Here is a 57671-nt window from a genome sequence, read left to right as displayed (position 1 = left end):
TCTCAGTGGTGAAGCTCTTAAAAGTTCTTTTCCTTTTTCGCGTGTTCGTTCGGCTATTGTTCATAAGGGGATAGCGCAAGCTTTGGTAACGCGATTGAAATATAGTGATCATATAGAATTAGCATCTTTTATGGCCAATTGGATGATATCTGCTGGGCGCGAGATTATTAATGAGTGTGATGTTATTATCTCCGTTCCCTTGCATTTTCGTCGTTTTTTGAAAAGACGTTACAATCAATCTGCAGAGCTTGCTCGTTATATTGCAGGAGCGCAGAAAAAAAATTTTAAACCGGGTTGGCTTGTGCGGAGTCGACATACCCGTCCGCAGGTGAATTTATCAGCGAGAGAGCGGAAGCTAAATGTATTAAATGCCTTTGAGGTGCCACACAAAGTTAAAAAACATCTAAAGGGACGTTCTATTTTGCTGATTGATGATGTTTTTACAACAGGTGCGACCGTTACAGCAGCAGCTGCAACATTAAAACGTGCAGGTGCACGACAGGTTGATGTGTTAACATTTTCACGTGTCTTAAAAGAGACCTCTCTGGTTCCTAATTCTTGAGAAGATCTTAAAATTGACTTATTAAAAAACATGGGAGAATAATTATGAAACAGATAGTACTTTATACACGCCCTAACTGTCCTTATTGCACGAGGGCACGTGATTTGCTTGATAAAAAAGGAGTGAAATATAAAGATATTGATGCATCAACAACTCTTCGCGAAGAAATGGTGCAGCGAGCAAATGGGCGCAACACATTTCCACAAATCTTTATAGGTGATTATCATGTTGGCGGTTGTGATGATCTTTATGCTCTAGAAGATGAAGGGAAGCTCAATTCTTTGTTGCAAGACATAGAGGACTTGTAGATTATCTTTTCCTAAGGCTTTTTTGCAAGAAGCATATAGTTAACATTCATATCTTTTGAGCGATTCCAGCTGTCATTTAATGGATTGTAAGTAATACCGATCTGATCGATGACAGCTAAAGTGTTTTTTGATAAGAGATTCTTAAGTTCCTGGGGTTTTAGGAACTTTTTATAGTCATGAGTTCCTTTCGGAAGCCAATGTAAAATATATTCAGCACCTATAATAGCTAATCCCCATGCTTTCCACGTACGATTGAGTGTTGAGACAAACATCAACCCTTGTGGTTTAAGCATTTTTGCTGTGGCAGCCATGAAAAGGTTAACATCAGATACATGTTCAACAACCTCCATATTGAGAATGATATCAAAGTGCTCTCCTTCATTGGCTAATGTTTCTGCAGTAGTTGTACGGTAATCAATGGAAAGATCACTTTGGGCTGCGTGGATTTTTGCGACTTCAATATTGGTCTGTGCCGCATCAGCTCCCACAACCGTAGCACCAAGACGTGCCATTGGTTCGCACAACAAACCACCACCACAGCCAATATCAAGAATTCTCAAATTTTTGAAGGGCATGAGTGAAACAGGATCGCGATTAAATTCTAAACAGATTTTTTCTCTGATATAAGCAAGACGAGTGGGATTGAATTGATGAAGTGGACGAAATTTTCCTTGAGGATCCCACCATTCGGCAGAAATACGTGAAAAATGATCAATTTCATTTTGATCGATGGTGGTACGCATTTTATTTATCATGTTGCTCTCCTTTTACTTTTTTATGATCAAGTCAGGTAGATTTTATTATAAAGTCAAGAGAAATTAATATAAACATAACTGAACTTGCACAAATGGTAGATATTCTATATGTGAAAAAGTGATTTGTTGATACGAGAGTGAGTTCTTATTTTTACGGTTGTTTGAGATAAGAAATATAAAGGTAAGAGTGTTATTGATGGCACGGATTGTCATGAAATTTGGTGGAACGTCTGTAGCAGATATTGAACGTATTCATAATGTTGCACGGCATGTTAAAAGAGAGGTAGACGCAGGAAATGAAGTTGCAGTTGTCGTATCCGCGATGGCTGGGAAAACCAATGAGCTTGTTCAGTGGACATGTGATGCTTCGCCAATAAATAAAGATGCTTATGAATATGATGTCGTTGTTGCTTCTGGTGAGCAGGTAACGGCAGGTTTGTTGGCTCTTACACTTCAAGCAATGGGAATAAATGCACGTTCATGGCTTGGTTGGCAAATTCCTATTCATACGGATAGCGCACATAGCAGTGCACGGATTACAGATATTGATGGTTCTTTTTTAATAGAGCGTTTTCAAGAAGGTCAGGTAGCTGTTATTGCTGGTTTTCAGGGATTGGCTCCGGATAATCGGGTTTCTACTTTAGGGCGTGGTGGATCAGATACGAGTGCTGTTGCTATAGCGGCAGCTATACAGGCTGATCGCTGTGATATTTATACAGATGTGGATGGCGTTTATACAACGGATCCGCGTATAGAACCTAAGGCACGTCGTTTACCAAAAGTTGCTTTTGAAGAAATGCTAGAAATGGCTTCTCTTGGAGCAAAAGTTTTACAGGTTCGTTCTGTTGAATTGGCAATGGTTCATAAAGTTCGTACTTTCGTGCGCTCAAGTTTTGAGGATCCCGATGCATTAGGCATGGATGATTCAATGAATTCTTCTGGAACACTTATTTGCGATGAGGAGGAAATTGTGGAACAACAAAATGTTACTGGTATTGCTTTTGCTAAGGATGAGGCACAAATTTCTCTCCGTCGACTAGCAGATCGCCCAGGGATCTCTGCAGCAATTTTTGGACCTTTGTCTGAAGCGCGAATTAATGTTGATATGATTGTACAAAATATTTCTGAAGATGGTTCAAAAACCGATATGACTTTTACTGTACCATCAACGGATGTAGATAAAGCGGTTGCCCTTCTTAAGAAAAATCGTAAAGAAATTGGATTTGATGTTATCCAATTTGAAAGAGATCTTGCCAAGGTATCTGTTATTGGTATTGGAATGCGCAGCCATGCAGGTGTTGCGGCTACAGCATTTCAAGCTTTGGCTGAGAAAGGTATTAATATTCAGGCAATCACAACTTCCGAGATTAAAATTTCTATTTTGATTGACAGCGCTTATACTGAGCTTGCAGTTAGAACATTACATGCTGTTTATGGGCTTGATAAGGGTTAAAAACTTTTTATCTTGAAAAAGATTTCTAGATAATATGAAGCATTCATATCTGTAGGAAACTCCAGACTTTCTACTAAACGTTTAGCAGGAGAGGAAAAGTTTGCGACTTGTTCAAATATGCCTGTTAGGTAGAAAGCTTTATGAATGCTCAGCAAAATTATAGAATTCATCAGGTTTGATTTTAGATTATTTATGAAATTACGCAAAATGGAATTGATGAGATATTTTTCATTAACAGTTTGCTTTTCTTACAGGGGTTTTAAAAATTTTATGTGAATCTCGTGGATTTAGTTTATTCTTCTCCATGAACGTGAATAAAAATCTAAAATAAAGATTTGTGCAATAATGACTCGTAAAGAAATATCTTCAATTTAACAAAGGCACTAAAGCTTTTTTAGCTTTTGTTATGGGTTCATTTACATCAAACATAATAAAATCTTTTTCATAGTTCTCAATACATCAAATGACATGCGCTTTGCTATGAAACCCCAATCTTGCACAATTATAGTAATAATGAGTTGAGATATTCGAAATTGTCATCTATTTTGGTACAAATGCTTGCAATGAACAATTTGTTTTGTATTTCTTGTTTGTTAATTATTTCGAGAGACACTATTTCTTTACTTTAATTAAGCTTTCAATGTTTTAATAAGAGATGCATTATTTTATGCAAATCACGCCTTATTTTTGATTAAATATTTTTGACAGAGTTTATCAGTAAAGTGAAATAATTTTTAAAGAGGATAATCTTTTTCTTTTATTTCATGGTAAAGAAATAAATTAAGGGAGAAATTTCCCTTTCTTCGTTTCTATGATTACTCTAAATTACAGTTCAAAAAATGGACCAAGCCGTTTTTTTAAGAAGTATTATAAAGAGCATTATTCTTTGAACTGCTAAGAATTATGAGAAATTTTTTTATTACGCTTAATGTAAATGAACCCATAACCAAGGCCGACAAGAGCAGATAAACCAGATCCACAAAGGACACCAATTTTTGCAGAATCAAGTAAGATGATATCCTTAAAAGCAAGCATTGAAACAAAGATAGACATTGTAAAGCCAATTCCTGCTAACAATCCAATGAGCAAAACACCTGTCCAAGTCATTTGAGGAGGAAGACGACATAGTCCTGATTTTACTGCTAAATAACTTGCAATAATGATACCCATAGGCTTACCAACAAAGAGACCAATAACAACACCAAGTATAACTAAGAATGATTCATGAGAAGAAAGGTCAAAATTTGCAAAACTAACCCCAGCATTTGCAAAAGCAAAAATCGGCATCACGCCGTATGCGACCCATGGATGCAATGCTTTCTGGACACGTATTACTGGTGCAATCATATCACGTTGTCCTTTGCGCATTTTTTTCAATGCAGTGGAGATATGATGCAGGTCTGTTTTTACATTTTTTTCTTGAAGAATTTGCATTGCATTGCTTAACATGGTGAGCGGCGCAACTAACGTTCGGGTAGGAAAAACAGGGGTCATCATACCTAAAATCACACCAGCAAGTGATGGGTGAACACCTGTTGCCATTAATCCCCACCAAATAATTGCACCAGGTAGAATGTAGAGCCATGCTGAAGCGAGACCAATCCATTGAAAGAATAACACTAAGGCAATACCCGCTGAGGCGATGATTAAACCACTAGGATCAATGTTTGTGGAGTAGAAGAAAGCAATAATAAGAACAGCGATGATATCATCAATAATTGCCAAGGATAAGAGAATGATATGAAGATTAGAAGGAATTTTTTTCCCAAGAAGAGCAAGAATACCTAATGCAAAAGCAATATCTGTTGCCGTTGGCACAGCCCAACCATTTGTATGTCCCCCATTAAAATTGAAGCTGAGATAGATAATTGCAGGGAGGCAAACTCCACCGACTGCTGCAATAATTGGCAAAATTGCTTGTTTAAAATCAGCAAGAGCTCCTTCATGAATCTCACGCCGAATTTCCATTCCCGCGACGAGAAAGAAAATAGTCATGAGAGCATCATTAACCCAGAAATGCAAATCCCATGAGAGGGTGAAATGGCCAAAGTTAAAGCCAAAAGGTGTATGCCAGAAGGATTCATAAAGAGAAGCATAATCAGAATTGGCAAGAATGAGTGCAGCAGCAGCAGCTAATAAGAGAACAATTCCGCTGAGAGCTTCAATATGAAGGAAACGCTCAATAGCAGAAAGTGCTTGATTTGTGACACGAGAAGCACGATTAGGCAAGCGATTTGAAGATAAATCAGACATGAACAACTCCAAGTATCGACAATTTTACCAGTATATATCTTTTTGTGTAAACTACTCTGTACGATACTTTCTTCTATCATAGAAAAGAAAAAAGAGGAATAAAGCTCTTAAACTTATAGACAAGAATATTTATATTCGAAGCGGAACACTCTTTTTTTAAGGTGATGCTTTATTCTTGATAGTGAGATGCACTTTATCCAAAGCTGAGGACAAATCATTTTGTAGTGCATTTTCAAGATCGGTTATTGTGAGAGCTTTGTTGTCTTTTGCTTTTATTTTAATGGTCAATGTTTGAGGATTTTTAGCAAAGTCTCCAAGAGAATTTGAAATATTTTCAGCTTCTTTATGATCTTTGAGCAATATTTTTGGGGTTTGCGTCATCATCAGATAAAAATTGTCATAGAGTTCTTTTTTGAGATCATGTTTTGTATCACCGAGATTTCGTGCAAGATAAGAAAAAAGCTTATCAATGAAACCATCATCTGTATAGCTAATATCAATATCAGTGATGCCAAGGTTTTGAGAAGCAGCAATCATTAAATCTTTTTGAGCAGAAAAAAATTTTTCATCAACATTAACAAGCTTCGCTGATACTTTTCCAGATCCAACATTTTTTATGTTGAAAGACATTGCATTGAGAGAAAGCGTCTGCTTTGTTTCATCATAAGAAATATCAATTTTTTCTGAAAAATCAAAGTGTTCGATACCTATTTTTTTGAAAAGCTCTAAGTTTTCTTCTTTCATTTTTTTAGGTAAAATTGAAAAGTTCTTAAAAGAAATAAAAAGCTTTTTGGGTATAGGCTGCTTCCATAAGCCTTGTGTGAATCGGAGTGACTCGAGTGTTTCTTTAAATTGTGGTGTATCAATTTTGAAGTTATTCACTTCTGCATCAGCTAAGGTAACGGTGAACAAGTTATCTATGAGAAGATCACGCCGTATTCTTTTTTCAGTTTTCTTGTTATTTAATTTTTTTTCGTTTAAGTGATCTTTGATCAATTTTTTAACTGTCTGTTCAAGCGGTTTCATCTTTAGACCAGATGTTTTAAATTGACCAAGAGAGAAAGAGATATTCTCTCCTTCTCCTTCAAAAGTATTAACTATTAGATTTTTTATAGAAAGAGGACCGGTAATGTTTTTGACTTGATTGATAGAATTACTTCTTCCTAAAATAAACAAATCAGCAAAGCTTATATCAATATCGCGTGCTTCTATTGCATCACTTTTGGTGATAATATGCATTTGCTTTTCAGCATTTTTAGCTGTCATATTAAGGTCCATATTTTTGAAGCTGACAGAACCAATATGGCCATTTTTAAAATCAGAAAGCTGAAAATTCTTTACTTCAATTTTTTCGGTTAGTTTGTTCTCATTTTCTATAGAAAGCAGTATGTTCGGTGCAATAATTGAAGAAAGTTCAATACGCATAATTGATTGCAAAAGACGTGATGTAATCGCAGTATCTTTTTCTTTTAATGAGACACTGTTAAGAGAAATCTGGGGAATTTGTATGTGAATATCATGATGCTTTAAATCAACATTGTAAAGTGTGAAAGCCCCAGGAATAAAGGAAATAGGGGGACGAGCAGAAATAGCACCAATTTTAAGTGATGCGCCAGCAGGGAGCGGCAGCGTAACATTTGTCAAATTGATTTTTCCAAGGATGCTGACTTCAGATGTCTCTGCCTTTATAGAACGACGGGCTATTTCTCGTCTTACAAAACTGTCAAGGTAGGGCTTTGCTATATAAAAGCCCCCGACGACTATAATTGCTAAGATAGAAAAAAATCCAATAATACAAGTTAACCAGTATCTTAGATTCCCTTTATACCCGCTATTAAGATTGGTCATCATTTCTTCTTTCGCTTTGTATCACACTCTCATAGTCATAGGAGGGGAGATAGATTTTTTAAGGAATGATAAATGTTAAGATATAGCGTATATCAGTTTCAACAGTTATCTACTTTTACTCACTCTTTGATATAGTGAATCATTTTTATATTTTTTGCAATACGCTTTTATTAACTCTTATCAGTTTTCTTTGTTTGCGTTTGCAGTATTTTATAAGGAAGTACTTATACGATGGGGAGAGGGAATTATATATTAATTATAATTTTTATCGATTTAAACCGCTTTAAAATGTATCCATAGCTGCTTTTATCTTGCTGGTGTTTATAAGAATAGTTAAAACATATCTGTGTTCATTATAATCTGGGGAGAGATGGGTCTCATGACAGAAAATCAAATAATGGCGTTTTCTATCATTGGTTTCATGATGGTTGTTTTTATTTGGGATCGATTTCGTTATGATCTTGTCGCTATTTGTACATTATTGGTTTCTTGCATCGTTGGCCTTGTCAGTCCGAAGGAGGCTTTTAGCGGTTTTAGCAATGATATTGTTATTATTGTAGGGAGTGTGTTTGTTGTTAGTACGGCTGTATCGCGTTCTGGTATAATGGAGTTTATTATCCAACGGATATGGCCAGATGTGAAATCAGTGCGCCTTCAATTAGCTTTTTTGGTTATTTCTGTCGTACTGTTGTCAATGTTTGTGAAAAACATTGGTGCTTTGGCTATCATGCTTCCTATTGCTTTTCAATTTGCTCGTCGTTCTCAGGTTTCGCCTTCTGTCTTTTTAATGCCCATGGCATTTGGTTCTTTGTTGGGTGGTCTTATGACACAGATAGGAACGTCTCCTAACGTTGTTATTTCGGCTATGCAAGAACGGTTAACAGGGGCCCCTTTTACCATGTTTGATTTTACGCCCGTTGGTGCGGCTGTTGCTACTGCTGGTGTATTATATTTGGTCTTTTTCTCTTGGCGCTTACCTGTACGTGTACGTTCAGGTGTATCGTTTGATGATGCTATTGATATTCGGAACTATATTTCAGAAGCATATATTCCAACAAATTCACCGATTGTAGGAAAAACGATTGTTGATCTCGTTAAACCATCAGGTGGTGATGTTATGGTGATTCAAGTCATTAGAAACAAAGTGTCCATTTCACCATTGCCAGATTTTATTTTATCTGAAAATGATATTGTTTTACTGGAAGGTTCACATACAGGGCTAGAGAGTGTGATGAATTCTGCTCGTTTGGAATTTTTTTCTGGCCGGACCCTTCCCACGGGAGATAAGGACAGCGATGTTGACATTATTGAGGCAGTTGTTACACATAATTCACCCCTTATTGGCATTAGTGCAAAAGACTTCGCACTGTTTGATCGCTATGATGTGAATTTACTTGCGTTAAGTCGTCAACATGAAAGGGTGCGGGAGAGGCTTGGTGATATTGCCTTCCATCTTGGAGATGTGATTGTCTTACAGGGACAAGATGCGGTTATTCCAAAATTATTACGAGAATTGAAATGTTTGCCCTTAGCCAAGCGTAATATTGTATTTGGTAATTTACGACATGGTTTCGTCTCTTTAGCTATTCTCTTTATAGCAATCATTTGTACCGCTTTTCATATTATTCCAGTAGCCTTTTCTTTTTTTTCTGCTGCCGCTGCAATGGTTATATTTCGTGTTTTGCCAGCGCGTGATTTGTATCAAGCATTAGATGGACAAATATTAGTCTTACTAGCAGCTCTTATTCCGGTGAGTGAAGCACTAGAGAAGACAGGATGTACGGATCTTATAGGCCAGTGGCTTAGCCAATTAGCGGTATTTTTTCCACCGTCTGGTGCATTAGCACTTATGTTGGTAACAGCCATGTTGGTAACACCATTTTTGAATAATGCCGCGACAGTTATGATGGTAGCACCAATTGCTTCAAGTTTTGCCCATTCCCTCAATTATAAACCGGAGGCTTTTCTGATGGCTGTTGCAATTGGTGCAGGGTGTGAGTTTCTTACTCCTATTGGACATCAAAGTAATATGCTTGTGATGGCTCCGGGGGGATATCGTTTTAGTGATTATCCACGTTTTGGATCTCCATTGGCAGTGTTGATCGTCCTTGTTGCTGTTCCAATGCTCATGTGGATTTGGCCATTACAATAAAGTATTTTAGAAGTTGTTCAGTCTGAATCATGAAAGGTCGCAAATAAGATAAATTTAAAGAGATATATTTTATGCAAAGGGTTTTGCCGAAAGTTTGGATTTTGATCGTATTTTATCATAAAGCGCTGGAATTTCTTTTATCTTCACAATAAAAACTGTTTATTTTGTGATAGATATTTTCAATTATGAAAATTAAACGATATCTCTTTAATAAAGACTTTTTAAATGTGTTGCTTTACCACTGTAATTCTACAGCTGATCTGTAGAAAATACAATACAATCATTGTACATAACGATTTTAAAGGCATTTTCCTATATGTGATGATGAGTAGATTCAAAATAGCTTTCGCGATTATGGGCAAGCATATATGATAGATATGAAGGTAGTGGGAAATTTTTTATAAAAAAAAGATATATAAAAACTATAATATGAACCAAAAGGGAGTTACATCGTTTTTTATTGAAGCGGTTATAAAAGTCCAATCAATTCGGATACACATTGATTTAAGCCCAATAAGTGAGGAATTTTAAGTTTTTTAGTTAATTAGGACTACCATCTTTGTTCATTTATGCTTAAAAGCATAGAAAAGTATTTTTTCAAGGTATGCTCTATGTCGTATGATAGTTTTATTGCTGAAGTTAATGCAGAATTTCGTCAGGAAAAGGCTCTTGCTTTTTGGAGACGTTATGGTTTTTCAATTATTGGGGCAATCATTCTTTTTATACTGATGGTCGTTACCTATCAAATTTATCATCATGAGCAAATAAAAAAAGCCGGTCATATTGGTGATACATTTTTAAAAAGCCTTGAGTTTGCGGATACGCGCCATTTTGATGAGGCGATAAAGCAATTGGAAAATGTTAAAGCCTCTAACTTTGGAGGATATCCTTTTCTTGCTCGTTTACGTGAGGCTTCTCTACTTATGGAACAAGGTAATGCTGTTAAATCGGTGGAGGTCTTTGATTCTGTTGCAGCGGATGAAACCGCGCCACAAATTTTGCGAAAAGTTGCAAAAATTCGAGCAGCTTATATTTTGGTTGATACAGGGACCTTCGATGATGTCAAGAAACGTGTTAAAGATATGGCGAATGATATTGATCCTATGTGTATGTCTGCAAGAGAGGCTTTGGGCTTAGCAGCCTATAAAGCAAATAAAATGGATGAGGCGGTTGCTTATTTTCGAAAAGTTTCTGAAGATGGTGCTCTAGGATTAAAAATAAAAGATCGGGCTCGAATTATGCTTGAGCTTATACAAGCTGAGGGCAAGGCAAATAAGGAATAAATTTATGAGCCTTACCATTGCTATAGTTGGTCGCCCCAATGTTGGGAAGTCAACGCTCTTTAATCGTTTGGTTGGGCAAAAATTGGCTTTGGTTGATGATAAGCCAGGCGTTACACGTGATCGGCGTATTCATGCGGCAAAACTGCAAGATTTACGTTTTGATGTGATTGATACGGCGGGTCTAGAAGAATCAGGTGATCATACACTTGAAGGTCGTATGCGTTCTCATACAAAAGCAGCTATTGATGAAGCAGATCTTATTTTATTTGTGTTTGATGCGAAGAGCGGAATAACACCGAGTGATTTAAATTTTGCTTCACTGGTTCGTAAATCAGGAAAACCAATTGTGCTTGTTGCTAATAAGTCTGAGTCTAAGGCAGCTACGGGGGGAGAATACGAAGCTTGGTCCTTAGGTTTGGGTGAGCCTTGTCCAATATCTGCTGAGCATGGTTTGGGGCTTACGGGTCTTCGTGATGCAATTATAGAAGCTGTTGGGAAAAAGCGTGCTTTTGAAAGCAACAACGAAGAAGCATATGTTGCTGTACAAGCTGTATCTGTTGGCGATGATATAGATGATGATTTAGAGAAGGGTGGATTTGTTTACGATGAAAGTAAATCCATTCGTATCGCAATTGCGGGGCGTCCAAATACAGGAAAATCAACCCTCATCAATAGTATGTTGAAACAAGATCGATTGTTAACAGGTCCTGAAGCAGGGCTTACACGTGATTCCATTTCTGTAGATTGGGAATGGCGTGGTCGTCATATTAAACTTTTTGATACTGCAGGTTTGCGTCGAAAATCAAAAATCCAAGAAAAGTTAGAAAAACTTTCCGTTGCGGATACTTTACGTGCAATTCGTTTTGCAGAGGTGGTAGTAATCGTTTTTGATGCAACTGCACCTTTTGAAAAACAGGATTTGCAAATTGCTGATCTTGTGATTCGAGAAGGACGTGTTCCACTTATTGCTTTTAACAAATGGGATCTTATTGAAAATCGTCAAATAACATTGATTGATTTACATGAGAAATGTAGTCGTCTTCTTCCGCAGGTTCGTGGTTTGAGAGCTGTCCCTTTATCGGGACAATACAGTCAAGGGATTGATAAACTCATGGAAAATATTACGATGATGCATCGTGTGTGGAATCGTCGTATTTCTACGGGAAAATTGAATAGATGGCTTGAAACTGTTGTGGCGCATCATCCACCACCTGCAATTTCGGGGCGCCGTCTTAAGGTTAAATATATCACACAAGTTAAAACACGTCCTCCTGGATTTGTGATTTCTTGTTCACGGCCAAAGGTAATGCCTCAATCATATTTACGTTACCTTTCTAATGGATTGCGAGATACATTTGATATGCCTGGTGTTCCAATTCGCATATCGTTACGGGCATCGGATAATCCTTTTGCATCACGTTCCAAAAAGAAATAATTTCTGCTCTGTTTTTTAAGTGAATGAAATCTGCGTTTAAAAAATTAAGTCTTTTTATAAATAACAATGTTTAACTATCGAAAATAATTTGCTCGTTATCGACAAATAATGCCGTTATCTTTGATAAATAAATTATATTTCTTTGATTAAGGAGTGTATTTATTTATAAAAAGGCAATTTGTTGTTAGAGTCAATAAATAATTATAAGACAGTAACGCTTTTGTATTCTAATTTTCCTTAATCCAAAAAAGAAAACTTTTATTCTTACACGCTGTAAAACGGAGCAGTGGGTAAATCAAAATTATTTGAAAAAAATACACTCTATTTAAGGAAATTATCTTAATACGCAGCCGGTGCAATAACTGAGGTCTAGAAGAAACAATCTAGAAGAAATGATTATGGCACTGGCTTGTGGAAAGGAAGTTTTTAGTCTCTATAATTATTTGGCAGATCTGCTAATTTTACGTTGATCTCTTTCAATAAAAACGAAAAACTTTTCCAAAACGATCAACCTTTAAATGTCGAGAGAAAGACTGAAAAAATTTATTACAGTTTTACGAAATGTTGTAGTACGCATCTTAAAATTGTGTTTATGTAAATCTATTACATAACGTATCTTACATTCCAAACTCTCTTATGTATTAAAAGATACAGAAGTCTTAATTGATGCCATTTTTTATTTATTAATGATGAAAAAATGTGCGATATTTAAATTCTTTTAAAGAGCATATTTCCCAATATACTTCTAATAGTTATGTCATAAAGAGCAATAGTATTTACTAAAGATGATATAGCAATGCAGTGTCTGTAGGTTATGGTTACTACTGTTTAGAGGTGCGTGAATGACTGAACCCATAAAATTAGAAAATGCGTTATTTATGCGATAAATTGTGATAGATTTCTTTTAGCGTCTTGACGAATAAATTCGAGCACAATATGATGCGCACGGTTTTATAAGACAATCATAGTTTTCTTCGTGATTAAGGAGCCAATTATGGCGAAAAGCAGTGAACCAAATGTGCCGCTGCAGGAGTCCGAAGAAGAAGTTTATAGAGAGTGCTTTCGTTCAGAGGATTTGGAATGTCGTAAGAAAAGCTTAGAGAGCGCTTTAATGCGTAAGAGCGTATTAAAAGAGCGAAAAGGTGACAGGGAGAGTGGAGAGTCACAAAGAGGGGTGGCACGTGCGGTTAAACTTTCCAGTGAGTTTTTAGCGAGTGTTGTTGTAGGTGCTGTTTTGGGGTTGGGTTTTGATAAATTAGCAGGTTCATTGCCATGGGGATTGGTGTTTTTTCTTTTTCTTGGATTTGCAGCTGGTGTATTGAGTATTCTTCGGTCTGTGGGGTATGTTGCCTCCAGTCAATTAGGGCAAAAGGGCGCATCGCGCCAAGATAAAGGGGCCGATAAAAGGTCTGATAAATGAGGTTGAAGTGACATCGCACGCTCCAGATCCGATTCATCAATTTGAGATTTCACGGCTTATTAAAATTTCCATAGGAAATATGGATTTGTCTTTTACGAATGTATCGCTTTTTATAGTCGCTACAGTTTTTGTGACTTCGGTTTTTCTCTTTTTTTCATCATCAAGTCGTGGGTTAGTTCCAACACGAATGCAATCTCTTTCAGAAATGGCGTATGAATTTGTAGCGTCAACTTTGCGGGAATCATCTGGTGTACAGGGAATGCAATTTTTTCCTTTAGTTTTTTCCCTATTTACTTTTATTTTGGTTGCTAATTTTATTGGTCTTTTCCCTTATTTTTATACGATTACCTCTCAGATTATGATTACCTTTTCATTGGCTATGGTTGTTATTTTAACGGTGATAGGTTATGGTTTTTATAAGCATGGGATCAGTTTTTTGAGGCTGTTTGTTCCCAGTGGTGTGCCGGTTGTGGTTTTGCCCTTAGTTACCATGATTGAGGTCATTTCTTTTCTGTCTCGTCCTATCAGTCTTTCATTGCGTCTTTTTGCGAATATGCTTGCTGGTCATATTACTCTCAAAGTATTTTCTGGTTTCATTGTCTCAATGATTGGGGTGGGAATCGTAGGTGTTGGTGGTTCTGTTTTACCACTTATCATGACTGTAGCGATTACTGCTCTTGAATTTTTGGTAGCGTTTCTTCAAGCTTATGTTTTTACAGTTTTAACATGTATGTATCTTAATGATGCAGTTCATCCAGGACATTAATAGAACTGGCGGTTTTCCGTCAAATGGTGCAATTTCGCTTTAAATTTAAAGGAGAATAATATGGAATTAGTGCTTGCAGCAAAATATATTGGCGCTGGGCTTGCTTGCTTTGGTATGGCGGGGACAGCTTTGGGCCTTGGAAATATTTTTGGTAGCTATCTTTCTGGTGCATTACGTAATCCATCAGCAGCAGATAGTCAATTTGGTCGTCTCGTCTTTGGTTTTGCTGTGACAGAGGCGTTGGGTATTTTTTCATTGCTTATTGCTTTGTTGCTACTTTTTGCAGTTTAATCACTATAAAGAGGGTGTGCCTATTTTCTCAGAAGAGGTTGGTGTGCCCTTTTATCTATTAAAGTAAAGAATATTAGTTGTCATCGGTTACAAGGGGAGTAAGTTGTTGAAGGATGAATAAGATGTTTATTGCCAGCGCTTATGCACAAACCACTGAAAAGCCGATAGAGCATATCAGAAGTGTAACAGGGCATGCAGATCGTGTGTTTCCACCTTTTGATTTCGTGCATTTTGGTTCGCACTTTTTTTGGTTAGCGATTTCTTTTGGACTTTTTTATCTCTTTATTTCTCGTGTAATTGTGCCTCGTATTGGCAGTGTTATTGAAACACGTCGAGATCGTATTGCTTCTGATTTGGATCAGGCAATGCGTATGAAGCAGGAAGCCGATACTGTAGTTGAAACTTATGAGCGGAAATTGGCAGAAGCACGTTTGCAGGCTCATGTTATAGCGCAAGCGGCTAGTGAGGAATTAAAAGGAAAGGTTGAGCTTGAGCGAAAGGAAGTTGAAGAAAACTTAGAAAAAAAACTAGCAGATGCTGAAAAACAGATAATGAGAATTCGAGATAAGGCTATGCAAAATGTTGGTTCTATCGCTGAGGAAGTGACTCTTGAAATTGTAAAAAAATTGACAGATGTTAATATCAGTAAAGAGGCTGTTCGTTCAGTTATTAAAGTTGCGGATTACTGAAGGATACAAGGATGACTGATACTTTTTGGGCTTTTGTAGGATTAATTCTTTTTCTTGCTCTTTTGGTCTATTTCAAAATTCCGCAGATGGCTGTACGTCATCTTGATGCGCGAGCAAAGCGGATAAAAGATGAACTTGATGAAGCTCTTCGTCTTCGCGAAGAGGCGCAAGAGGTGCTAGCTGAATATCAGCGTAAACATGCGGAAGCAGAAAAGGATGCGCAAGAGATTATCGCGGCGGCGAAGCATGAAGTTGCAGCTGTTATCGCAGAAGCTCGTACAAAAACAGAAGAATATGTAAGGAATCGTAATAAATTGGCAGAGCAGAAAATTGCTCAAGCAGAAGCTGATGCAATACGTATGGTTTCCTCATCTGCTATCGATTTGGCAGTTTCCACTGCTCGTATGCTTATTGCGAAAGAATTAGATTCTCATAAAGCCGATGAACTTGTTAAGGAGTCTCTTTGTGAGGAAACTCTTACTAAAATGAAATCATATATGAATTAAGATAACTAAAGTGTTCAAAGCGCTTATTCTTTAGGGTAATGGTTCTGGGCAAGGTGGATTTTTTTTCCTGTTTCATTTTCATCTTGCACGACTCATTCACGTGTGTAATTTGGAGAGTTATCTTAAAAGCTTTCAGATGCATCTTTTCTTACCGTCTGTAAAGAATAAACGGAAGATTCATAGGATGATGTGATCTTTACGTTTATAAAGAAACAAACCGCTATGTTATCAGCTCAAAATATTACAACTGCTCTTACATTACATGAGACACTTCATTAATATGTTTATTCTTTTCTTCAATAGTTTTTAATCCCTACGTTACTCCTTTTTGTAATGTGTAAGCAGATGATTTTTGTTAGATGTAATTAATAAGAGAGTTTGCGGTAAGAGATTATTCTGAATATTTGATCTTTTAATTTCATATAGTCAAACAGGAGCTCTGGTCCTTTACAGTTTCCTGTAATAATCTTGGTGTTCAGGCAACAGGGCTCTATCGAACACGCTTAAGGTCTTTCTTTAAATGCTCTTTTGGTTCCAATGATCAATGGTTGCTCAGTTATCAGCGCTCCATGGATAGCGGAATGTATCTCTTTACAGATAAGCGTCCCAATAAGCGATACGATCACGTTTATTTTTCATTCCCTATGGTTATTGGGCAACGGGCTTTGATGATACGTGGAGCCAATATCATTCGAGTGTTAAAGGAATATTTTCCGCCATTTCGACATCAGGTAAATCTTTATCGCTTACTTCTTGAATTTTGCGGGTTATTAACCGTGATCAATAGGGAAAGACATAGTTTACGGGACGGTTGACATAAAAATATGCTGATAATTTTATTCTGGATAGTAGGATTGATGGATCGAGCCGTAAATGACTATTTCGGCCTTTGAGCTTGATCATATGCACCAGTGCTTGGAGGGGAATGAAGTGCTCATCTAGGGTTTCATAAGGGGTTAACGATGTTTTTCATCTGGTGATCAGTGCATCAGAGAAAGCTGATCCGCAACACATTTCTTTCTCAAAAAGCTTTTTTGAGAATACCTTTGAAACGGTCCCCAAGAATGAGGTGTTTTGTTTTTTTCAGCAGGACAATGAGACAATACTGGTGAGCTTGGTTCCAATGATGATGAAGCAGTATTGAATGTGGTGAGGGAAGTCAGAAATAACGGGCTGATTTATGCCAAAAAATCTGTAGCGTTATCCTTAAAATGATACATTAATCTGTAATATGGTCAAATATTCCTTTGTCCTCATTTCGTTCCTTTTTAACTTTACACGTGACGCTATTCGATCTCCTTAGATATTAAGAGGCAAACAGCTTTTCTTATTGACACAAAAATTTTATACAAATGAGGTCTGATGCAATTAAGCCTATATGTTGTAGAGTGATTATTACCTGCTATTTTAGAAAAAATGCTAGCTTAAACGCGAAGCTTTTTTGCGACTTTCTCTCTTTATTAATTTTTACTCTCAGTGGTAGATTATAACAGCAAGCCAATTTTTTAGAAGTAAAAATATTGTGAGTGTTTTGTTTCGTTAAAAAAATGCTTAGAAAAGCGATCTTAATTCATAATACATTGTAAAGACATATTGGCAAATCTTATTTTCGTAGCTGTGTTTTTTCATCTATTAAATTTTAAATATGTATAAAAATAGAATTTTAATTACTAAAAAAGGAGGTTAAGAGGCGTCATAAAATGATAGATTCTCTTCCTTATTGTTTTGATATTTTGCGTGCTACTGATCGTGACCGCTATATATCGGTTTTATTTGCACCTAAAAAAAAGCGCAGAGCATTGGCTGCTCTTTACGCTTTTAATGTAGAAGTTGTTCGTATTCGCGAAACTGTGCACGACCCGCTTATAGGTGAGATACGATTGCGCTGGTGGTATGATTCTATTGCTAATGGTGAAATGCAAGAGAATAAAAATAATCCGATTCTCAATGAGTTATTTGCAGCAATAACTCTTTTTAATTTACCCAAGACAGCTTTTTTGCGTTACTGTGATGCGCAGATTTTAGATCTTTACCACAATCCAATGGAAACTCTTCATGATCTTGAATCCTATTGTTGCGAAACAGCGAATATCATTTTACAGCTTTCTTGTCAGATATTAGATCCTGAGGCGGCCCAAGATTTTACAGATGTCTGTGAATGTGGCGGGATTGCCCAAGGTTTAAGTGGTATGTTACGCCTTATATCATTCATGCAATCACGATATCAATACTATTTACCTGCTGATATACTAAAGGCTGTGGGAGTGGATAGGAAGGATTTAGAGGGTAATCGTGTCAATGACAAACAAAAGTGCTGCATTATTGAAGCTATGGTAGCGGTAACGCGAGGTCATTATGCCAAGTTTTATGAATATTCTCATAGTTTGCCTAGAATACTTAAACCAGCATTTCTTCCATTAGCAATTATACCAGCATCGCTTCAAAAATCCACACAGTTGGGAGCTAGGGTTTTTCAAGAAAGTGCAACTTTACCATTGATTCGCCGTTATTGGTTAATAACAAAAGCGGCAATAAGAAGTAGTTTTCCAAGGACATTATAAGGATAAAAGAGTGCTATAAAGGAACAGAAGAAATCAAGGAAATTTGTTGAAGATAACTGCACAATATAATATTATGAAGAAAAATTCTTTTCGAAAATACTGCTAATGCATTGATAAGAGATAAGATAATCTTAGAGTGGCTAAAAATTGGATTTGGTGAGATGAAGGTATTGTATAGTCTCTTTTGTTTAGTGCTGTACAATGGTCAATAAATTAGAAAACATAAGATCAAGCTTTAAAATTACAGAGGTTGGTTTTGTAATGATCTTGAGATTTTTGAATGGATGAGTGGTCTAACCTTTGTTAATGAAAGGTAATTTATCTTTGAATAAGAGAAAATGATCTCTAATGGTTACAGATAAATCGATAGGTTGAGAAAGTGTTGCGTGTATAGACGATTATACGTGATAAGCGTTTGTTATTAAGAACATTCATAGAATTGTCTGAATGAGTTACATTCTTTATTGCTTTAAAAAATTAATCTTCCGAATCGCATTCACTGTTTCCCTGCAAACTCATGAGTTTGCAGAGATTCTTATTATTTTTATGGACTCTATTAATCCTCATACTAACAGAAAAGAAGTCCATCTTACTTTTTCAATTGTAGAAGAGAGTTCTGATTGAAATCTTATCACTTAAATATCAAAAATCATTTGCCAGATTTTTTTTATTGACGAGTATTGAAGATTTTCTGATAAAGAGAGCTATTAATTTCCAAAGGGTGTTCTTTATTGGCAACTTGTAGCATTTCTAGCTTCAGATCTTCTCTTATTGTGGTGTCTATATTGTTACGAATATCAGGTGAAAGGGTATGAGGGGTGAGATCTTTAGGTATGGTTACGGCCTTTATTTGATAAACAATACGGCTTGTTGCAACTGGGCCTTTTACCACACCATAATGATCTTTTGGACCGGAAAATAATGCTCTAACGCCTTCAATTCCAAAAATTTCAGATGAATCGTGGCGGTGTAGGGCTTGTGTTGTTTGTTTTTTAACACCAAGTGTATGAGCAAGAGAAACAAGACTTTTTCCTTCAGTGATCTGTTTAAGAACATTTTGAGCTTTTTCATCAAGAAGTCTTTGAGCTTCTTCACTTTTCCATTGGGAAAGCACATCTTCCTTGGCTTCTTCAAGTGTTCTATCGCGTGCAGGGATAATCTTATCCACCTTATACCAGAGATATCCACCTTTTTGAAGAGTGAGAGGATCAAGATCGACCCCTTCATTTGATTGATAGATGGCGTTCAGTAAAATGTCTTTTTGCGGTAAATCCGTCAGTATTGTGCCTTCAATTGTTTTTCCTGTTTTATCAATCGTGATTGTATGCAAAGGTAATTTATATTGATCAGCAAGTTCTTTAAGAGAGGCTCCTTCAAAACGGGCATTTTCGATTGCTGTATAATGATTACGTAAAACATCCACAGCACGATTTTGAGTGAGTTTTTGACGAATATTTTCTTCCACCCTTTCAAAAGGAAGTGATCCTGAAGGCTCAATATGTGTTACGCGAATGATAACAGGACCTTGTATACTATTGATTACAGCACTAACTTGCCCTTGTTTGAGTTCAAAGACCTCAGATGCTAGATGACTAGGAAGCTCATTTTCTGTTAGAGGCCCTTTTTTTATGTCATTGAGTGTTTTGTTTTCAGCTTTAACCAGCTCATCAAAACTCAATCCATCGGCTATTTTTTTTGCCGCATTATCAGCAGCTTCACGGGTAGAGAATCGGAGCTCTTCAATTGTGCGTTTTTCAGGGGTCATAAAAAGCGAAGTATTTTGTGTATAATAAACTCTTGCTTCGTCTTTTGAAATATCTTCGGGTTTTATAATCTGATCCGATGTCATAGATAACAAAGAAACAGTGCGATATTCTGGAGTGCGAAATCTATTTTTATGAGTTTCAAACCATTTTCGTAACGTTTCTTGGTTGGGGGCAGCAATTGTTTTCTCGTTGAGATCAATAACAAGATAATCAGCGATTCGGGTCTCTCTTTGATACACAGCGAGGGCCTTATAAAAAAGATCTGGTGCCTTCATCCCTGATATCGTAGCAGCAAGAAGCTGGTTACGTTTCTCCTTTTGGGTGTAATAATCAAGAAAATTATTTTCGCTGATACCTAAATGCTTAAGATAGTTACGAAACAAATTTTGATCAAAGATCCCATTCATTTGAAACATATTATCAGCGCCAAGAATACGCGCTATTGTATCTTTTGAAAGACTAATTTTCATTTTACGTGCCTGTTCATCAAACAGGACATTTTCTTGTAATTGATTGAAAACAAAAGCGGGAATTTTGTATTGCTGCATTTCGTTTGGTGTGAACATTCGCCCGAGATGAGATGCGAATGCTAAACGTGTGCTTTGATCGGCAAGTGCAAGACGGTAACCATCGACAGTTATTGTAGACTTTCCAGAAGTAATAAGGTCCCTTTCACCTTTTGTATGTAACTGTGGTATTCCCCATAAAAGGATGAAGCATAAGAGCAAAATAGCAAGGAGAATCTTGGCAATCCAAGAATTTGCAGCACTTCTCATGGTGTCAAGCATTGTTCAATTCCATTTTTAGCATGCGTTATTATCAAAGCAGTAACGGAATTTGCAATAAAGATGCGAAAGATGCAAGCTTAAAGACTTGCTTTCGCTTTATAATTTGATACCTAAGGGATGAAGAATATGTTGTGATAATTTCTGAGGTGAAAATATGTCTCCAAATATTCGGCCTTTTGTTGCTGGAAATTGGAAAATGAATGGAACCGGTGAATCGCTTGGAGAGTTGCGTGCCATTGCTGCTGGTGTTAGCACTGATTTAGGCTATTTTCTTGAAGCGCTTATTTGTGTTCCAGCAACACTTTTATCGCGAGCTTCTGATACGTTGGGTGGTACAAATCTTCTTTTAGGGGGACAAGATTGTCACTGTGATGATTATGGCCCTTATACTGGGGATGTTTCAGCTTTTATGCTTAAAGAAGCAGGGGCAACCCATGTCATTATTGGGCATTCAGAACGTCGCACGGTTTATCAAGAAAATAATGCAATTGTTTGTACTAAAGTGCAAGCGGCATGGCGAGCAGGTCTTGTTGCTCTTGTTTGTATTGGTGAAACATTAGAGGAACGTAAAAGTAATAAGGTGCTAGACATTCTCAAGCAACAGCTTGAGGGATCTTTGCCAGATGGTGCAACAGCAGGGAATGTCATCATTGCTTATGAACCAGTATGGGCTATAGGGACAGGTAATACGGCTACTTCAGCAGATGTAGCAGAAGTGCATAGTTTTATTCGTAATGAGATGTGCGCTCGTTTTGGTCATGAAGGAAACAAGATACGTTTGCTTTATGGTGGGTCAGTAAAACCATCTAATGCATTTGAGCTTTTGAGCACCGAGCATGTTAATGGTGCTCTGATAGGTGGAGCAAGCTTGAAAGCAATTGACTTTTTAACCATTTGCGATGTCTATCGTAAATTATAACAAAGGAATCTTGGTTTTCCCTTGGATTATGTGCTATTTTTGTGTAAAGAGCCGTGAAAAGTTATTTAAAGAGCAGGGTTTATGCAAACAGTATTTATAGTTATTCATTTTTTGGTTGTTATTACTTTGGTTGGTGTTATCTTGATTCAGCCTTCGGAAGGTGGCGGGTTTGGTGCGAGTAATGGTTCTGGGTTGATGAGAACACGCGGGTCCAAAAATCCGTTAACACGTTTGACTGCTATTTTGGCATGTTGTTTTTTTGCAGTGTCTATTGGACTTACCGTTGTGGGGAGTATATCGAATTCGAGTTCTGATATTCTCAAGCGTATTCCGGTTAACTCAGAAAAGAACTCTAAAAATAAAGGGATTCCGGAAGTGACCCCATCATCAGATGGTAATTCTCAGCCTTCTATTCTTGAACAGCTAGGAGGAACTTCTGCTCCATCTCAGGAACAAAAAGAGCCTATAAATCCTGAAATTGAAAACCCCGTTCCGCCGGTTCTTGAAAATCCAGTTCCGGATAATGGTAAAAAATAGTCTTTTTAAGAAATTATAGATTTTAAGAAAGGTGATTTTTTCACCTTTTTTGTTTTATAGAGGAAAAATTATTTTTTTTTGCATTTTTTGCTGGAAAAATTTGTATAAACTGCTTATCACCATAAGCCCATGACACGTTATGTTTTTATTACTGGTGGTGTGGTTTCCTCTCTTGGGAAAGGTATTGCTGCGGCGGCGTTAGCTGCATTGTTACAGGCTCGTGGGTATCGTGTACGGCTTCGCAAACTTGATCCTTATTTGAATGTTGATCCAGGGACGATGTCACCTTATCAACATGGTGAGGTGTTTGTGACCGATGATGGTGCAGAAACTGATCTTGATCTTGGCCATTATGAGCGTTTTACGGGGCGTTCTGCAAATAGCCAAGATAATATTACAACAGGGCGTATTTATCAAAATATCATTGAACGAGAACGACGCGGTGATTATTTGGGGGCAACCGTTCAAGTTGTACCTCATGTTACCGACGAAATTAAGGGATTTATTACGACGGGGAATGAGGAATTTGACTTTGTTTTGTGTGAAATAGGTGGAACGGTTGGTGATATTGAAGCAATGCCTTTTCTAGAAGCGATTCGTCAGCTTCACAATGAATTACCAAGGAACAGTGTTATTTATGTCCATCTTACATTAATGCCTTATATTCCTTCGTCTGGTGAATTAAAAACCAAACCAACGCAACATTCCGTCAAAGAATTACAATCGATTGGTATAGCGCCCGATATTTTGTTAGTGCGTGCAGATCGTTCTATTCCGGAAACAGAGCGAAGCAAATTATCACTTTTTTGTAATGTTCGTTCAAGTGCAGTTATTCAGGCATTGGATATGCCAACAATTTATGATGTTCCCATAGCTTACCATAAAGAGGGGTTAGATTCAGAAGTTCTGGCTACTTTTGGAATGAATCCAGCACCTAAGCCTAAGATGGATCATTGGGAAGATATTACACATTGGATTCACCATCCTGAAGGGGAAGTAACAATTGCTGTTGTTGGAAAATATATCGGATTGAAGGATGCTTATAAATCTCTTACCGAGGCGATTGCCCATGGTGGTTTAGCCAATAAAGTGAAGGTTAATATTGAATGGATTGATGCAGAGATTTTTGAAAGAGAAGATCCAACATCTACTTTACAAAAGGTTCATGGAGTTCTGGTACCTGGTGCTTTTGGGGCACGTGGTGCAGAAGGAAAAATGCGAGCCATTCAATTTGCACGGGAACGTAAAGTTCCCTTTTTAGGGATTTGTTTTGGAATGCAATTGGCTTGTATAGAAGCTGCACGCAATATTGCAAAGATTGAGGAAGCTTCATCAAGTGAATTTTGCCAAACAAAAAATCCGATTGTGGGTTTGATGACAGAATGGTTCAAAGGGGAGGTTCTTGAGCAACGTACACACTGTAGTAATCTTGGAGGGTCAATGCGTCTTGGTGCTTTTCCCGCTGAATTAAAAGAAAATAGCCATATTGCCAAGATTTACGGGATAACAAGGATTAATGAGCGACATCGTCATCGTTATGAGGTCAATATCGATTATAAAGACAAACTAGAACAGTGTGGTTTAATTTTTTCTGGTATGTCTCCCGATGGTATTTTGCCAGAAGCAATAGAATATGCAGATCATCCTTGGTTCATTGGTGTCCAATACCATCCGGAACTGAAATCACGTCCATTTGATCCACATCCACTTTTTTCTTCTTTTATTGAAGCAGCTATAGAACAAAGTCGATTGGTTTAGTACATCAATGATATTGTTTACTTTTTGAGGAATAGAATGTCTACACCAAATACCATTGTGAAAGTTGGAAATGTTGTTTTTTCAAATAAAGCTTCTTTTTCATTAATTGCGGGGCCATGTCAAATGGAGAGCCGAGATCATGCCTTTGAAATGGCTGGTCGGATTAAGGCAATTACAGATCAAGTTGGCATTGGATTTGTTTATAAATCGAGTTATGATAAAGCCAACCGAACATCTTTGGGTGCGGTACGGGGCATCGGTCTTGAAAAAGCAATGGCTATTTTTTCTGATTTGAAGAAGGAATTTGGTTGTCCAGTATTAACTGATGTCCATACAGAAGAGCAATGCACGATTGTTGCTTCTACAGTAGATATTTTGCAAATCCCTGCGTTTTTATGTCGTCAAACAGATCTTTTGATAGCGGCTGCCAAAACGGGGCGCATTATCAATATTAAAAAAGGTCAATTTTTAGCGCCGTGGGATATGGAGAATGTTTTAAAAAAAGTTACACAAAGCGGGAATCCGAATGTTATGCTTTGTGAACGAGGGACTTCATTTGGTTATAACCGGCTTATTTCTGATATGCGTTCATTGCCTATTTTACGTTCATTTGGTGCTCCTGTTATTTTTGATGCAACGCATTCTGTTCAAGAACCCGGTGGTCAAGGTGTTTCATCTGGTGGACAGCGTCAATTTGTCGAAGTTTTGGCGCGTGCAGCTGTTTCTGTTGGGGTCGCAGGTGTTTTTTTAGAAACGCATCAAGATCCAGATAACGCGCCTTCTGATGGACCTAATATGGTTAAAATTGATCATTTACAAAGACTTCTTGAGACTTTAATGGAATTTGATTATTTATCAAAAAAGTTACATTGAAGAGAGAGGGTATTTTTCATTATGGCGTTTAAAATGAATCAAAACTTTTGCTGGATAAGGACACACGCATGACTATAATTGTTGATATCATTGGACGTGAGGTGCTTGATAGCCGAGGGAATCCAACAGTAGAAGTTGATGTTCATTTGGAAAACGGAGCTTTTGGTCGCGCTCTTGTCCCTTCAGGGGCATCGACAGGGGCCCATGAAGCTGTAGAGCTTCGTGATGGTGGTGTGCGCTATCAAGGAAAAGGCGTTGAGAAAGCAGTTGCCGCAGTCAATGGTGAAATTCTTGAGGAACTTGGTGGGAGAGATGCAAGAAATCAAATGGCCATTGATCAAGCAATGATCGCCTTAGATGGGACACCCAACAAAGCACGTCTTGGTGCTAATGCCATTCTCGGGGTTTCATTAGCTGTTGCAAAGGCAGCGGCAGAATCATTAAGTTTGCCTTTATATCGTTATATTGGTGGTATACAGGCGCATGTTCTTCCGACACCAATGATGAATATTATTAATGGTGGAGTTCACGCTGATAACCCAATTGATTTTCAAGAATTTATGATTATTCCTATTGGTGCATCGACACTAAAAGAAGCAGTCCGCTACGGTGCGGAGGTTTTTCATACATTGAAAAAACGTTTGAAGGATGCAGGACATAATACTAATGTTGGTGATGAAGGTGGTTTTGCACCCCAATTTAAAAGCGCGGAGCAGGCAATTGATTTTATTATAGAATCTATAATAGCGTGTGGATATAAACCAGGTGAACAAATTGCGCTTGGTTTAGATTGCGCTTCAACAGAATTGTATAAAGACGGATCATATTTTTATAAAGGTGAGGGTAAGTGTCGTTGTATTCAGGAACAAGTAGATTATTTGACACACCTTGTTGAAAATTATCCCATTATTTCAATTGAGGATGGAATGGCTGAAGATGATTGGGAAGGTTGGAAGTTACTTACGAATTCGGTTGGTAAAAAATGTCAGCTTGTTGGCGATGATTTGTTTGTAACAAATTCGACGCGTTTGCGTGATGGTATCAAAATGGGTGCTGCCAACTCTATTCTTATTAAAGTGAATCAGATTGGGACTTTGAGCGAGACGCTTGATGCTGTAGAAACAGCACATAAAGCAGGCTATCATGCCATTATATCTCACCGTTCTGGCGAAACGGAAGATTCTTTTATTGCAGATCTCGCTGTTGCAACAAATTGTGGGCAGATTAAAACCGGTTCGCTTGCACGTTCAGATAGATTAGCAAAATATAATCAGCTCATTCGTATTGAAGAAATGTTAGGGGAACAGGCATGTTATGCGGGTAATGTGCAGCGTTGAGTTATGAGCTTAAGATTTTAAATTGTAACCTCATTCAGATGATAAGATTTAACTGTAAGATATGTATTCAACATTTTATAGGTGCTAAAGATGAGAGGTATAATTATTAGTCAAGATCAAGGGACTTATCTCGTTTCTGGTGATGATGGTAAGCGTTATCAGTTTGCAACTTGGGATTGGTTAGGGAAGAATCCTCCCAGAGTAGGTGATGCTGTTGATTTTTTATGTGTAGGTGAGACTGTAAATTCTGTTTTCCCATTATCGCAACAAGATTCAGAACCTTCAAAACCAATGTTAGCACTCATTTGTTGGTTTGCTGGTGTATTTGGTGTTCACCGTTTTATGGTTGGTAAAGTGAGAACAGGTGCTTTAATGCTTATTCTATCTTTGACAATTGCTGGGCTGATGCTTACAGGGATTTGGGCAATTGTTGACTTTATAGTTATTGCCTCTGGGAAGTTTACTGACAAAGATGGAAAGCAAATTACACGTTGGTAGAAGCTGTATGTTGTAATATAAGAGTGTAAAAGCAGGTATTATTACTTATTTTGTTGTATTAAATATGCAACAATCAGTTGCTTCTATCTATTTTTGATAGTGAAATTACGCATAGTTGATTAAAAGTATTGAAAAAGACAGTATTATTCTCTATCGTCACAATAAAGAGACAATACAGTTAAAGTATGATTTGTCTCAGGCACTTATGGCGATAGAGAATTTTAGAATATTGGGGGGATTTTAATCTATTTAAGATATCGCATTTATTACGGTGAGTACGGATTGTATTCACGCAGTGATGTTAATTGGCATATTATCAAAATAGAAGAAATTCCTTTATAAGAACATGTGAGTAACAATTTTATAGGTGGTAAAGATGAGAGGTAGAATTATTAGTCAGGATCAACAAATTTATCTCGTTTTGGGTGATGATGGTAAGCGCTATCAATTCTCGAATTGGGATTGGTTAGGAAAGAATCCACCGCAGGTGGGTGATGCTGTTGATTTTGTGTGTGAAGGGGATACCATTAAATCTGTTGTTCCTCTTTTGGTGCAACAAGTGTCAGAACACTCACAAGTGGTGGCTGGGGTTGTTTGTTGGTTCTTCGGTTTATTAGGAATTCATCGCTTTATAGTTGGTAAAGTTGGAACGGGCATTTTAATGCTTGTTCTGTCTTTAACGGTGATTGGATTGATTGTGACTTTGATTTGGAGAACTATTGATTTTATATTCATTGTAACGGGGAAATTTACTGACAAAAATGGATATAGAGTTACAAATTAGCAAACGCCAAGAATTGTAATATAAAAGGAGATCACATAATTTCCTTATAGGGAGGTATTCAGAATATAATAACAATTTTTTATGAGTGGGGGGATGGTAATGGGCTATTAATTAAAATTATGTACAGTTGGGCAAAATATTAAGAAGATTGTGCTATAAAGACTGTGCTATTTTATGTGGACAAAGCAAAAACGCCGATCAATCAAAGTACGCTTTGTGCTCCCCCTTATGACTATGGGAGTTTTAAGCTATTTTAGTTATCATATTTACCATGGTGAGTATGGGCTGTATTCGCGCACTGAAGTTAATCAACAGATTGTCGAATTAGAAGAGGAACTTCATAAAGTGGAATCCGAAAGAATATCTATTGAGAAGCGTATTTTTCTTTTACGCAATGGGCATATTGAAAGAGATATGTTGGATGAGTATATCCGGAAGAATTTAAATTTTTCTAAGCCAAATGAATTAACAATACTCACCCCTTTCAATGATATGAAAAGTTAATGAGACAGGGTTTGATTTCAGAAATACTTTAACACAGATCATCTGTGATGTCATCTAAGCTGATTGATAATGCTTGTAACTTTTGTTCGTAAAGGTTATTCCTAAATAATCATAAAAGGGAGTTTAATATGGCAGAAAGGTCTAAAAAAGGTTCTGCGTCGGTGGTGCACACTGCATTATCAAACACTACAAAAAAAGCACCAAGAGCCACTTTTACAAAAGAGGAAGAGATTGATGCTTATCGTGAGATGCTTTTAATTCGCCGTTTTGAAGAGAAAGCAGGCCAACTTTATGGTATGGGGCTTATTGGTGGGTTTTGTCATCTCTACATTGGGCAGGAAGCTGTTGTTATTGGAACACTAAAAGCAGCAAAAGAAGGCGATCAGGTTATCACATCTTATCGTGATCATGGACATATGTTGGCGGTTGGTATGAGTCCGCATGGTGTCATGGCAGAATTAACGGGGCGTCAAGGTGGGTTTTCCAAGGGGAAAGGGGGCTCAATGCATATGTTTTCTAAAGAAAAGAATTTTTATGGTGGACATGGTATTGTTGGTGCACAGGTTCCGATTGGCTCCGGTTTAGCATTTTCGAATCAGTATCTTGGCAAAGATAATGTGACCTTAGTGTATTTTGGTGATGGAGCTGCTAATCAGGGGCAGGTTTACGAAAGTTTTAATATGGCTTCGCTTTGGAAGCTTCCTGTTATTTATATTATTGAAAATAATCAATATGCTATGGGAACATCAGTTGCGCGTGCTTCGGCAGAGACTGATTTTTCTCGTCGTGGTCTTTCTTTTGAAATTCCAGGTATTGTTGTTGATGGTATGGATGTTCGAGCAGTAAAAGGAGCTGCTGATGAAGCAATCTCTTGGGCGCGTTCGGGTAAAGGGCCAATCATTCTCGATATGCAGACTTATCGCTATCGTGGTCATTCGATGTCTGATCCAGCAAAATATCGTACCAAGGAAGAGGTTCAAAAAATAAAAGAAGAACACGATCCAATTGATCAGGTGAAAGATCGGATTCTTAAACAAAGTTGGGCGAGTGAAGACGATTTAAAGTCTATTGATAAAGAGGTACGTGCGATTGTTGCGGATGCGGCAGATTTTGCGCAAAGTGATCAAGAGCCAGATGTTTCTGAGCTCTATACTGATGTTTTAGTTTGATGCGAGGGAAGCGAGTATGTCTATTGATATTTTGATGCCTGCGCTTTCACCAACGATGGAAGAAGGTAAATTGTCTAAATGGCTCAAGAAAGAAGGTGATAAAATTAGCTCTGGTGATGTGATTGCCGAAATTGAAACTGATAAAGCAATGATGGAAGTAGAAGCCGTTGATGAAGGCACTCTTGGGAAGATTTGTGTTTCTGAAGGTTCTGAAGGTGTAAAGGTTAATACTGTTATTGCGGTATTATTAGAAGAAGGTGAGAGTGTTGAGGATCTTTCACAAACTGCTAATTTTTTAGATTTGCAACAAAAATCCAAAGAGGAATCTTCGTCTCTTTCTGCGGTGGTGCAAGCATCTTCTGCTTCTGAGCATAGTTCTGATTTCGATATTCCAGTGGGGACTTCGATGGTTACCATGACAGTGCGTGAAGCACTTAATCAGGCTATGGCGGAAGAGATGCGGCGTGATGAGATGGTTTTCTTATTGGGAGAAGAAGTAGCACAATATCAAGGTGCTTATAAAGTAAGCCAAGGTTTATTAGAAGAATTTGGTGCACGCCGCGTTATTGATACACCCATTACAGAACATGGGTTTGCAGGATTGGCTGTTGGTGCTGCTTTTGGGGGGTTGCGTCCTATTGTTGAGTTTATGACATTTAATTTTGCTATGCAGGCGATTGATCAAATTATCAACTCTGCGGCGAAAACCCGTTATATGTCTGGTGGGCAAATGACTGCTCCGATGGTTTTTCGTGGTCCAAATGGTGCGGCGGCGCGTGTTGGTGCCCAGCATTCTCAGTGTTATGCGGCATGGTACAGTCATGTGCCAGGGCTTAAGGTTGTCATGCCTTATAGTGCTGCAGATGCAAAAGGTTTGCTAAAGGCTGCGATTCGTGATGACAACCCTGTTATTTTTCTTGAAAACGAAATTTTATATGGTCATCAATTTGAGGTTCCTCAAATAGATGATTTTGTTTTACCTATTGGTAAGGCGCGTATTCATAAATCTGGACAAGATGTCACGATTGTTGCTTGTGGGATTGGGATGCATTATGCCGTTCAAGCGTTGTCAGAAATTGAAAAACTTGGTATTGACGTTGAATTAATTGATTTACGGACCATACGTCCAATGGATCTTCCAACAATTGTTTCTTCAGTTAAAAAAACAGGTCGTTTGGTAACAATTGAAGAGGGGTATCCTCAGTCATCTGTTGGAACTGAAATAGCAACACGTGTTATGCAGCAAGCTTTTGATTATCTTGATGCACCAGTTGCTACAATTTCTGGTAAAGATGTTCCGATGCCTTATGCTGCTAATCTTGAAAAATTGGCTTTGCCCAGCATTGCTGAGATTGTTGACGCTGTTAAGGCTGTGACTTATAGAATGTAACGGAGGAAAGCACTATGCCCATTAAAATTACAATGCCTGCGCTTTCCCCAACGATGGAAGAAGGGCATTTATCAAAATGGAATGTTAAGGTTGGGGATAAGGTTTCCACTGGTGATGTTATTGCTGAAATTGAGACAGATAAAGCAACAATGGAAGTAGAGGCCATTGATGAAGGGACAGTTGCTAAGATCGTTGTTCCTGCTGGTACGCAAGGCGTTAAAGTAAATAGTTTGATTGTTGTTTTAGCAGAAGAGGGTGAAGATTTAGCTGAGGCGGCAAAGGTTGCACAAGAAACACCTTCCTGTTTTTCGGTCAAAGAAACAGAGGAGATAAAACAAACAGATCTAAAGACAATCCAGATATCTGATGGATCATCAGTTCAACAAGTCGTACAGCGAGATAAAAAGGATATGCGTCTTTTTTCCTCTCCCTTAGCGCGGCGATTGGCAGCTCAGTTTGGTTTTAATTTATCACTTATTTCTGGAAGCGGTCCTCATGGGCGTATTATTAAACGCGATGTAGAAAAAGTCATGAGGAGTGGTACTCTTGAAGATTCTGATTCATCACAAATTAGACAATCCATAAGAACAGGTGCGTCTGACGAACAGGTATTGAAGCTGTTCAAAGAAGATGAATATACATTCACTCCCCATAATAATATGCGTAAAACAATCGCTAAGCGTTTGGTTGAATCAAAGCAGACGGTACCACATTTCTATGTGACGCTCGATTGTGAACTCGATGCGTTATTGGTCCTTCGTACGCAATTGAATGCTGCTGCACCAATGATTAAGACGCAAGAAGGGATTAAGCCCGCTTATAAGCTTTCTGTGAATGATATGGTTATTAAAGCTGTAGCGCTTTCTTTAAAGGCGGTTCCTGATGCTAATGTCTCTTGGCTTGAAGATGGAATACTCCATCACAAACATTGTGATGTAGGTGTGGCAGTTTCTGTTCCGGATGGGTTAATTACCCCCATTGTTCGCCATGCAGAGGAAAAATCTTTATCCATTATTTCTCATGAGATGAAAGATTTTGTCAAGCGTGCACGTGAGCGCAAGTTAAAAATGGAAGAATATCAGGGAGGAACGACAGCTGTATCAAATATGGGAATGTATGGTGTGAAAAGTTTTTCTGCTATTCTTAACCCACCACATGCGACAATTTTTGCGATTGGTGTAGGGGAACAACGTGCTGTTGTTAAAAATGGCGCATTAGGTGTTGCGACAGTCATGTCAGTTACACTTTCTGCTGATCATCGTGCTGTTGATGGTGCTTTAGCAGCAGAGCTTGCGCAGACTTTTAAGAAGATAATTGAAAATCCATTAGCAATGCTTATTTGAGCTGTTTAAAAATACTTCATGTAAATTATGTGTGAGTATAATATGTTAGAATGGTAAAAGTGATTTTAAAAAATTTTAAGAGCAATTTTTAAGTGAGCGAAGGTCTTTTATGTGAAGCTTTGAATTGAAAGACACAAGAAAATTTTGTCATAATGTTTTTTATTTTAAGCTTAAAGAGTTCATATCTGTTTTGTCTATATCCATGGAGGGATTACTGTGGCGAATCTTTATGATGTAATTGTGATTGGATCAGGTCCTGGTGGATATGTAACTGCAATTCGTGCGGCGCAATGTGGTTTTAAGACTGCAATTGTTGAACGTGAACATCTTGGTGGAATTTGCTTAAATTGGGGTTGTATTCCAACCAAAGCGCTTTTGCGTTCAGCAGAAATAAAGCATTTTGCTGAACATGCGAAGGATTATGGTTTAAAGCTTAATGGTAAGATTGAAGCAAACATTAAAGATGTTGTGGCACGTTCGCGTGGAGTTTCAGCGCGTTTAAATGCTGGTGTCGGTTTTTTAATGAAAAAAAACAAAATCGACATTATTTGGGGTGAAGCAAAGCTTATTAAGGGAACTAAAGGAAACCAACCTGCGGAAATTATGGTTTCTTCATCGTCTAAACCGATTATGCAACCGCAAAGTCCAGTCCCTAAAGGGACATTAGGAGAGGGGATTTATCAAGCAAAGCACGTTATTATTGCAACTGGTGCACGTCCTCGCTCTCTTCTGGGTATTGAGCCAGACGGAAAGCTCATTTGGACTTATTTTGAAGCGATGATTCCACAGGCAATGCCGAAGTCACTTTTGATAATGGGGTCTGGAGCAATTGGTATTGAATTTGCCTCTTTCTATCATGATATGGGAGCTAAGGTTACTGTTGTTGAAATGATGCCTTATATCATGCCTGCTGAAGATATTGAAATTTCAACCTTTGCTCGTAAACAGTTAGAAAAAAAAGGTATACGCATTCTCACACAGGCAAAAGTAACCAAAGTTGAAAAAGCTTCTGATTTTGTTACAGCACATATTGATGTGAAGGGTAAGACAGAAATAATTACAGCTGATCGGATGATTTCAGCTGTTGGAATTCAAGGTAATATTGAGAATCTAGGATTAGAAGCATTGGGTATAAAAACGGATCGCGGGTGTATTGTAACCGACGAATGGAGTTGGACAGGTGTCGAGGGTATCTATGCTATTGGTGATGTTGCTGGTCCTCCTATGTTGGCACATAAAGCAGAAGAAGAGGGCGTGATATGCATTGAACATCTTGCAGGCTTGGAAAATGTTCATCCGCTTGATAAGAGGAAAATTCCAGGATGTACATATTGTACACCGCAAGTTGCATCTGTAGGGCTTTCAGAAGCTGCTGCAAAAGAAGCAGGTTATGATATCCGTGTTGGTCGTTATACCTTTTCAGCGAATGGCAAAGCGATTGCTTTGGGTGAAGACCAAGGATTAGTGAAAACTATTTTTGATAAAAAAACGGGGCAGCTTCTTGGTGCACATATGGTAGGAGCAGAGGTAACAGAATTGATTCAAGGTTTTGTTATTGCCATGAATCTTGAAACAACCGAGCAAGAATTGATGCATACTGTCTTTCCACACCCGACATTATCGGAAATGATGAAAGAAAGTGTATTGGATGCTTATGGTCAAGTTTTAAATGCTTGATGGCTAGATTGTATGAAAGATTTTATATTTAATTTTTCATTGTCATTCTATATTGATAGGGCAAAGGCTTAAATGGTTACGGTTGTTGATAGAGTTACGAATAGACGTTTGCGTCATCCTGAAAAAGCACACCGTCCGGATACAAGCATTCAAAAAAAACCAGATTGGATTCGGGTAAAAGCACCGACATCACAGGTCTATAAAGAAACGCATGGTATTGTGCGCACTCATAAATTAGTGACCGTATGTGAAGAAGCCGGTTGTCCCAATGTTGGCGAATGCTGGAGCCAGCGGCATGCCAGCTTTATGATTTTAGGCGAAATATGTACGCGGGCTTGTGCATTTTGCAATGTTGCGACAGGTATTCCGCTTGCTGTTGATGATAATGAGCCAGAACGTGTGGCGGATGCTGTAGCACAGATGGCTCTAAAACATGTTGTCATTACATCAGTTGATCGTGATGATCTTGCTGATGGTGGTGCTGAGCATTTTGCAAAAGTTATTGATGCGATTCGTCGAAAAACTCCCAAGACGACAATTGAAGTTCTTACACCTGATTTTCGCCATAAGGATGGCGCTTTAGAAGTTGTTGTTGCTGCTAAGCCTGATGTTTTTAATCATAATTTAGAAACCGTTCCTTCTAAATATTTAAAAGTTCGTCCAGGAGCACGTTATTTTCATTCAGTTCGGCTTTTGCAACGCGTTAAAGAACTTGATCCAACGATCTTTACAAAATCAGGAATTATGGTTGGTCTTGGAGAAGAGCGAAATGAAATTCTTCAATTAATGGATGATTTGCGTTCTGCTGATGTTGACTTTATGACAATAGGGCAATATTTGCAGCCTACGCGCAAGCATCATCCAGTTATTCGTTTTGTGCCTCCTGAAGAATTTGAGTCTTTTGCCAAAATTGGTAAAGTGAAAGGTTTTTTACATATGGCTTCCAATCCTTTGACGCGTTCATCTCATCATGCTGGCGATGATTTCGCGATTTTACAAAAAGCACGTGCTGAGAAATTTGCCTTACAGAGATAATTATGCCGACTTTTACAACACATCGGCAGATTGCCCATAGTGCCCGTGAAATGTTTGATCTTGTTTCAGATATTGAGCATTATCCTGAGTTTTTACCAATGTGTGAAGGGTTAATAGTACGTTCTCGTAAGGAATATGAGGGAAAAACATTAATTCTTGCTGATATGATCATTGGTTATAAGCTTATCCGAGAAATTTTTACCACTCAGGTATTTCTTCAGCCAAAGGAAAATCTTATAGAGGTCAAATATATTGATGGTCCATTCAGATATCTTGAAAATCGTTGGGATTTTCAAGATATTGAAAATATTAATGCATGTAAGGTAGAGTTTTTTATTAATTATGAATTTAAAAGCAAAATGCTTGGATTAGTGATGGGATCAATGTTTGACATTGCAGTTCGTAAGTTTACCGATGCTTTTGAAATGCGCGCACATCAAATTTATGGACATCCGGCAACATAATTTATTCAGTTGATATTTACACGATATGTATCGAATTTCACCGGTTGTCCTTGTGGTAGCATAAAATTTGAGAATTGAATTTTAGACTTCATTGGAGAGATTGCAAGACCATTTTCAAAGCATTTTTAACGGCTGCATCGCGGATAGTGTTGCGATCAAGGTTACCAAAATGCATTTCTTTGTGCAGAGTTCTATGATTTTTGTAAGCAACTGCAAAATGTACAAGTCCTACAGGTTTATTGAGACTTGCTCCTCCTGGTCCAGCAATTCCTGTTACAGAAACTGCAATTCCGGCGTGTGAGTATTTTAATCCGCCCTCAGCCATTGCAAGAGCAACTTCTTTTGAAACAGCACCGTGCGTTTTTATAAGCTCAGCACATACGCCAATAAGACGCGTTTTAGCTTCATTTGAATAAACAACGAATCCACAATCGAGAACATCTGATGATCCTGCAATATTAGTGAGATTAGCAGCAATGAGGCCTCCTGTACAAGACTCGACAGTTGTTAAGAGTAAGCTTTTTTGGCGACAAGCTGTCAGCACGTTATGTGCTTGTTTTTCACAAGAATCTGTCATTTTGGAATTTCTCCTGGATAAAGAACGTTAGCTGTTGCAAAAGCCGCAATGCCTTCCCCACGACCAATAAATCCGAGCTTTTCGTTTGTTGTTGCTTTGATAGAAATCCGATCGGTTGAAATTGTGAGCACATCCATAAGATTTTCTACCATTTTATGACGATAGGGGCTAATTTTCGGGGCTTCGGCGATCAGTGTAATATCAACATTGGCAATACGTCCTCCTGCTTGTTTAACAATATCAAGAGCATAACGGAGAAAAATTTCTGAAGATGCATTTTTCCATTGAGGATCAGAGGGAGGAAAATGCGTGCCTATATCTCCTGCTCCTTGTGTAGCGAGCAGGGCATCTGTTAATGCATGAAAAGCGACATCAGCATCAGAGTGTCCATTTAATTTTTTATGAAAAGGGATTTTTACGCCGCATAATGTAAGAGAAGATCCTTCTTCGAAAGAGTGAACATCATAACCATTGCCAGTACGGATATCAGGAAACATTTGCATTTTTTTCTGGAGATATAAATGTGCAGTCTTAAAATCTTCGTGCCATGTAATTTTTATGTTGTTAGGATCCCCAGGAATGGTGCGCATAGGAATTCCAAACCATTCGGCAATTGCAGAATCATCAGTAAATTCTTGTTTACAAGCTTGCCTTGCTTTTTCATGAGCAGCTAAGATGTTTTCAAAGGGAAAGCACTGTGGAGTTTGCGCACTATAGAGATGGGTGCGGGCAATTGTTTCTAAAACATAATGTGCGTCATTTACACGTTTAAGGGTGTCAGAGACAGCAAGGACAGGAAGAACACCTTCTTTTTGGTTGATGGTGGTATGAATTTTCTCGAGGAATTGATTTTCGATAAAGGGACGTGCACCATCGTGAATATGCACATATTGAGGCTTAAAATTTTTAAGTGCATGCAGTCCATTTAAGGTGGATATTTGACGTGTATTCCCTCCTTCAACGATAATAAGATGTTCTTTAAAATCAGCAATAGCTTGTTCACAAATTTGATGGTCTTCTGGATGAATAACAAGAACAATCATTGTAATGGCTGGATGCTGTACAAAACAGCGCACAGTATGATAAATAACCGGTTCTTTTCCTAGAAGTCGGTATTGTTTGGGAGTTTTTTGTGGAGATCCTGCTCTTTCACCGCGTCCAGCGGCTAATATTATCGCTGCAATAGAAATATTTTCTCTCCTTTTATATTGCTTAGTTGATTGTTTTATGACCGTCAAATTTCAATTGATTTTGAAAGTTTTTCCGTTTTAGATCAGCAAGAGATATCACTGATAAAACATCAAAAAAAGCATTTAATGCTTTTTGAAGGGCGGCATTTAAACCACAAAAATCTATTAATGGACAGTTCGATTCAGCAACATCGAAACATTCTGCCATATAAAAGTTATCTTCTGTTACTTTCACAACATCGGCTACCGAAATTTCGGTTGCGGGTTTAGCCAATTTAACGCCTCCATTGCGTCCACGGACTGTTTGTATAAAGCCTGCTTCAACAAGTGGTTGAAGAATTTTAAATAAAAAAAGCTCGGATACGGCATATGCCTTGGCTATTTCTGGAATGCGACTGAGAGATCCTTGATTATCTGCACAGTACATGAGCATTCGAAGTGCATAATTTGTCTGTTTGGTTAACCGCATCTCATCTCCTTTATAAACTATCACCGTAGACGTTTTATTTTAAAGATAATTTGTCAAATGTAGAAGTTCTTTCTTTATTTGTTAGATTGGCTCTATTTTAAATGTGGTATTGGTATTGTCAACTTTTGTCGCAAGAGGTTATATGAAACAATGGGATAAGGGTATGTAAGCTCATGATGAAGACAACATCTATAACGAAGCTCCAAGATATAGATCAAAATACCTCTAGCGATGAGTTGTATCGCTTAAGTAAGATGTATATCTTTTTAGGGATTACAATTATTGTGTTGGCTTTGCTAACAGCATCTGTTTCATTTATCATTCTTATTGGATTGACTCCTGTTGTTCCTAGTAGAGCTGTAACTCTTATACTTATAGGGGTTAATAGTGTTTGGGTTTTAGGACTTGTGATCATTGTTTTTTATGAGATGATCCCCATCATTCGTGCGTGGCGTTCAAGGCGTGCGGGTTCTCGTCTTCATGTGCGCCTTATTTCATTGTTTGCACTTGTCGCAACAATGCCGGCTGTTGCTGTCGCTCTTGTATCAGGGCCTGCCCTAAATTTAGGACTTGATCGATGGTTTGATACAACAACACGGCAAATAGTAGGTTCTTCTATCGATTTAGCGAATGCTTATGCAGATGAAATGCTACAAAATTTGAAAAATTTATCTTACGCTATGGCATTTGCACTTGATAATAAAAGGCTTTTAGAGCGCAATCCCGCTGAGTATAGAATGCAATTGACGCGTCATGCTATAGGGCGCAATTTACGTGGTGCATTTTTGCTAAGTTCTAGCGGAACTGTTTTTATATCAAGCGATCTTGGTGATGAAGATAAGCTACCGATACCTCCTTCTCATCTCATTGAGCGGGCGACCAGTGCGAGGCCTTTTTCTTTTCAACCGGGGGTTCATGATTATTTTGGCATTGTTTTAAAATTTACTAATATTCCAAACACATTTTTATATTTGGTGCGTGATGTTGATAAAGAAGTTCTCTCTGCTTTGCGTTTGACAGAAGTTAATACAGATCGTTATCGCGATTTAAATGAAAATCGTCTGCTAACACAGATAGCATTTGGTATGCTTTATCTCTGTCTTTTTTTTAGTTTATTCTTATCGGCTATTTGGGCTGGTATTGCTGTTGCTGATCGTTTGGTACGTCCTATTCGCCGTCTCATTAGTGCTGCTGATGATGTAGCTTTAGGGAATATGGAAGTTTTTGTGCCTGTACGCGCGAAAGATGGGGATATTGGACAATTATCAAAAACTTTTAATTATATGGTCAGTGAACTAAAAAGTCGACGCAATGAGCTGATTGCCGTTCGCGATCAAATTGATGAGAGACGGCGCTTTTCTGAAGCTGTTTTATCTGGTGTAACAGCAGGAGTGGCGGGCATTGATGATAATGGTGATATTACAATTATAAATCGTTCTATGGAAACAATGTTTAGTCTTCGCTCTAAACAAGTTATTGGGCACAGCCTTTTATCGTTAAGTGATGAAATTTGGCAGGTTTTTCAGTTTGCGCGTTCATTAGATCGTAAGAACCATCGTGAACAGGTCACTCTAAGCGTGGCAGGGCAAGAACGCGTTTGTAATGTACAAATTACAATGGAAGAAGATGATGGACAGGGGCAGTCTTGGGTTCTAACGATTGATGATATTACAGATCTTGTTGCGGCGCAACGGACATCGGCATGGGCAGATATTGCACGCCGTATAGCCCACGAAATCAAAAATCCGCTTACACCTATTCAATTGTCAGCTGAACGTATTCGCAAACGTTATAATAACGTTATCACACAGGATCGGGAGGTTTTTGAGCGATGTGTTGATACGATTATTCGACAGGTTGGAGATATTGGGCGTATGGTTGATGAATTTTCTTCTTTTGCCCGTATGCCCAAACCACAAATGAATGTTTTAGATATACGCGGATTGTTGCGTGAAGCATGTTTTTTGATAGAAGTTACGCGACATGATATTCATTTTGAGCAAGATTTAGGAAGTGTACCTCTTATGGGTGCATTTGATAATCGTCTCATCGTGCAAGCTTTTTGCAATGTTATCAAAAATGCAAGCGAATCTATAGATTCGGTCATGCGAGAGGAAAGTGTCCATGGTCATATTCTTGTACGTTCTTATAGTCAAGAAGGATGCGTGGTTGTGGATGTTATTGATAACGGTAAGGGACTTCCTAAAGAGCAAAGACAAAAAATATTAGAACCTTATATAACAACGCGAGAAAAAGGAACAGGGCTCGGATTAGCGATCGTGCGTAAAGTTATAGAAGATCATGGCGGTTCCATGGAGTTGCATGATGCGCCGAAGGGTTTTTATGAAGGGAAAGGTGCGATGATCCGTTTGATATTTCCAGCAGATGGGGTTAAGCAGGAAAATGTTACACAAGTGACAAGGCGTAAGATAGGGGAATAGAATGGTATCAGATATCTTAATTGTTGATGATGAAGCAGATATTCGTGAGATTGTTGCTGGTATTTTAGATGATGAAGGTTATGAAACACGTGTTGCTTGTAACTCTGACGAAGCTTTAGCACAAATTAGTGAGCGTATTCCAAAGCTTATTTTTTTAGATATTTGGTTACAAGGAAGCCGTCTTGATGGTTTGGCTCTCCTTGATGAAATTAAAACGCGTTATCCCGCTCTTCCAGTCGTTATGATTTCTGGTCATGGTAATATTGAGACGGCTGTTTCTGCTATAAAACGAGGGGCTTATGATTTTATTGAAAAACCTTTTAAAGCTGATCGGCTTGTCTTGGTTGCTGAACGGACACTTGAAAACTCAAATTTAAAACGTGAGCTTTTAGAATTGCGAAAACGCTCGAGTGAAACATTGGAGTTGCTAGGAAAATCGACGGCGATAAAACATTTACAGCAAATCATAGAAAAAGTGGCACCAACCAATAGTCGCGTCATGATTACGGGTCCGTCAGGAGCGGGAAAAGAGATGGTTGCACGTGCTATTCATGCTCTTTCCACGCGCTCAAATGGACCATTTGTTACAATAAATGCCGCAACGATTACTCCGGAAAGAATGGAAATAGAATTGTTTGGCAGCGAAATGGAGGGGGGAGAGCGTAAGATCGGTGCCTTAGAAGAAGCCCATGGTGGAATATTATATCTTGATGAAATTGCTGATATGCCACGGGAGACTCAAGGTAAAATTCTTCGAGTATTGACGGGGCAGACCTTTGAAAGGGTAGGTGGGACAAAACGTGTTAAGGTTGATGTGCGTATCATTTCCTCAACCGCACAAAATCTTGAAAATCTCATTTCTGATGGGCGCTTTAGAGAAGATCTTTTTCATCGCCTTTCGGTTGTTCCGATTACTGTTCCACCCTTATCTGCACGTCGTGAAGATATTCCAGAACTCGTGCGGCATTTTGTTAAAACAATATCGCAGCAGGTTGGTATTAAACCTCGTGAAATCAGTGATGATGTTATCGCTATTTTACAGACACATGCTTGGCCGGGTAATGTCCGGCAATTACGCAATAATATTGAGCGCCTTCTCATTCTTGTGCGTGATGGCGATGGTCCAATAACAGCAGAGTTTCTTCCTAGCGAAGTGAGTGATTCTTTGCCGCGCATTCAAATGGATACAGAGGAGAGTATAATGGATTTACCATTGCGTGAAGCACGGGAATTATTTGAAAAGAGGTATTTAGAGGCACAAATTGGGCGCTTGGGCGGAAATATATCACGGACAGCCGAATTTATAGGTATGGAGCGTTCAGCTTTGCACCGTAAGCTTAAAGCACTTGGAGTTTCTTAAGATCATGCGTGTTATTATTTGTGGAGCAGGACAGGTTGGTTATGGGATAGCAGAGCGTCTTGCTGCTGAAAATCATGATGTCACTGTCATTGATATTGAAACAAGATTGATTGAAAAAATTCGTGATACATTGGATGTGAGAGGTTTTGTTGGTCATGGTTCACGTCCTGAAGTTCTCTTAGCTGCCGATGCAGATAAAGCTGATATGTTGATTGCGGTCACTTTATTTGATGAAGTCAATATGGTTGCTTGCCAAGTAGCACATTCATTATTTAATGTTCCAACAAAAATAGCACGTATTCGTTCACAATCTTATTTAGAACCACGCTATAAAACACTTTTTTCTAGAGAGAATATTCCCATTGATGTGGTTATTTCGCCAGAAGTTGAAGTTGGGGAAATGGTTCTGCGTCGTATTGCTTTACCTGGTGCAATAGATGTTCTTTATTTTTGTAATGATGATGTTGTGGCGTTAGCTTTGGAATGTATGGAAGATTGTCCGGTTATTAATACACCTTTGCGTCAATTAACAGAGCTTTTTCCCGATCTTTGTACGACAGTTACCGCTATTAAACGTGGCTCAGAATTATTAGTGGCACATTCAGAGACGCAGTTACGCGTTGGTGATGTGACCTATCTTGTTGTTGCTCGTGATCAGATGCGTCGGGCAGTTGGGCTTTTCGGTCATAAAGAACAAGATGCGCATCGCATGATTATTGCAGGAGGTGGTCACATTGGTCTTTATGTCGCTCAGGCTATTGAAAAGCGCTTTCATAAATTAAAATTGAAGATTATAGAATCGCAGAGAGAAAGAGCGTTAACAATTGCTGATCAACTCGAAAAAACGACTGTTTTATATGGTAACGTGTTAGATCCAGTGATCCTCCAAGATGCTGGAATTAATCAAGCTGATTTAATGATTACATTGACCAATCAGGATCAAGTCAATCTCTTAAGTGCTATTATTGCTAAAAGATTGGGATGCAAAGCCAATATGGTATTGATCAACAATGTTGCTTATCAAGAGTTTAGCCGTGCCGTTGGAGTAGATGCATATCTTAATCCACATAGTGTTACGATATCGAGAATTTTGCAACAAATGCGTCGTGGACGTATTCGTGCTGTTCATTCTGTTTTTAATGGGCAGGCAGAAATTATTGAGGCTGAAGTGATGCAAACATCTTCATTGGTTGGGAAATCATTGTCAGAGCTAGGTTTATCAGATGGTTTGAGAATTGGTGCAATTTATCGCAATAAAACAATCATACAGCTTTCAGCAGATACGCGTATTTTATCTGGTGATCGGATAGTAATTTTTGCCCTTTCTGATTATGTGCGTGATGTTGAGCAGCTCTTTCGTGTCAGTTTAGAATATTTTTGAGATATTGCTTATGGATATTTGCACTTTTTGGTATAAGGGGCCATTAAGATTAGTTGATAGGCTTTGTTTGTCCTCAATGGTTAAAACTGGTCAACGGGTTAAACTTTTTAGCTATGATAAAGTAGAAAATTTACCCGTTGGTGTTGAATTGCATGAAGCCGAATCAATTTTACCACATTCAGCTATTTATCGCCTCGACCCCAACTTTTCTCAAGAAAAACTAGGATGTACAATTGTTCAGTTTTCAGATTTTTTTCGTATTATGCTGTTGAAATATTAGCAAGGTGTTTGGTTAGATACAGACGTTTATCTGGTTAAACAGTTTCACCCAGATACAAATAAGGTTTGGCTTGCAAGAGAAAATACGTTAAGAGTGGGAGTTTCTGCACTTTATTTTCCACCCAACAACCCTATTATAAAGGTGTTTGAAGATTATTGGGCAGGCACAGAAATGATTCCTGATTGGCTTGGATTTAAACGTCGTGTTTGGAAATCATTCTGGTTAAAAAGGAAAAAAATGCCGATTTTACCGGGAAATCTTGGAGTTACGATATTTGGTAATGATGGTATTTCGCGATTAGCCAAACGATATGGTTTTTTTCATGAAGCAAAAGAAAAGGAAACTTTTTATTATTGGACGGGGAGAAAAACTGAACGCATCTTTGATCCAGCTTTTGGCGTTAAGCTGCTTGCGGATCCGCGTTTAATAGGATTTCATATTCATAGAAAGGCAAAGACCACTCAGAGACCTCAGGAAGGAAGCTTCTACCATTGGGCAGTGTCTCGCATTTCTGATGCACATAATTTATTTAGGTAGGGTTATTATTTCTATTTTAACTAATTGGATTTTAATTTTACTTAAAGAGCGTTATTGTAGCTTGCGTCAGGGAGGAGTGTTGGCTTATGGAAGGAAGCATTGAATGCGTAAAGAGCGATTGTTATATGAACAGAAAGTAAAAAGATGAGTGATCCAATGAAAACAGCATTAAGCCTTGTTCCTATGGTTATTGAACAGACTAATCGTGGTGAGCGGGCCTATGATATTTTTTCCCGTCTTTTAAAAGAGCGGATTATTTTTATTAATGGTCCCGTTGAAGATGGTATGGCGATGCTTGTTTGTGCACAATTGCTTTTTTTGGAAGCGGAAAATCCTAAGAAAGAAATTAGCCTTTATATTAATTCGCCTGGCGGTGTTGTGACATCTGGTATGGCGATTTATGATACGATGCAGTTTATTCGCCCCCCTGTTTCTACGCTTTGCATGGGGCAGGCTGCATCTATGGGGTCATTACTTCTAACGGCTGGAGCGAAGGGGCATCGTTTTACATTGCCCAATGCACGTATTATGGTGCATCAGCCATCTGGAGGTTTTCAAGGTCAGGCTTCAGATATTGAACGCCATGCACAAGATATTATAAAGATGAAACGGCGTCTCAATGAAATTTACGTTCAACATACAGGTCAAGACTATGAGATTATTGAAAGAACGCTTGATCGTGATCATTTTATGACAGCGGAAGAAGCCAAGCAATTTGGCTTAGTTGATGATGTTATACAATATCGAGAAGAAACTGAAAAAGATTAAGAGTTTTTATAGAAAAAAGGACTACTTTAAAGAGAGATTTTTGTAAAAATATCGCGAAAATAAGAGAAAAATACCTAAAAATATTATGACACGCAGTTTTTTATATATGTCTTTATAGTTTTCGTTATGAAAAGCTTCCTTTGAAAAGACGAAGTATTCATATACCGTGGTGAAAGGAAAGAAAAATGAGCAAAATTGGCAATAGCGGGAGCGAATCGAAAAATACTCTCTATTGCTCGTTCTGCGGCAAAAGTCAGCATGAGGTGCGTAAGCTCATCGCAGGGCCTACGGTGTTCATTTGTGATGAATGTGTAGAGCTTTGCATGGATATTATTCGTGAAGAAAATAAATCTTCTGGGATTAAGGCGCGTGATGGTGTTCCTACTCCACAGGAAATTATAAAAGTTCTTGATGATTATGTCATTGGTCAGCAACATGCAAAGCGTGTTCTTTCTGTAGCTGTCCATAATCATTATAAGCGGCTTGCACATCAGTCTAAGAGCAATGATATCGAGTTAGCAAAGTCGAATATTCTCCTCGTTGGTCCAACGGGATGTGGTAAGACTTATCTAGCACAAACATTGGCGCGTATTATTGATGTCCCTTTTACGATGGCGGATGCAACCACTTTGACTGAAGCAGGCTATGTAGGTGAAGATGTTGAAAATATTATTTTAAAGCTTCTTCAAGCCGCTGACTATAATGTTGAACGTGCACAGCGTGGCATTGTTTATATTGATGAGGTTGATAAGATTTCTCGTAAAGCTGAGAATCCTTCTATTACAAGAGATGTTTCGGGGGAAGGTGTTCAGCAAGCGTTGTTAAAAATTATGGAAGGAACGATAGCTTCTGTTCCTCCTCAAGGTGGGAGGAAACATCCACAACAAGAGTTTCTACAAGTTGATACAACAAATATTTTATTTATTTGTGGGGGAGCTTTTGCTGGTTTGGAAAAAATTATTTCAGGACGCGGTGAAAAAACTTCTATTGGTTTTTCTGCTACTGTTAAAGCGCCTGATGAACGTTGTGTTGGTGAAATTTTTCGCGATTTAGAGCCTGAAGATCTTATAAAATTTGGTTTGATACCAGAATTTATTGGCCGCCTTCCTATTGTAGCCACTTTAGAAGATTTAGATGTTAACGCTCTTGTGCAAATTTTATCACAACCAAAAAATGCTTTAGTGAAGCAATACCAGCGTCTTTTTGAGATGGAAAATGTCGAGCTAGCATTTCATGAAGATGCTTTACGGGTTATTGCTAAAAAAGCCATTGAGCGTAAAACCGGTGCACGTGGTTTACGTTCGATCATGGAGAAGATTCTTCTTGAGACTATGTTTGAGCTGCCATCTCTTGAGGGTGTTCAGAAAGTCGTCATTTCGAGCGATGTCGTTGATGGAAAAGCGCGTCCTCTTTACATTTATTCAGAACGTGTAGAAGATAAAGAGAATGTGTCGGCATGATGTTGTATGATATGAGAATTAGTAATAATATCATTTGAGGATGGGACTTTTTGAATATTATAGTCATAATGCTTGATTTATATATTTACAGTTACTACTTCATGTATTTCAGAATAAAGTTTTTCTAAGGGTGGGCTTGTGTAAGTGGATAGATTATAGGCTCCAGAAAGGAGAGTTATGCAATATATTGATGAAAAGACAGATGAAGGAAGAGAGGGGTTTTACGCTGTTTTGCCTCTTCGTGATATTGTTGTCTTCCCACATATGATTGTTCCGCTTTTTGTGGGCCGAGAAAAGTCGATTCGTGCTCTTGAAGAAACAATGGCGGTTGATAAACAGATACTGTTGGTGACACAAAAAAATGCTTCTGATGATGATCCAAAATCAGAAGATATCTATGATATTGGTACATTTGCTAATATTCTACAACTTTTAAAGCTTCCTGATGGAACAGTAAAAGTTTTGGTTGAAGGCATTGCACGTGCAAAAATTAGCCACTTTACCGCGAATGAAGATTATCATCAGGCTTATGCGACTGTCATAGAAGAGATTAGAGAGAATGATGTTGAGATTGAAGCTCTTTCAAGGTCAGTAATTGCTTATTTTGAAAATTATGTAAAACTGAATAAAAAGATTTCTCCTGAAGTTGTCAATGCTATTGGACAGATTGATAATCCTTCTAAGCTTGCCGATACTATTGCTTCTCATTTGATGATTAAACTTTCAGAAAAACAGGAAATATTAGAGTTATTACCTATACGCGATCGCCTTGGACGTGTTCTTTCTTTCATGGAAGGAGAAATTTCTGTTTTGCAGGTTGAAAAGCGTATCCGTTCGCATGTTAAACGGCAAATGGAAAAAAATCAACGGGAATATTATCTTAATGAGCAGATGAAGGCTATTCAGAAAGAGTTAGGAGCAGGGGATGATAGCCGCGATGAGCTCTCTGAACTAGAGGAGCGTATTAAGAAAACAAAATTTTCCAAAGAAGCAAACGAGAAAGCAGGGGCAGAATTAAGGAAATTACGAAATATGTCCCCTATGTCTGCGGAAGCAACAGTTGTCCGTAACTATCTTGATTGGTTATTAGCAATGCCTTGGGGCAAAAAGTCGAAGATTAAAAACAATTTAGACTTTGCTGAAAAGGTGATGAATAATGAGCATTTTGGTCTTGAAAAAGTCAAGGAACGAATTATCGAATATTTAGCAGTGCAAAGTCGAGCCTTGAAAATAAAGGGTCCTATTATTTGTTTATTAGGTCCTCCTGGTGTAGGAAAAACATCATTAGCCCGCTCTATTGCAAAAGCGACGGGGCGTGAGTATGTTCGTATTTCATTGGGTGGGGTGCGGGATGAGGCAGAAATTCGTGGACATCGCCGAACATATATTGGTTCGATGCCTGGGAAAATTATTCAGTCTATGAAAAAAGCTAAAAGATCTAATCCGCTTTTCTTACTTGATGAAATTGATAAAATGGGGCAGGATTTTCGTGGAGATCCTTCATCGGCTTTGTTAGAAGTCCTTGATCCTGAACAAAATGGCACTTTTATTGATCATTATTTGGAAGTCGAATACGATCTTTCTGATGTCATGTTTATTACAACAGCCAATACACTTAATATTCCAGGTCCGTTAATGGATCGAATGGAAGTTATCCGTATTGCTGGCTACACTGAATGTGAGAAAATGGAGATTGTTAAGCAGCATCTTTTACCAAAAGCCTTGAAAGATCATTGTTTATCTAAAAAAGAGTTCAGCGTTTCTGATGGTGCTATAAGATCGATTATTCAATTTTATACACGTGAGGCAGGAGTTCGTAACCTTGAACGTGAATTAATGAAGGTAGCACGCAAATCAGTTACAAAAATTCTTAAAACACATCAAAAATCCGTAAAGATTACAGAAAATAATATTGATGATTACCTAGGTGTTAAACGTTACCACTATAACCAGATTGAGGGAGAAAATCAGGTTGGTGTTGTAACTGGTCTTGCTTGGACAGAAGTTGGTGGAGAGCTGTTGACCATTGAAGGCGTTATGATGTCAGGAAAAGGCAAGATGACCGTAACTGGAAATCTGCGTGATATCATGAAAGAATCAATTTCAGCAGCAGCATCTTATGTGCGTTTTCGTGCTGTCGATTTTGGTATTGAGCCTCCACTTTTTGATAAACGCGATATCCATGTTCATGTTCCAGAGGGTGCTACACCTAAAGATGGTCCATCAGCAGGGATTGCCATGGTAACAGCAATTGTTTCAGTTCTTACAGGGATAGCAGTCCATAAAGATATAGCAATGACTGGTGAAATAACTTTGCGTGGTCGTGTTTTACCAATTGGTGGATTGAAAGAAAAACTCTTGGCTGCTCTTCGAGGGGGGATAAAAAAAGTGCTTATTCCTGAAGAAAATGCGAAAGATTTGATTGATATTCCCGATGATGTCAAAAATAATATGGAGATTATCCCAGTAAATCATGTGAGTGAAGTTCTTAAGCATGCTTTGGTTCATTCTCCTGAACCTATTGAATGGACAGAACCGTCCACCCTCCCTGTACCTATGAGAACAGAGAGCGATAGTGAAGGAATACAGATTGCTCACTGATTCATTAGTCTTATTTGCAATTGTATTTTTAACATAGAAGAAACCATTTTCAGGGTTGTTTTTTATTTATTTTGAAAAAAAAGTAAAAAATTCCGTGAATAACTTTGATTATTGCTAAAAAAACAATGTTTTGGATAAAAATAAGACTTCTGTTTGCTGTACTTTTCAATAAACTGTCGATAACACGGTTATGTTGTGTTATCCGGTAATATAGGGAAAGGAAATGTTCCATGAATAAAACTGAATTGGTTAGCTCTGTTGCTGAAAAAGCAGGTGTTTCGAAAGCGCAAGCTGGCTCTGTTGTTGATGCTTTTATCGCTTCTGTAACGGAAGCTTTAGCTTCGGGGGGAGATGTTCGTCTTCCAGGTTTTGGTTCTTTTGAAGTTTCTCATCGTGCCGCTACAAAGGGGCGTAATCCTTCAACTGGTGCTGAAATTAATATTCCAGCACGCTCTGTGCCAAAATTTTCTGCAGGAAAAAGTCTTAAAGAAGCTGTTAATAAAAAATAACTTAGGCAACGCTAAAAAACCCGATTTTATTTATAAATATAAACGGGTTTTTTTTAGTATTTTATCATGCTTTTTGTATGAGGGAGTGTGATTTGTATTTACTTAGATATTTCCAATAAAGAATTTCTTATAGACACTCTTGCAAATTTTATAAAGATTGATTGTTTAATGCTAACATACAAGTTCTTTTCGTAGAGCAAAGAGTTGTGGCAGTAATCTAAAAATCATTAGAGATCTGATATCTGTTCGATATCCTCTCAGTGCTGTAACATGCTTTATGGTATTATTTATTCTTAATAATTGAAATATATTTGTTACTTTCACGGTAGCATATGGGATCATTTATAATGAAAAAGTCTTTTAAAATTCTTATGTCATTTAGTAAATAATGAAATATAATGTGTCGTTTATGAGTTATGGCAGTCAGTATCATAAGAAGGGGTTCTTTTGTGCTCTGTCAGCTAACCATTGAATACAATCGTTGAGAGCTCTAGTAGTTATAGCTTGTTTTTTTGTTAATGTTTTTTCTTTGCTTGATAAACGTTTTCCTGAGAACTGAAGAGAATCAAGAGGAGGAAAAAGTCCAAAATTAATGTTCATTGGTTGGAAGGATTGTCTTTTTTCTTCTTTGTTCACGATATGTCCCCCAGTAATATGGTTCAAAAGAGCCCCAAATGCTGTGGTTAATGGCGGTAGGCAAGGGCAGTTATGGTGATATTCCGCAGCGGCAAAACGTCCGGCTAGAAGCCCTATTGCAGATGATTCGACATAACCTTCACATCCTGTAATTTGTCCAGCAAAACGCAGCTGGGGTCTTTGTTTTAAACGAAGAGTTTGATCAAGAATGATTGGTGAATTGAGATAAGTATTGCGATGGAGTCCACCAAGGCGTGCAAACTCAGCGTTTTCAAGACCAGGAATCATTCTAAAAATGCGAATTTGTTCTCCATATTTCAGTTTTGTTTGAAACCCAACCATATTATAAAGGGTTCCAAGCTTGTTGTCTTGGCGTAATTGGACAACGGCGTAGGGTTTAACTGTAGGGTTATGGGCATTGGTTAAACCTATAGGTTTCATCGGGCCATGTCTGAGGGTTTCAAGTCCGCGCTCAGTCATAACTTCAATTGGTAGACACCCATCAAAATAGGGAGTTTTTTCAAAGTCGCGGAATTCTGTTTTTTCTGCAATTTTTAATGCTTGAACGAATGCGTTATATTGTTCTTTATCGAGGGGACAATTAAGGTAATCCTTTCCTGTTCCCTCAGGACCGATTTTATCATAACGAGACTGATGCCAACAAGTATTCATATTAATACTATCGGTATAAATAATAGGTGCAATAGCATCAAAAAAAGAAAGAGCTTCTGTTCCGGTTATTGTCTGTATTGCTTGAGCAAGAGCTGGTGAGGTAAGGGGTCCTGTTGCAATGATAATATGATGCCAATCCTCAGGAAACTCTTGGATTTCCTCGTATTCTATTTTTATAAGAGGATGATTTTCAAGTGATTCTGTAACAGTTTTTGAAAATCCATCGCGGTCAACGGCAAGAGCACTTCCAGCTGGTACTTTGTTGGCATCTGCAGCCTTCATGATCAGGGATTTTGCCAATCGCATTTCAGCGTGTAAAAGTCCTACAGCATTTGTAGATGAATCGTCAGAACGAAAGGAATTTGAACAAACCAGTTCGGCAAGTTTATCGGTTTTATGGGCATCAGATTTCTTATTAGGTCGCATTTCATGCAAAATAACAGGGATTCCTGATTGAGCAATTTGCCAGCATGCTTCACTTCCTGCTAGACCGCCACCGATGATATGGATTGGAGTATTAAATATCTTTAACATAACGTACTTTTAGCGGAAGCAGTTCTATATGAAAAGCATAGATTTTTTTTATAGTTTGTAAGAATAAGAGACATTTGGTTTTTTTTATATATTTATTTGCTTTTTTTCTTGAATCAATGCTATAGAAACGCCTCCTGTATAAGGTTATTAGCTTGTAAGTTTGAGCGGATGTGGCGAAATTGGTAGACGCACCAGATTTAGGTTCTGGCGGGAGACCGTGGGGGTTCGAGTCCCTCCATCCGCACCAAAGGAATTTTTTGAGCACTAAAGGTTTCTATGTATCAAGAATTCCATTTCATGGTATTAACACTCAAGTGTTAGAATGTGGTATTATTATCAGAGTGGGTTGATCCCCTCTCCTCGAGAAAGATAGAGGTTGTTTAATGCAGGTTACCGAGACGCTAAACGAAGGACTGAAGCGCGAGATTAAGATCGTGGTTCCGGCGCAAGATTTAGAAGAAAAATTAAATGAACGGTTGGATGATACCAAGGGTAAGATCAAGCTTAATGGTTTTCGTCCTGGTAAGGTGCCAGCTGGATACTTAAGAAAAATGTATGGTAAGTCTTTTATGGCGGAAATTATCAATGAGATTATCAGTGATGCGCCGCATTCTATTTTAGCTGAACGCAACGAACGTTCGGCGTTACAGCCACAAATTGATATAGATGAAGATGAAAAAATTCTGGATGGCAAAGCCGATTTTGTTTTTAGTTTAAAATATGAAGTCTTACCAAAATTTGAAATTAAAGATTTTGAAAATATTGAAATTATCCGTGAAATTGCTACCATTTCTGAACAAGAGATTGATGATCAAGTAAAGCAGGTTCTCTCTTCTACGCGTAATTATTCACTAAAAGAGGGTCTTTCTGAAGAAGGCGATCGTATTACGATAGATTATCTTGGTAAGCTTGAGGGCATTCCATTTGATGGTGGATCGGATAGTGGTGCACAATTGGTTCTAGGATCAAAACAATTTATTCCTGGTTTTGAGGAAAAATTGGTTGGCGTGAAAGCAGGTGATACGAAAACAATTTCTGTTAAATTTCCTGATAACTACAATGCAGCACATTTGGCTGGTAAGGATGCAGAATTTGATATCACTGTTAAGGCTGTCTCTAAGCCAGATGAGCTAAAAATTGATGATGAGGCAGCACAAAAAGTTGGGTTAGAATCTTTAAGTCGCTTGCGGGAAGTTGTTCGTGGACAGATTGAAAGTCAGTATGGTTCAATGACACGTCAAAAAATTAAGCGTCAAATTCTTGATGCTTTAGATGCTGATTATAATTTTGAAATACCTGAAGGACTTTTGGAAATTGAGTTTAACAATATATGGACTCAAGTTAATGATGATTTAAAAAAAGCTGGGCGCAGTTTTGAAGATGAAGGTGTTACAGAAGAACAGGCACGGGAGGAGTATCGTGCACTTGCACAGCGCCGTGTTCGTCTTGGTTTGGTGCTTTCTGAAATTGGAATGAAAGTTGGTGTTACTGTTAGTGAGGATGAGCTAAAAGCAGCGGTTTTCGATCAGGTTCGTCAGTATCCTGGACAAGAGAAAGAAATTATGGATTTTTTCCGTAAGACTCCGGAAGCTGTTGCAAATCTACGGGCTCCAATTTTTGAAGAAAAAGTCATTGATCATCTGTTGGCAAGGATAAAGGTCACAGATAAAGAAGTATCAGTTGAAGAGCTGATGAAAGAGTATGACGAAACAGATTTAACAGAAAAAAAGCCTGAGAAGAAAAAATCTACGGTGAAGGAAAAAGCCACAGAAAAAGTTTCAACTAAGAAAAAGGCACCTAAAAAAAGTTAGTATTGAGATAAACAAAGCAAGCCCGATGAAGTCGGGCTTTTTTTATAAGATTTATATTCTAGGCTTGCACTTAGAGTCGTTTTAGATTAGCCATCAAGTATATTAAGAAAAATTGATAGTGGATTAACAATGAATATCGTTGATACGCGCACTTCTGATTCTAAACGTTTTATTTCTGGAGCTACCGGTGATTGGGAAGTCATCATAGGTATGGAGGTTCATGCGCAAATCATATCAAATTCGAAACTTTTTTCAGGGGCTTCGACAAAGTTTGGTGCTGAGCCAAATAATCACGTATCGTTTATTGATGCAGCGATGCCTGGTATGTTGCCTGTGCTTAATCAGGAATGTGTGCGTCAAGCGGTTCGAACGGGTTTGGGATTAAAGGCGAAGATTAATCTGAAATCTGTTTTTGATCGTAAGAATTATTTCTATCCAGATTTACCACAGGGATATCAAATTTCTCAATTTCGATCTCCGATTGTAGGAGAGGGAAAAATTATTATATCGGTCGGCCCAGATTCGAACGGCCAGTTTGAAGACATTGAAATTGGGATTGAAAGATTACATCTTGAACAAGATGCAGGAAAATCGATGCATGATCAACATCCAACGATGTCTTTTGTAGATCTTAATCGTTCTGGTATCGCTCTTATGGAAATTGTTTCCAAACCGGATATGCGTTCATCAGATGAAGCCAAAGCTTATATGACTAAATTACGGTCGATTGTCCGTTACTTGGATACCTGCGATGGCAATATGGATGAAGGTTCCATGCGTGCCGATGTGAACGTCTCAGTTCGTCGCCCTGGAGAGAGCTTTGGAACTCGCTGTGAAATCAAAAATGTTAATTCTATTCGCTTCATTGGGCAAGCGATTGAGTATGAAGCACGTCGTCAGATCGCAATTTTAGAAGATGGCGGTGTTATAGATCAGGAAACGCGGCTTTTTGATGCTGCTAAAGGTGAAACACGGTCTATGCGCTCAAAGGAAGAAGCACATGATTATCGTTATTTTCCTGATCCAGATCTTTTACCATTGGAATTTGATCAGGCTTTTGTTGATGCTTTGGCAGCCGAATTACCGGAGTTACCAGATGACATTAAAGCTCGTTTTATCAAGGAGATGGGGTTAACTGCATACGATGCTTCCATTCTTGTTTCAGAAAAAGCCGTTGCTGATTATTTTGAAGAAGTAGCACGTGGACGTGATGGAAAAATCGTTGCCAATTGGGTGATTAATGATCTTTTGGGTGCTTTAAACAAAGATAATCGTGGAATTGAAGAGACGCCAGTAACACCAAAGCAATTAGGAGGCATTATTGACCTTATAAAAGAAGGAACAATCTCTGGAAAAATCGCCAAAGACCTTTTTGAGATTATTTGGAATGAGGGGGGAGATCCGCGTCAGATTGTCGAAGAGCGCAATATGAAGCAGGTAACAGATACAAAGGCTATTGAGAAAGCTGTTGATGAGATTATTGCCAACAATTCAGATAAAGTTACACAAGCAAAACAAAAGCCTGCTTTAGTTGGTTGGTTTGTTGGACAAGTCATGAAAGCAACAGGGGGGAAGGCAAATCCTCAAACTGTTAATAAACAGGTTAAGGAAAAACTTGGGTTAGAAGATTAAGTTTTATGAGATAGAGGAAGGTCTATAAATACAGTTATTTTATAGTTGAGGATATGAATTCGCTTCTCAAATGAAGTTGTGGTAGGTTTTCTGTAGGCAAATTTTTCAGCCATTTAAAATGTTACAACATGTTTATTCCAACGATTACTTTCGTAAGTGTATTAGCAGAAATGGAAGAGAAGATGGCTAGTTTTTTTAAACAAATCTTTACATGGTGGAGTGGTAATACGGTAAATACGCGCTTTTTTACGTGGCGTAAAGGTAAACGCATCGGGGAAGATCAGTTTGGGAATGTTTATTATGAGGGAGGCACGCATAAAGATGGTTATGCGCGCCGTTGGGTAATTTATAAAAGTTATTCTGAGGCTTCGACTATTCCACCAGGTTGGCATGGTTGGATTCATCATCGCTATGATAGCCCTCCAACACAGGAGAATTATCAGCCCTATGAATGGGAAAAACCCCACGTTGCTAATATGACAGGAACAAGTGATTCTTATCGTCCAAAAGGGGCTATTCCTTACGGTGGTGAACGTCCATGTGTGTCTGAAGATTATGATGCATGGTCACCTAAGAAATAAAATATTTTGAGGGGTGTGTATTTTCCTTATTTTGCTATATCTCATTAGTAAAAATTATTTTTATGTGCGGTTTATTTTGATATGAAGAAGGTTTTTTAGTGTTAGGGTTGAAGCGTTTTTTTTGTTTTTTTTTCATACAAACTGTAATATTTTTTCCCTCTGTTGGTGGGGTGCAGGCCGAGCGTGTTAGCAATGCAATTGCTGTTTTTGCGGGTCTTGATAAAATTACTGGTCAAACTACGCGTTTTGAAGTGACTCTCGGGAAAGTTTATCAATATGGTGCTTTGCAGGTAATGCCACGCGCATGCTATACGAGCTCTAAAGATGAACCAACCCGTACGACTGGTTTTGTTGAAGTCAATGAAGTGACACTCGATAAAAAAGTGCGACGTATTTTTACAGGATGGATGTTTGCAGATAGTCCTGGATTGAATGCTGTAGAGCATCCTATTTATGACATTTGGTTAAAAGATTGCAAACAGGATTCTTAAAAGCTGTTCTTCAAATAATTTTTTGTATGAAATGATGTCCATAAATAAGCTACTTACTCTACGTTCATTTTCTTAAAAACGCTCGCTTATCAAATTGGTAAAGTATAAAATACCGTTCATATACAAAGAGAATGCCAACATAGGGAGGGTTTTATTTCATAACATAGAATCTTGGGCGGGGGATAAACGTGCATTAAACAAATTAGCCATTACGATATGGTGAGTAATAGTAGAGATTTCAGCTAATTCGAATTTTTAGGATGATCTTTTGTGGGTGATGGTCTTCATATCTGTTTTTTAATACCTTGTATAAGATACACATGTTTTCACATTAAGACATTCGAGCTTTAAGAGAGGGCCATGAAAAGGACATTAAATCTGGAGATTCTTTCCTATAAAAACAAATCTTTTATGCAAAGAGCTTCATTCTCTAGAGAGGATGGTTTATACAATGGATTTTTATCATGAAAGATATTGATCACCAGTATAAGAATGCTTTGTTTGTACCAAAACAACCTAGAGAGCCATTGTTGAATGTTCCATTGACAATAGCTGTTTTAATAGCAGTTTGTTTTGGTTTTTATTTTATTCAAGAGTATTTTTTTTCTGAGCAGTTTTATATCAAAAGTCTTGGACTTTTTTCTTTTACACCAGTACTCTTCAAGGCTGACCCTTTAAAATTTTGTTATACTCTTATTAGTTATTCATTCATGCATAGTAGTTTGAAACATGTTACTCTTAACATGGCATGGCTTTTGGTTTTTGGATCTCCTTTAGTGAAACATTTTGGTAATTTACGTTTTTTGATTTTTTGGGGATTAACAGCAATTCTCTCTGTGTTAACTTATTTTGTCTTTCATCAAGACAGTGCGATATCGCTTGTTGGTGCGTCAGGTGCAGTTTCTGGGATGATGGGTGCATTTGCGCGTTACGGTTTTCCTCGAGGCTATTTGGGGGGCAATCCACAGAATAAAAGATTTTTAGATTCTTTATTGTCTCTCAAACAAGCGCTATGTTCAAGAGAAGTACTTGTTTACGTGAGTCTATTGCTGAGTGTTGACTTTATTATAGGTATTTCTTCTTTTCTGTTTGAAGAAGAGGGCATTTCAATAGCTTGGGAGGCTCATATTGGTGGCTTTGCTTCAGGCTTTTTGTTGATTGGTTTTTTTGATATTTCACGGAAAAAATTAAACACTATGCTCTAAGATATTTATGAGCCGCATAAAGTGCTATTGTTGCTGCATTTGAAACATTTAATGATTTAATATGTCCAGGCATATCAAGACGTGCTAACGTATAAACAGTTTCACGTGTTTTTTTACGTAAACCTTTCCCTTCTGCTCCTAAAACAAGAGCAATTTTATTTCCTTTTAGTGTTGTTTCTAGAGGATATTCACCTTCTGAATCGAGTCCAAAACTGATAAAACCTGCTTTATGGAGTTCTTGTAGTGCTTCGGCGAGGTTTCCTACAGTGATGTAATTAATCAGCTCTAAAGCTCCGGATGCGGCTTTAGCAAGGACTCCACTTTCTTGGGGGGAGTGGCGACATGTTGTAATAAGGGCTTCAGCTTTAAATGCAACAGCCGAGCGCATAATAGCGCCAACATTATGGGGATCAGTAATTTGATCCATTACGATGACAAGATCAGTATTCGTTAGCTCAGACAATTGGCATGGCTTAAGTGGAGCAGTTTCCACAACAACACCTTGATGAACTGCATCGCTTCCAACAAGTGCGTCAAGTTGTTTGGGTGAGCATATTGTAAGAGGACAAGGTAAATCTGATTCGGGTATATTTAATCGTTTTAAGGCATTTTGTGTAACATAGAGACAACCAAAAGCTCTTTTTGGGTTTTTTAAAGCAGCATGAACTGAATGGATACCATAAAGGCGAATTTTCCCTTGTTGTAAGGGAATGGTTTCCTTTTTCAGGCATGTAGCAGATCGAGAAGAGAAGCCTTTTGTATCGCGATATCGGCGACGTAAACGAGCATAATGAGAATTTTTTGATATTTTTTCTTTCATAGCTCCTTTATAACGTGTTAAGAGCAAAAATAGATAGAAAAAAGCTATGATTTAAAATTATTAGCAGAAAATTTGTACAGAACATATTTATTCTGTTGACAGATACGATGGTAATCGTCATAACCGCCTCGCAACCAGTTTGAATTGAATCAGTGATCGAATTTTGGTTGTAGTGATGCCTCATCGCGCGACTTTGCCGGTGTAATGGAGGGGTGCCCGAGTGGTTAAAGGGGGCGGACTGTAAATCCGTTGCGTATGCTACGTTGGTTCGAATCCAACCCCCTCCACCATTCATCGAAGGAGAGTTACTACGTAGGTATGCGGGTATAGCTCAATGGTAGAGCAGCAGCCTTCCAAGCTGAATACGCGGGTTCGATTCCCGCTACCCGCTCCAAACAGTTGCTGATGCTAAAAAGTTGCTTATGATTGGGTTAGTGATTATGATGGGATTTCTTTCCATCAGAGGTGTGGCGGTTTTTTCCGTCTGAGGGTTGTAGTCGTCAGACTTATGTGGCAGTCTGGTTTAATCAGTTCTACAGGACTGTTTCTAGGTGCTAACAAAACAAGAGAACGAAACAAGAGATTAATAGCG

47 protein-coding genes, 3 tRNA genes and 3 pseudogenes (1 of these 53 running past the window's edge) are annotated in these 57671 nt (G+C 38.1%); 44 read left to right on the top strand and 9 right to left on the bottom strand.

Going from position 1 to position 57671, the window contains the following annotated elements; genetic code table 11:
* Both AC0QT1_RS01860 and grxC read left to right on the top strand, forming a co-directional pair.
* Positions 1–562 carry the 3' portion of a ComF family protein gene (locus AC0QT1_RS01860; protein ID WP_473200181.1) on the top strand. It extends 224 nt beyond the left edge of the window, so the window shows 562 of its 786 coding nt (coding positions 225–786); its start codon lies beyond the left edge, outside the window; it ends in the stop codon at positions 560–562.
* Between the two features lie 44 nt (positions 563–606).
* Positions 607–870, top strand: a complete 264-nt coding sequence (gene grxC / locus AC0QT1_RS01855; protein WP_473200182.1) for a glutaredoxin 3 — start codon at positions 607–609, stop codon at positions 868–870.
* An 11-nt stretch (positions 871–881) separates the two neighbouring features.
* Here the strand turns inward: grxC and ubiG are convergent, their stop codons facing one another.
* Positions 882–1625 (bottom strand): bifunctional 2-polyprenyl-6-hydroxyphenol methylase/3-demethylubiquinol 3-O-methyltransferase UbiG, encoded by a 744-nt coding sequence (ubiG, locus tag AC0QT1_RS01850; protein WP_473200183.1) that lies wholly within the window; start codon positions 1623–1625, stop codon positions 882–884.
* Positions 1626–1821: 196 nt separating this feature from the next.
* On the opposite strand from ubiG, the gene AC0QT1_RS01845 reads away from it, so the two are divergent.
* On the top strand, positions 1822–3078 hold the full coding sequence (locus tag AC0QT1_RS01845) for an aspartate kinase (RefSeq protein WP_473200184.1): 1257 nt from the start codon (positions 1822–1824) through the stop codon (positions 3076–3078).
* An 894-nt stretch (positions 3079–3972) separates the two neighbouring features.
* Here AC0QT1_RS01845 and nhaA read toward each other — a convergent pair.
* On the bottom strand, positions 3973–5331 hold the full coding sequence (gene nhaA / locus AC0QT1_RS01840; protein ID WP_473201529.1) for a Na+/H+ antiporter NhaA: 1359 nt from the start codon (positions 5329–5331) through the stop codon (positions 3973–3975).
* A gap of 156 nt (positions 5332–5487) precedes the next feature.
* Positions 5488–7179 carry a hypothetical protein gene (locus AC0QT1_RS01835; protein WP_473201583.1) on the bottom strand — a complete coding sequence of 564 codons (1692 nt, stop codon included), beginning with the start codon at positions 7177–7179 and terminating at the stop codon, positions 5488–5490.
* 379 nt (positions 7180–7558) lie between these two features.
* Between AC0QT1_RS01835 and AC0QT1_RS01830 the strand changes: the two genes are divergently transcribed.
* The 10 genes and pseudogenes from AC0QT1_RS01830 (at position 7559) to AC0QT1_RS01785 (ending at position 18282) form a co-directional block, all read left to right on the top strand.
* Entirely contained in the window at positions 7559–9331 is a 1773-nt protein-coding gene (locus AC0QT1_RS01830; protein WP_473200186.1) for an SLC13 family permease, read from the top strand.
* A gap of 611 nt (positions 9332–9942) precedes the next feature.
* The gene (locus tag AC0QT1_RS01825) at positions 9943–10614 is read left to right on the top strand and encodes a DUF2659 family protein (RefSeq protein ID WP_473200187.1); all 672 of its coding nucleotides are present in this window, start codon (positions 9943–9945) and stop codon (positions 10612–10614) included.
* A 4-nt stretch (positions 10615–10618) separates the two neighbouring features.
* The gene (gene der, locus AC0QT1_RS01820; RefSeq protein WP_473200188.1) at positions 10619–12049 is read left to right on the top strand and encodes a ribosome biogenesis GTPase Der; all 1431 of its coding nucleotides are present in this window, start codon (positions 10619–10621) and stop codon (positions 12047–12049) included.
* A 994-nt stretch (positions 12050–13043) separates the two neighbouring features.
* Positions 13044–13469: an AtpZ/AtpI family protein gene (locus AC0QT1_RS01815; RefSeq protein WP_473201528.1), complete on the top strand. Its 426-nt coding sequence runs from the start codon at positions 13044–13046 to the stop codon at positions 13467–13469.
* Between the two features lie 7 nt (positions 13470–13476).
* Complete coding sequence (locus AC0QT1_RS01810) at positions 13477–14235, top strand: F0F1 ATP synthase subunit A (protein ID WP_473201527.1); 759 nt, start codon at positions 13477–13479, stop codon at positions 14233–14235.
* Positions 14236–14295: 60 nt separating this feature from the next.
* A complete protein-coding gene (locus AC0QT1_RS01805) occupies positions 14296–14526 on the top strand; it encodes a F0F1 ATP synthase subunit C (protein WP_006589457.1) in 231 nt (76 codons plus the stop codon).
* 122 nt (positions 14527–14648) lie between these two features.
* Positions 14649–15215, top strand: coding sequence for a F0F1 ATP synthase subunit B (locus AC0QT1_RS01800; protein ID WP_473200191.1), 567 nt, complete (start codon positions 14649–14651; stop codon positions 15213–15215).
* Positions 15216–15226: 11 nt separating this feature from the next.
* Complete coding sequence (locus AC0QT1_RS01795) at positions 15227–15721, top strand: F0F1 ATP synthase subunit B (protein WP_473200192.1); 495 nt, start codon at positions 15227–15229, stop codon at positions 15719–15721.
* Positions 15722–16143: 422 nt separating this feature from the next.
* Positions 16144–16478: pseudogene (locus tag AC0QT1_RS01790) on the top strand (ShlB/FhaC/HecB family hemolysin secretion/activation protein).
* 943 nt (positions 16479–17421) lie between these two features.
* Positions 17422–18282, top strand: coding sequence for a phytoene/squalene synthase family protein (locus AC0QT1_RS01785; RefSeq protein WP_473201526.1), 861 nt, complete (start codon positions 17422–17424; stop codon positions 18280–18282).
* A gap of 667 nt (positions 18283–18949) precedes the next feature.
* On the opposite strand, the gene AC0QT1_RS01780 is transcribed toward AC0QT1_RS01785, so the two are convergent.
* The gene (locus AC0QT1_RS01780; RefSeq protein ID WP_473201525.1) at positions 18950–20836 is read right to left on the bottom strand and encodes a peptidyl-prolyl cis-trans isomerase; all 1887 of its coding nucleotides are present in this window, start codon (positions 20834–20836) and stop codon (positions 18950–18952) included.
* A 154-nt stretch (positions 20837–20990) separates the two neighbouring features.
* On the opposite strand from AC0QT1_RS01780, the gene tpiA reads away from it, so the two are divergent.
* From tpiA to AC0QT1_RS01705, 15 genes and pseudogenes are all read left to right on the top strand, one after another.
* On the top strand, positions 20991–21755 hold the full coding sequence (gene tpiA / locus AC0QT1_RS01775; protein ID WP_473201524.1) for a triose-phosphate isomerase: 765 nt from the start codon (positions 20991–20993) through the stop codon (positions 21753–21755).
* A gap of 81 nt (positions 21756–21836) precedes the next feature.
* A complete protein-coding gene (gene secG, locus AC0QT1_RS01770; protein ID WP_473200196.1) occupies positions 21837–22292 on the top strand; it encodes a preprotein translocase subunit SecG in 456 nt (151 codons plus the stop codon).
* A 129-nt stretch (positions 22293–22421) separates the two neighbouring features.
* The gene (locus AC0QT1_RS01765; RefSeq protein WP_473200197.1) at positions 22422–24050 is read left to right on the top strand and encodes a CTP synthase; all 1629 of its coding nucleotides are present in this window, start codon (positions 22422–22424) and stop codon (positions 24048–24050) included.
* A 36-nt stretch (positions 24051–24086) separates the two neighbouring features.
* Complete coding sequence (gene kdsA / locus AC0QT1_RS01760; RefSeq protein ID WP_473201523.1) at positions 24087–24923, top strand: 3-deoxy-8-phosphooctulonate synthase; 837 nt, start codon at positions 24087–24089, stop codon at positions 24921–24923.
* A 68-nt stretch (positions 24924–24991) separates the two neighbouring features.
* On the top strand, positions 24992–26260 hold the full coding sequence (eno, locus tag AC0QT1_RS01755) for a phosphopyruvate hydratase (protein ID WP_473200199.1): 1269 nt from the start codon (positions 24992–24994) through the stop codon (positions 26258–26260).
* A 90-nt stretch (positions 26261–26350) separates the two neighbouring features.
* Complete coding sequence (locus AC0QT1_RS01750) at positions 26351–26758, top strand: NINE protein (RefSeq protein WP_473200200.1); 408 nt, start codon at positions 26351–26353, stop codon at positions 26756–26758.
* Between the two features lie 228 nt (positions 26759–26986).
* A pseudogene (locus AC0QT1_RS01745) lies at positions 26987–27088 on the top strand (FtsB family cell division protein); the annotation flags it as partial.
* 46 nt (positions 27089–27134) lie between these two features.
* Positions 27135–27542, top strand: a complete 408-nt coding sequence (locus tag AC0QT1_RS01740) for a TM2 domain-containing protein (RefSeq protein WP_473200201.1) — start codon at positions 27135–27137, stop codon at positions 27540–27542.
* Between the two features lie 174 nt (positions 27543–27716).
* Positions 27717–28046, top strand: coding sequence for an FtsB family cell division protein (locus tag AC0QT1_RS01735; protein ID WP_473200202.1), 330 nt, complete (start codon positions 27717–27719; stop codon positions 28044–28046).
* Between the two features lie 128 nt (positions 28047–28174).
* Positions 28175–29215, top strand: coding sequence for a pyruvate dehydrogenase (acetyl-transferring) E1 component subunit alpha (pdhA, locus tag AC0QT1_RS01730; RefSeq protein ID WP_473200203.1), 1041 nt, complete (start codon positions 28175–28177; stop codon positions 29213–29215).
* A 16-nt stretch (positions 29216–29231) separates the two neighbouring features.
* Positions 29232–30605 (top strand): pyruvate dehydrogenase complex E1 component subunit beta, encoded by a 1374-nt coding sequence (locus tag AC0QT1_RS01725; RefSeq protein ID WP_473200204.1) that lies wholly within the window; start codon positions 29232–29234, stop codon positions 30603–30605.
* A gap of 14 nt (positions 30606–30619) precedes the next feature.
* Entirely contained in the window at positions 30620–31948 is a 1329-nt protein-coding gene (locus AC0QT1_RS01720) for a pyruvate dehydrogenase complex dihydrolipoamide acetyltransferase (RefSeq protein WP_473201522.1), read from the top strand.
* A gap of 216 nt (positions 31949–32164) precedes the next feature.
* Positions 32165–33625 (top strand): dihydrolipoyl dehydrogenase, encoded by a 1461-nt coding sequence (gene lpdA / locus AC0QT1_RS01715; protein WP_473200206.1) that lies wholly within the window; start codon positions 32165–32167, stop codon positions 33623–33625.
* 72 nt (positions 33626–33697) lie between these two features.
* Positions 33698–34660, top strand: a complete 963-nt coding sequence (lipA, locus tag AC0QT1_RS01710) for a lipoyl synthase (RefSeq protein ID WP_473201521.1) — start codon at positions 33698–33700, stop codon at positions 34658–34660.
* Positions 34661–34662: 2 nt separating this feature from the next.
* Positions 34663–35124 (top strand): type II toxin-antitoxin system RatA family toxin, encoded by a 462-nt coding sequence (locus AC0QT1_RS01705; protein ID WP_473200208.1) that lies wholly within the window; start codon positions 34663–34665, stop codon positions 35122–35124.
* 88 nt (positions 35125–35212) lie between these two features.
* On the opposite strand, the gene AC0QT1_RS01700 is transcribed toward AC0QT1_RS01705, so the two are convergent.
* The 3 genes from AC0QT1_RS01700 to rirA are packed head-to-tail and all read right to left on the bottom strand — an operon-like array spanning position 35213 to position 37360.
* Positions 35213–35701, bottom strand: a complete 489-nt coding sequence (locus tag AC0QT1_RS01700; protein ID WP_473200209.1) for a CinA family protein — start codon at positions 35699–35701, stop codon at positions 35213–35215.
* Positions 35698–36939, bottom strand: coding sequence for a bifunctional 2-C-methyl-D-erythritol 4-phosphate cytidylyltransferase/2-C-methyl-D-erythritol 2,4-cyclodiphosphate synthase (locus AC0QT1_RS01695; protein WP_473201520.1), 1242 nt, complete (start codon positions 36937–36939; stop codon positions 35698–35700). Before AC0QT1_RS01695 ends, AC0QT1_RS01700 begins: the two co-directional genes overlap by 4 nt.
* Entirely contained in the window at positions 36914–37360 is a 447-nt protein-coding gene (gene rirA, locus AC0QT1_RS01690) for an iron-responsive transcriptional regulator RirA (RefSeq protein ID WP_473200211.1), read from the bottom strand. The genes AC0QT1_RS01695 and rirA overlap by 26 nt, the downstream gene beginning before the upstream one ends.
* A gap of 176 nt (positions 37361–37536) precedes the next feature.
* Between rirA and AC0QT1_RS01685 the strand changes: the two genes are divergently transcribed.
* From AC0QT1_RS01685 to AC0QT1_RS01650, 8 genes and pseudogenes are all read left to right on the top strand, one after another.
* Positions 37537–39801 (top strand): sensor histidine kinase NtrY-like, encoded by a 2265-nt coding sequence (locus tag AC0QT1_RS01685; RefSeq protein WP_473200237.1) that lies wholly within the window; start codon positions 37537–37539, stop codon positions 39799–39801.
* Position 39802: 1 nt separating this feature from the next.
* Positions 39803–41161 carry a nitrogen assimilation response regulator NtrX gene (gene ntrX / locus AC0QT1_RS01680; RefSeq protein ID WP_473200212.1) on the top strand — a complete coding sequence of 453 codons (1359 nt, stop codon included), beginning with the start codon at positions 39803–39805 and terminating at the stop codon, positions 41159–41161.
* A gap of 4 nt (positions 41162–41165) precedes the next feature.
* Positions 41166–42542, top strand: a complete 1377-nt coding sequence (gene trkA, locus AC0QT1_RS01675; RefSeq protein ID WP_473201519.1) for a Trk system potassium transporter TrkA — start codon at positions 41166–41168, stop codon at positions 42540–42542.
* A gap of 10 nt (positions 42543–42552) precedes the next feature.
* Positions 42553–43359 (top strand): annotated as a pseudogene (locus tag AC0QT1_RS01670) (glycosyltransferase family 32 protein).
* Positions 43360–43503: 144 nt separating this feature from the next.
* The gene (clpP, locus tag AC0QT1_RS01665) at positions 43504–44127 is read left to right on the top strand and encodes an ATP-dependent Clp endopeptidase proteolytic subunit ClpP (protein ID WP_473200215.1); all 624 of its coding nucleotides are present in this window, start codon (positions 43504–43506) and stop codon (positions 44125–44127) included.
* 185 nt (positions 44128–44312) lie between these two features.
* The gene (gene clpX, locus AC0QT1_RS01660) at positions 44313–45587 is read left to right on the top strand and encodes an ATP-dependent Clp protease ATP-binding subunit ClpX (protein ID WP_473200216.1); all 1275 of its coding nucleotides are present in this window, start codon (positions 44313–44315) and stop codon (positions 45585–45587) included.
* Between the two features lie 177 nt (positions 45588–45764).
* Positions 45765–48188, top strand: a complete 2424-nt coding sequence (gene lon, locus AC0QT1_RS01655; RefSeq protein ID WP_473200217.1) for an endopeptidase La — start codon at positions 45765–45767, stop codon at positions 48186–48188.
* Between the two features lie 230 nt (positions 48189–48418).
* The gene (locus AC0QT1_RS01650; protein ID WP_473200218.1) at positions 48419–48697 is read left to right on the top strand and encodes an HU family DNA-binding protein; all 279 of its coding nucleotides are present in this window, start codon (positions 48419–48421) and stop codon (positions 48695–48697) included.
* Between the two features lie 429 nt (positions 48698–49126).
* On the opposite strand, the gene trmFO is transcribed toward AC0QT1_RS01650, so the two are convergent.
* Positions 49127–50539, bottom strand: coding sequence for a methylenetetrahydrofolate--tRNA-(uracil(54)-C(5))-methyltransferase (FADH(2)-oxidizing) TrmFO (gene trmFO / locus AC0QT1_RS01645; protein ID WP_473200219.1), 1413 nt, complete (start codon positions 50537–50539; stop codon positions 49127–49129).
* 164 nt (positions 50540–50703) lie between these two features.
* On the opposite strand from trmFO, the gene AC0QT1_RS01640 reads away from it, so the two are divergent.
* The 6 genes from AC0QT1_RS01640 (at position 50704) to AC0QT1_RS01615 (ending at position 56259) form a co-directional block, all read left to right on the top strand.
* Positions 50704–50786, top strand: a tRNA-Leu gene (locus AC0QT1_RS01640).
* A 136-nt stretch (positions 50787–50922) separates the two neighbouring features.
* Positions 50923–52350: a trigger factor gene (tig, locus tag AC0QT1_RS01635; protein WP_473201518.1), complete on the top strand. Its 1428-nt coding sequence runs from the start codon at positions 50923–50925 to the stop codon at positions 52348–52350.
* Positions 52351–52479: 129 nt separating this feature from the next.
* Positions 52480–53982: an Asp-tRNA(Asn)/Glu-tRNA(Gln) amidotransferase subunit GatB gene (gene gatB, locus AC0QT1_RS01630; RefSeq protein ID WP_473201517.1), complete on the top strand. Its 1503-nt coding sequence runs from the start codon at positions 52480–52482 to the stop codon at positions 53980–53982.
* Between the two features lie 182 nt (positions 53983–54164).
* Positions 54165–54563 (top strand): NADH:ubiquinone oxidoreductase subunit NDUFA12, encoded by a 399-nt coding sequence (locus AC0QT1_RS01625; RefSeq protein ID WP_473200222.1) that lies wholly within the window; start codon positions 54165–54167, stop codon positions 54561–54563.
* 98 nt (positions 54564–54661) lie between these two features.
* On the top strand, positions 54662–55054 hold the full coding sequence (locus tag AC0QT1_RS01620) for a DUF2155 domain-containing protein (RefSeq protein WP_473200223.1): 393 nt from the start codon (positions 54662–54664) through the stop codon (positions 55052–55054).
* Positions 55055–55518: 464 nt separating this feature from the next.
* Positions 55519–56259 carry a rhomboid family intramembrane serine protease gene (locus AC0QT1_RS01615; RefSeq protein WP_473200224.1) on the top strand — a complete coding sequence of 247 codons (741 nt, stop codon included), beginning with the start codon at positions 55519–55521 and terminating at the stop codon, positions 56257–56259.
* Here the strand turns inward: AC0QT1_RS01615 and AC0QT1_RS01610 are convergent.
* A complete protein-coding gene (locus tag AC0QT1_RS01610) occupies positions 56249–57079 on the bottom strand; it encodes a TrmH family RNA methyltransferase (protein WP_473201516.1) in 831 nt (276 codons plus the stop codon). The two genes, AC0QT1_RS01615 and AC0QT1_RS01610, sit on opposite strands and share 11 nt — an antisense overlap.
* A 206-nt stretch (positions 57080–57285) precedes the next feature.
* Here AC0QT1_RS01610 and AC0QT1_RS01605 point away from each other — a divergent pair.
* Positions 57286–57369, top strand: a tRNA-Tyr gene (locus AC0QT1_RS01605).
* 30 nt (positions 57370–57399) lie between these two features.
* Positions 57400–57473: transfer RNA gene (locus tag AC0QT1_RS01600), tRNA-Gly, on the top strand.
* Positions 57474–57671: the final 198 nt, after the last annotated feature.

It is taken from the genome of Bartonella sp. P12B (genome assembly GCF_055796185.1).
Note: the sequence above shows the minus strand (reverse complement) of the source record. Positions and strands in the feature narration are given on the sequence as shown.

Excerpts from the sequence above, each read along its gene's own strand:
- grxC (WP_473200182.1), top strand. The coding sequence starts at position 607 with ATGAAACAGATAGTACTTTATACACGCCCTAACTGTCCTTATTGCACG.
- ubiG (WP_473200183.1), bottom strand. The coding sequence starts at position 1,625 with ATGATAAATAAAATGCGTACCACCATCGATCAAAATGAAATTGATCAT.
- AC0QT1_RS01845 (WP_473200184.1), top strand. The coding sequence starts at position 1,822 with ATGGCACGGATTGTCATGAAATTTGGTGGAACGTCTGTAGCAGATATT.
- nhaA (WP_473201529.1), bottom strand. The coding sequence starts at position 5,331 with ATGTCTGATTTATCTTCAAATCGCTTGCCTAATCGTGCTTCTCGTGTC.
- AC0QT1_RS01835 (WP_473201583.1), bottom strand. The coding sequence starts at position 7,179 with ATGACCAATCTTAATAGCGGGTATAAAGGGAATCTAAGATACTGGTTA.
- AC0QT1_RS01830 (WP_473200186.1), top strand. The coding sequence starts at position 7,559 with ATGACAGAAAATCAAATAATGGCGTTTTCTATCATTGGTTTCATGATG.
- AC0QT1_RS01825 (WP_473200187.1), top strand. The coding sequence starts at position 9,943 with ATGTCGTATGATAGTTTTATTGCTGAAGTTAATGCAGAATTTCGTCAG.
- der (WP_473200188.1), top strand. The coding sequence starts at position 10,619 with ATGAGCCTTACCATTGCTATAGTTGGTCGCCCCAATGTTGGGAAGTCA.
- AC0QT1_RS01815 (WP_473201528.1), top strand. The coding sequence starts at position 13,044 with ATGGCGAAAAGCAGTGAACCAAATGTGCCGCTGCAGGAGTCCGAAGAA.
- AC0QT1_RS01805 (WP_006589457.1), top strand. The coding sequence starts at position 14,296 with ATGGAATTAGTGCTTGCAGCAAAATATATTGGCGCTGGGCTTGCTTGC.
- AC0QT1_RS01800 (WP_473200191.1), top strand. The coding sequence starts at position 14,649 with ATGTTTATTGCCAGCGCTTATGCACAAACCACTGAAAAGCCGATAGAG.
- AC0QT1_RS01795 (WP_473200192.1), top strand. The coding sequence starts at position 15,227 with ATGACTGATACTTTTTGGGCTTTTGTAGGATTAATTCTTTTTCTTGCT.
- AC0QT1_RS01785 (WP_473201526.1), top strand. The coding sequence starts at position 17,422 with ATGATAGATTCTCTTCCTTATTGTTTTGATATTTTGCGTGCTACTGAT.
- AC0QT1_RS01780 (WP_473201525.1), bottom strand. The coding sequence starts at position 20,836 with ATGCTTGACACCATGAGAAGTGCTGCAAATTCTTGGATTGCCAAGATT.
- tpiA (WP_473201524.1), top strand. The coding sequence starts at position 20,991 with ATGTCTCCAAATATTCGGCCTTTTGTTGCTGGAAATTGGAAAATGAAT.
- secG (WP_473200196.1), top strand. The coding sequence starts at position 21,837 with ATGCAAACAGTATTTATAGTTATTCATTTTTTGGTTGTTATTACTTTG.
- AC0QT1_RS01765 (WP_473200197.1), top strand. The coding sequence starts at position 22,422 with ATGACACGTTATGTTTTTATTACTGGTGGTGTGGTTTCCTCTCTTGGG.
- kdsA (WP_473201523.1), top strand. The coding sequence starts at position 24,087 with ATGTCTACACCAAATACCATTGTGAAAGTTGGAAATGTTGTTTTTTCA.
- eno (WP_473200199.1), top strand. The coding sequence starts at position 24,992 with ATGACTATAATTGTTGATATCATTGGACGTGAGGTGCTTGATAGCCGA.
- AC0QT1_RS01750 (WP_473200200.1), top strand. The coding sequence starts at position 26,351 with ATGAGAGGTATAATTATTAGTCAAGATCAAGGGACTTATCTCGTTTCT.
- AC0QT1_RS01740 (WP_473200201.1), top strand. The coding sequence starts at position 27,135 with ATGAGAGGTAGAATTATTAGTCAGGATCAACAAATTTATCTCGTTTTG.
- AC0QT1_RS01735 (WP_473200202.1), top strand. The coding sequence starts at position 27,717 with ATGTGGACAAAGCAAAAACGCCGATCAATCAAAGTACGCTTTGTGCTC.
- pdhA (WP_473200203.1), top strand. The coding sequence starts at position 28,175 with ATGGCAGAAAGGTCTAAAAAAGGTTCTGCGTCGGTGGTGCACACTGCA.
- AC0QT1_RS01725 (WP_473200204.1), top strand. The coding sequence starts at position 29,232 with ATGTCTATTGATATTTTGATGCCTGCGCTTTCACCAACGATGGAAGAA.
- AC0QT1_RS01720 (WP_473201522.1), top strand. The coding sequence starts at position 30,620 with ATGCCCATTAAAATTACAATGCCTGCGCTTTCCCCAACGATGGAAGAA.
- lipA (WP_473201521.1), top strand. The coding sequence starts at position 33,698 with ATGGTTACGGTTGTTGATAGAGTTACGAATAGACGTTTGCGTCATCCT.
- AC0QT1_RS01705 (WP_473200208.1), top strand. The coding sequence starts at position 34,663 with ATGCCGACTTTTACAACACATCGGCAGATTGCCCATAGTGCCCGTGAA.
- AC0QT1_RS01700 (WP_473200209.1), bottom strand. The coding sequence starts at position 35,701 with ATGACAGATTCTTGTGAAAAACAAGCACATAACGTGCTGACAGCTTGT.
- rirA (WP_473200211.1), bottom strand. The coding sequence starts at position 37,360 with ATGCGGTTAACCAAACAGACAAATTATGCACTTCGAATGCTCATGTAC.
- AC0QT1_RS01685 (WP_473200237.1), top strand. The coding sequence starts at position 37,537 with ATGAAGACAACATCTATAACGAAGCTCCAAGATATAGATCAAAATACC.
- ntrX (WP_473200212.1), top strand. The coding sequence starts at position 39,803 with ATGGTATCAGATATCTTAATTGTTGATGATGAAGCAGATATTCGTGAG.
- trkA (WP_473201519.1), top strand. The coding sequence starts at position 41,166 with ATGCGTGTTATTATTTGTGGAGCAGGACAGGTTGGTTATGGGATAGCA.
- clpP (WP_473200215.1), top strand. The coding sequence starts at position 43,504 with ATGAGTGATCCAATGAAAACAGCATTAAGCCTTGTTCCTATGGTTATT.
- clpX (WP_473200216.1), top strand. The coding sequence starts at position 44,313 with ATGAGCAAAATTGGCAATAGCGGGAGCGAATCGAAAAATACTCTCTAT.
- lon (WP_473200217.1), top strand. The coding sequence starts at position 45,765 with ATGCAATATATTGATGAAAAGACAGATGAAGGAAGAGAGGGGTTTTAC.
- AC0QT1_RS01650 (WP_473200218.1), top strand. The coding sequence starts at position 48,419 with ATGAATAAAACTGAATTGGTTAGCTCTGTTGCTGAAAAAGCAGGTGTT.
- trmFO (WP_473200219.1), bottom strand. The coding sequence starts at position 50,539 with ATGTTAAAGATATTTAATACTCCAATCCATATCATCGGTGGCGGTCTA.
- tig (WP_473201518.1), top strand. The coding sequence starts at position 50,923 with ATGCAGGTTACCGAGACGCTAAACGAAGGACTGAAGCGCGAGATTAAG.
- gatB (WP_473201517.1), top strand. The coding sequence starts at position 52,480 with ATGAATATCGTTGATACGCGCACTTCTGATTCTAAACGTTTTATTTCT.
- AC0QT1_RS01625 (WP_473200222.1), top strand. The coding sequence starts at position 54,165 with ATGGCTAGTTTTTTTAAACAAATCTTTACATGGTGGAGTGGTAATACG.
- AC0QT1_RS01615 (WP_473200224.1), top strand. The coding sequence starts at position 55,519 with ATGAAAGATATTGATCACCAGTATAAGAATGCTTTGTTTGTACCAAAA.
- AC0QT1_RS01610 (WP_473201516.1), bottom strand. The coding sequence starts at position 57,079 with ATGAAAGAAAAAATATCAAAAAATTCTCATTATGCTCGTTTACGTCGC.